A 57,671-nucleotide genomic window follows, 5' to 3' on the forward strand; every position below is an offset into this window, starting at 1 on the left:
ACCAGCATATGCGTTCAGATCCCGTTGGCAGATGCGCCTGCCGCAGAAATCGCGCATAAGACCATAGCGGGTTCCAGTCTCGATGATTTTGCCGGGTTGCGTGTCTTGGTGGCGGATGACAATCGGACCAACCGACAGATCCTGAAAAGCTTGCTGAACAAGGCAAAGATCAACGTGACCCTTGCCGAAGATGGGCATGAGGCGCATCAGCTTTATCGCCCGGATGATTTCGACATGCTCTTGCTTGATATCTCGATGCCCGGGCTCGATGGGATTGGGGCGCTCCACGCGATCCGTGCAACCGAAGCCGCCGCCGGCAGCACACAGGTTCCCGCCTTGGCCGTCACCGCCAATGCCATGCAGCATCAAATCGACGATTATTTGGCGGCCGGCTTTGCGGGTCATGTCGCGAAACCGTTTCGAAAGTCCGAGCTTCTGGCTTCAATTGCCGCCAATCGGGGCGTGAAAGCCTAGTCCCCCCTTTTCATCCCGAGCCGGTCATCCTAGCACAGAGCAACGGCGCGACGGGGGCAACATGGCGATTTTCTTGGGCGTAGATACGGGCGGCACCTATACGGACGCGGTCCTGCTGGATGAAACAACGCAAACCGTTCTGGCCAAAGCCAAAGCACTGACATCGCGCCCCGACCTGACCGAGGGTATCAGCGGCGCAATAGATGCGGTTCTGGCCGATGCATCGCAGGTCTCGCCCGCACAAGTGGCGATGGTTTCGCTGTCGACAACTCTGGCCACGAATGCGCTTGTCGAGGGGCAAGCCAGCCGGGCGGCGCTCGTGATGATCGGTTTCGATACCAGTGAACGCGGCAGCGCCCAATTGACCGAAGCCCTGGGCGACGATCCGTTGATCGAAGTCGGCGGTGGACACCAGCATTCAGGACTCGAGGCCAAACCCCTGGATCGCGCGGCACTGGAAGCCGCCCTCGACGCCCTTCCCCACGGTATCAGCGCCGTCGCTGTCGCGGCTCAATTCGCCACCCGAAACCCCGCCCATGAAATCGAGGCCCGCACCCTGATCCGTGCGCGCACCGGCCTGCCGGTTACCTGCTCGCATGAATTGTCGGCGGGTTTGAACGGCCCGAAACGCGCCTTGACCGCCTTGTTGAACGCACGCCTGATCGCGATGATCGACCGCTTGATCGGCACCTGCGAACGCCATTTGGCGTTGCGCGGGATCGAGGCACCACTGATGGTGGTGCGCGGCGATGGCGCCTTGGTGTCGGCCGCCCTGGTCCGCGAGCGCCCGATCGAGACGATCCTGTCCGGCCCGGCGGCCTCGATCGCTGGTGCGTCGTGGTTGACCGGCCTGTCTGACGCGCTGGTTTCGGATATCGGCGGCACGACCACCGATGTTTGCCTGTTGCGCAACGGAAAACCGGCCATCGACCCGCAGGGCGCACGCGTCGGATCGTTTCGCACGATGGTCGAAGCGGTCGCCATGCGGACCTCGGGATTGGGGGGTGACAGCGAGGTGCACGTTCTTGAGGGATTGCCGGGTGGCCTGCGCCTCGGGCCTCGGCGCGTCATGCCGATTGCCCTTGCCGCGCAGAAATTTCCGGATGTCGTGCTTCCGGCACTGGAAGCGGCCCTTGCCCGCAACCCCGCACCCTTGGAAAGCTGGCACTTTGCCATCCCGCATTTCGTATCCGAGCCCGAGGGCTTGCCCCCCCGCGAGGCCATGATCGCCCTGCGCCTTCTGGCCGGGCCGCGGCTCCTGTCAGAGGTAATTCGCACCAGGATCGAGGTCCCGGCCCTGTTGAGACTGGTGCAGCGCGGCCATGTCTTGCTGTGTGGCCCGACGCCCTCGGACGCCGCCCATGTCCTGGGTCGCCAAACGAGCTGGAACCGCGCTGCGGCGGAAATGGCCTTGACGCTTTTGTCACGCCAGCGCGGCGGCGACGGCAACTCATTGGCCCCCTCCGCCGCCGCAATGGCGCAAACGATTGTCGATCAGCTCACCACCCAGACTGTCACCTGTTTGCTCGAAACCGCGTTTGCCGAAGAGCCACGCAACTGGACGCAACCCCCCGAGGATTTGGCGCGGCACAGCTTGCTGCTTGCTGCACTCGACCGCGCGCCCGGCCTTGTCAAGCTCGCGGCTCATCTGGGGGTGCCCGTCATCGGCTTGGGAGCCTCGGCAAACTGCTACTACGGTGCGGTCGGCACGCGCTTGGGGTGCGACATGGTCGTCCCGGACCACGCGGATGTCGCCAATGCCATCGGCGCGGTGGTCGGCCAGGTTTCGATGCGCGCCGAGGGACAGGTCACCAGCCCCAGCGCGGGTGAATTCATCGCCCACCTGCCCGACGGACCCATCCGCTTTTCCAGCCTCGAACCAGCCGTCGCGGCGCTGGATCAGGCACTTCGCCGGCTCGCGACCGAACTGGCACAGCGGGCCGGCGTCGAGACCCCGCTCCTCAGCCTGGAGCGCGACGATACCGGCGCTGCGGTTGAGGGTCGGCAAATGACGATCGAGGTCCAATTGCGGATCAACGCCACTGGACGCCCGAGAATCGCAAACGGGTGATCCGCATCTTGCAACCCCGCAAACCCGAAGCTAGAAGCTGAGTGGACGGATGGGTGGCCGAGTGGTTTAAGGCTCTAGTCTTGAAAACTAGCGTGCGGGGAACCGTACCGTGGGTTCGAATCCCACCCCATCCGCCATTATCCCCATTGCGAACCAGTGACACCGCCCTGACGGGCACGGATTTTTCCGTGTTATCAAAGGGGTTTGCGGAAACCAACCGAACCTCATAGACGCGCCGCCTAGCCGAAGCTGGGCTCAGAATGACCCTCAGTCTCAGTTTGGGCGAACCTCACCCGTTTCGGTTCGGTCTCGTTTTCTCGTTACCTTTCAATGCACTGCTGCCGAACCCCGCCAAAACCCAAACGTGCGTTCCGAACGACATCGATGGCAACATAGCCAGAACATGCGGTAGGCGCGTTGCTCGGGATGCTAGCGTAAATCGACGGATTTCTTGGGTAGGTTTGCATCCCATTCCCCCAACCGAAACCGCTGATGACAAATGATTTTCCCGCGTCTAGCCTGGCCGCATGTCGAACGGGCCTTGGACAGATGCAGAGAATGACCTGATCGTCGCGGATTACTTCGCGATGCTGTCGGCGGACTTTTCTGGCCAGTCCTATAACAAGGCTGCTCACAATCGCGATCTTCAGAGCCAGATCGACCGCAACCGCAGTTCGATTGAGTTCAAGCACCAGAACATCAGCGCGGTACTCAGGGCCCTCGGAGAGGACTGGATCCCCGGCTACAAGCCCGCGCAAAACTACCAGGGCACACTAGAAGACGCGGTGGCGCGTTGGCTGAAACTCAACCCCGGCTGGCTGTCCCGCATTCCGGAACGGCCCGCGATGGGCCTCCGCGAGGCGGCCCAGCTTTGGATTGGACCGCCCCCGACGCTCAGCAACCAGCCGCCTCCGGCTGAACTTGAGCAAACCATCGCCACCGCCCGCAAATTCGATGTGGCGGAGCGTGATGAGCGCAACCGCGCGCTTGGCCGGGCGGGAGAGGAACGCGCGCTGGCGCATGAGAAAGCGGTGCTGGCTGGCTCCGGGCGCTCTGATCTTGCGTCAAAGGTGCGATGGGTCTCGGAGGAGGATGGCGATGGCGCGGGGTATGATATCGCCAGTTATGCGCCGGATGGTCGGCCCCGTCTGATCGAAGTGAAGACGACCAACGGCTGGGAACGCACACCATTCCATATTTCGCGGAACGAGCTGGCTGTTGCCGACGAACGGCGGGCGGACTGGTGCCTCATGCGGCTCTATCACTTTGCACGGGAGCCGAAGGCGTTCGAACTGCGCCCGCCGCTGGACGCCCACGTGTCGCTGACCGCCACGAGTTTTCAGGCCAGCTTTCACTGAGGGTCAGTTGAGCAGGTGCTGATGCAAAGAGTTTGCTGCGCCAAACGCAGCAGGTGGGTAAGCCGGTCGAATGATGCGAAGTCGTGGCGCTGCTTTGCTGGTGCCAAGCCTCCACTTCGCGTTGAACGAGCTCTCGGCTTTGGATATCAGGCTTCGGTAACTACAGGAGTATTGCATGTTCAATTTGATCGTTTCAGGAGGCCTTGAAAGTGATCGCCGTGGCTCGATTATGGCGGGGCGTGTACTAGAACACACAAGCGAGCCTCTATCACAGAAATTTATGCCCGGCGGCGAGCTGGACATCAGCGCTATACTTGAGCTTCCCACTGTTCTGATGGAGGAAGGCGTTGCAGATGAGGTCGCCTATTTAGGGTGGCTTACTCGTGTGCAAAAGCGCGATCGTGAGTATCTTCTCCAATACACCGTAGATCCAGATATCCCGCGTCTGAACAATGCGGATATCCATGCATTGGCATCTGAACTGCAGATTGACGACTTCGAGTTTCACCGAAATCATTGGGCCATCAAGGACGTGGACCTGTTTCAGGTTTTGTATCGCCAAAAAGCGGCCCAACGCCCTGTGCTGTAGATTTCCACGCGGAAGTGAGCCGGGTTTTCCATCGAGAAGTGAGCCACCTCTAGGTTATGTTTCGGGTTTCAGGCTTTGGTCAATACGTGATTGTCCTCCCTCTTTTTCTGCGCCGCGGTGGCTGCACTGGTTTTGAAGCGGAAGCTGTCGTTGCCGGTCTCGAGGATGTGGCAACGATGGGTCAGGCGGTCGAGGAGTGCGGTCGTCATCTTGGGATCGCCGAAGACGGTGGCCCATTCGCTGAAGCTCAGGTTTGTGGTGATGACGACGCTGGTGCGTTCGTAAAGTTTGCTGAGCAGATGGAAGAGCAGCGCACCGCCTGATGCACTGAACGGCAGGTAGCCGAGCTCGTCGAGGATCACGAGATCCAGGCGGACGAGGCTTTCGGCAAGCTGTCCGGCTTTGCCTTTGGCCTTCTCCTGTTCGAGCGTATTGACGAGCTCGATGGTCGAGAAGAAGCGAACCTTGCGGCGGTGATGCTCGACAGCCTGCACGCCAAGGGCTGTCGCGACATGCGTTTTGCCAGTCCCAGGGCCCCCGATCAGCACAACGTTCTGGGCACCGTCCATGAACTCGCCCCGATGAAGTTGGCGCACCGTGGCCTCATTGATCTCACTGGCCGCGAAGTCGAAGGCGGTCAGATCCTTGTAAGCCGGGAAGCGAGCGGCCTTCATGTGATAGGCAATGGACCGGACCTCCCGCTCGGCCACTTCGGCCTTCAGCAATTGAGCGAGCATCGGCACCGCAGCATCAAAGGCTGGTGCGCCTTGTTCCATGAGGTCGGTGACGGCTTGGGCCATGCCATGCATCTTCAAACTGCGCAGCATGATGATGATGGCACCGCTGGCGGGATCATGACGCATGGCGGCCTCCGGCGGTCCGGGCCCGCAGGCCGTCATAGCGTTCGACATTCGCCTTTGGCTCACTGCGCAAAGCCAGTGCCTGTGGTGTTTCGATGTCCGGCCCACCAATCGTCTTTCCGTCAATAAGACGGTGCAGAAGGTTCAGAACGTGAGTTTTGGTTGCCACGCCCTCAGCCAAGGCCATTTCCACGGCGACGAGCACGGCCTGTTCGTCGTGATGCAGAACCAGCGCCAAGATATCAACCATCTCTCTGTCACCGCCAGGCTTGCGCAACATAAGGTCTTGCAGCCGCTTGAAGGCCGGAGGGAATTCCACGAAGGGCGCGCCGTTCCTGAGCGCACCCGGCTTACGCTGAAGGACGGCCAGATAATGGCGCCAATCGTAAATCGTGCGTGGCGGGAGTTGGTGGCTGCGCTCAATCACCCGCACATGCTCGCACAGGATCTGACCCTCGGCAGCGACCACCAAACGCTCTGGATAAACCCGCAAGCTCACAGGCCGGTTCGCAAACGACGCTGGAACACTGTAGCGGTTGCGCTCGAAGCTGATTAGGCAGGTCGGGGACACCCGTTTGCTATGCTCGACAAAGCCATCGAAGGCGGGCGGCAATGGCATCAGCACGGGGTGTTCTGCGGCCCAGACGTCAGCAACATTCCCCGGCAGTGCTGCATGAGGAATCTCATTCCACAACGCCACACAGCGCTGTTCCAGCCAATCATTCAGGGCCGCGAGATCGGGGAAGTCCGGCATGGGTTGCCACAGACGGTGCCTGGCATCCTGCACATTCTTCTCGATCTGCCCCTTCTCCCAGCCGGCGGCAGGATTGCAGAACGCTGGCTCGAACACGTAATGGTTGGCCATTGCGAGGAAGCGCATGTTGACCTGCCGCTCCTTCCCACGACCGACGCGGTCAACAGCGGTGCGCATATTGTCGTAAATTCCACGCCCTGGAACGCCGCCGAAGACCCGGAACCCGTGGCAGTGAGCGTCGAACAGCATCTCGTGCGTTTGCAGCAGATACGCCCGAACCAGAAAGGCCCGGCTATACGACAGCTTGATATGGGCGACTTGTAGCTTGACGCGCTCGCCGCCCAAAACGGCAAAATCCTCGCTCCAGTCAAACTGGAATGCCTCGCCCGGACGAAACGACAGCGGCACGAAGATGCCGCGCCCTGTTGCCTGCTGCTCTCGCTGCCGATCTGCCCGCCAGTCACGCGCAAAAGCCGCGACCCGACCGTAAGACCCATCAAAGCCAAGCACCACCAGATCGGCATGCAGCTGCTTCAGCGTTCGCCGCTGCTTGCGCGACTTGGCCGCCTCCGTCTTCAGCCAACCGGCAAGCTTCTCGGCGAACGGATCGAGCTTGCTTTGCCGCTCCGGTGTCGCGAACTGCGGCTCGATCGTGCCCGCATTCAGATATTTTGTAATCGTATTGCGCGACAATCCAGTGCGACGCGCAATCTCACGGATCGATAGCTTCTCCCGCAAAGACATCCGTCGAATAATGTTCAAAAGTCCCATGTGTATCACTCCGCTGCTCCCCGTTGCGCATCGCGCTGGGGGAAGGGTCACATGGCTCAAATCTCAGTGGAAATTATCCGTCTATCCGGCTCACTTCTGCGTGGAAATCTACACCCAACAAGACCATTTCCAGCGCCCAACACAGGATTCGCCCATGCCGAGCCGTTTTCATCTCGCGCCCACTCACGCAGTCCTCATGGCGCTGGTTCTGGCGGCCAGCGGCTTTATCGTCTGGAGCGCGACGTCCGCGTCAACCCGGCTCACCAACCTGATCGTGGTGGTGCCGGTGGGCGCTGTGCTGGTCCTTGCCATGGCGACAATCCTGTTTTCCGCCTGGCGCAAACCGACCCATGCCAAGCGCGCATCAAGCGCAGATATCGGCGCCGCAACCCCGATCTGGGGCGATGTGATCCTGCTGGCGGGGTTCGCCGTGTTCTGCCTTGCCATGACACGAGTCGGGTTCGATATCGCGACCTTCTTTTTCGTCTGGGCCGGGGTGACGATGAGTGGCGGCAAAGGCCTGTGGCAACCACCCCTGTTTGCACTGATTTTCACCCTGTTGATCACCTATGGATTTGGGTCGCTGTTCCCCTATCCCCTGCCAACACTGGTGCTGTGACATGATTGACCAAATCGCCTTTTCCGCAGCGCTCGACATGCTGTTCACCGGATTTTCGCCGTGGCTGTGGGTCATCCCCGGCCTGTTGATCGGCCTGATTTTCGGCTCCATCCCCGGCTTGCAGATCTCGATGGCGATGGCGTTGTTTTTGCCGGTCACCTTCGGGATGGAATTCCTGCAAGCGATGCTGTTCCTGACCGCAATCTTTACCGGCGGGGCGTATGGCGGTGGGGTGACGGCAATCCTGATGAACATACCCGGTTCCTCCTCGGCCATTGCCACGGCCTTTGACGGCTACCCCATGGCGCGGGCAGGCAAGCATAACGAGGCACTGGGGCTGGGCCTCGCGGCCTCGGTGATCGGAACCTTTGTCGGCTACGCCCTGCTTTTGGTGCTCATTCAGCCGCTGGCATCCTTTGTTCTCAAGATCGGGCCGCTGGAAATGGTGATGGTCGTCCTTTGGGGCCTGACCCTGATCGCCACGCTCAACGACGGCAGCATTGCGCGCGGCCTGCTGGCCGGGTTCTTTGGCCTGATGCTCAGTCAGATCGGGTTTTCCACCACCGGCGTTCTGCGCACGACCATCGGCAATCCCTATCTGATGGACGGCATTCCCGTGGTGCCGGCGATGATCGGCATTTTCGCCGCCGCCGAACTGCTGCGCCTACGCGGGTCCTCGTTTCTGGTCGAGGATGACTCCCTGCGCAATATCTCGATCCCCGCCATTCTGCGGGGCGTGCGCCAGACATTCCACTATCCGGCCGCCTTGCTGAAGGGCAGCATCATCGGTGCCATCATCGGCGCGATCCCGGGCGTGGGCTCGTCGGTTGCCAATCTGGTCTCGTATGGCGAAGCCAAGCGCAGTTCAAAGACACCCGAGGCCTTTGGCAAAGGTGCGCCCGAGGGCGTGATCGCCGCCGAATCCGCCAACTCCAGCTCCGAGGGCGGGTCGATGACGGCGCTTCTGGCGCTTGGCATCCCGGGTGGCGCGGCGACGGCGGTGTTGCTGGCGGCCTTCTCGTTCCACAACCTCGTCGGCGGCCCGTCGTTCATCCGCAACGAGACGGACCTCGTCTATGCGATCATCGTCGGCAATCTGGGTCAGGTGGTCTTGCTGGCGGTCATTGGCCTCTTGACCCTGCGCTTGTTGGGCATGGTGGTGCGTGTGCCGCTGTCCTATCTGATCCCCAGCGTTCTGGCGCTCTGCGCCTGGGGCGGCTATGGCATCACCGGCACCATCGCCGGGCCTGTGACGGTGGCCGTGTTTGCGGGTCTTGGTTGGCTGATGCGGCGGCACGACTATCCCGTTGCCGCGACGGTGATCGGCCTCTTGCTGGGCAAGATGCTCGAGGGTGAGATGGTCCGCACGTTGCAAATCTCGAACAACAACCCGCTGGCCTATCTGTTCGAGCGGCCGATCGCGATTGTTTTCATGATCCTGCTTCTGGCGATCGTGATCGTGCTCCCGCTCGCGCGGCACTACCGCACGCGCAAAACTCTCGTCTGACGGGGCCAGGATGCACGCGCGATTTCGCTGAAACCGGCTGTACGCGTTTCAAATCATCGCGGGTTTTTCAAGGGAATCGCCACACCCACGCGCGGCACATGACGTCGCAAATCAAGCGCCCGGGGACAAGAACGAGCAAGCCCGGTGGCGTGAGTGCCCTGTCAGGAGCGTTGCGTTTCCAGACACAGGATCTTCGCATCGGAAATCTGAAAGCAATATGTACCAATACCCCCTACCCTTGCACGAAGTCGGGTGTGCCACCGGTCCCGGTGACAGCACTACGGCCATATAAACAGGGAGAGACGTTCATGACCAAACACGGTGGGGATACGATCAAATGTGACGCACTGCCTTGGCTGCCATTGGCCCCCAAGGTTTTCATCAAGGTGATCAAGACGGTGCCCGAAACCGGCGCGTTCAGCGTGATGATCCGCGCCGAGGCCGGTGGCGTTCTGCCGCGCCACAAGCATCTGGATGCCGCCGAGATCTATATCTTCAAGGGCGCGGGCAAACATCCTCAGACCGGTGCCTTCGAGCCCGGCGACTATGTGTCCGAAACCAAGGACGCGATCCATGATCCGTTGCATTTCAAGGAAGACACCGAGCTGCTGATGATCTCGCAGGGGCCGTCGGCCTTCATTGATGACAAGGATCAGACGCTGTATATGATGGATGTCGCCATGCTGCAAAACCTTGCGGCCAGCGCCGGGCAACCGCGCCCGAGCTGACACCATGCCAAACGGCGGTGAGGGGTGAGCGCGTAGCCTTGCAGGGGTCAGAAGTCGCTTGCTTTCGGGCAACAGTGGCTCTTAGATCGTCCCGGGAGGACGCCCATGAACGCCATGCCTCACCGCCGCCCTGACGGTGGATTTATGGAGTATCTGCACACCGGAAAGCTGCCCTGCCAAAAATCCGACATGCGTCGGATTGGCAAGGCTGGGGCCACGATGGCCATTGTGCACCATGCGCCGACGCATGGCATCGAATATCCGCCGGTCGATGATCTGATCGTCAGTGTCATTCTGAATTCCGCGCAGGCGCCGGCAGTGCGCGACATCGGTGACGGCGCGCAGCACTTTCTGGATGAGGCCGGGAAAGTGGTGATCACGCCACCGGGCCGCGCCAGTTTCTGGCAGTTCGAGAGCGCGCCGACGGTGCTGCATCTCAGCGTCTCGCAGGATCGGCTCCGGTATCTGGCAGGCGATGACTGGCACAGACATTCCCAAGCCTTGCAACGTCTTGCGCAACAGCCAGACAGCATTCCGCTGGTGGGTCGCTCGGCAGCGAAACTCTGGACGCTTGGCACGGCCAGCCCCGGCGCGCCTCAGTCGGCGGCGGCAGATCAGGAATTGGACCGGCTTCTCACAGTGCTGCTGGATTGGCCAGAGCGTGGCACCGGCACTGCAAACCCCGGGGCGGGTCTCTCGGCGCGGCGTCTGCAATCGGTGATGGGACCAATGCGCGAGGCCGAACCCGATCTGTCGGTGCATGATCTGGCGATCCTCGCCGGGTTGTCAGCCGATCATTTCTGCCGCGCCTTCCGCGCCAGCACCGGATTCACCCCGCACCAGATGCTCACCCATGGCCGCATCGAAAAGGCCAAACTCAGGTTGCAAGAGCCCGGTGTGTCAATGACCACCATCGCGATGGACCTCGGGTTTTCCTCGTCGGCGCATTTTTCAAGCCGGTTCCGGCAACTGACCGGGTTTTCCCCCAGCGAGTGGCGGGAGTTCTTTGCTCCGTCGCCCAAGACCTGTGAACAACCGCGCGGGCCAGTACAGCCCAGACCCGAAAGCCGGCATTGAGCGGAACGTTGGTGCGCTGCGTCTACCGCCTTACACCCACACCTGATCCGGGTCCGGCAAGGGGATCGCGTCCAGAAGCTCGCGGGTGTAGTCGGCCTTTGGCGCGTTGAACAACGCGTCGGTGTCGCGGTGCTCGACAATCAAACCCTGGTGCAACACCATGACCCGCGTGCACAAGCGCCGGATCACGCTGAGGTCGTGGCTGATGAAAGCCAGCGTCAGCCCCAGATCGCGCACCAGATCCGACAGCAGTGCCAAGACCTGCGCCTGCGATGACACATCAAGCCCCGAGACGATCTCATCGGCCAGAATGAATTCGGGCTCGATGGCGATGGCGCGGGCGATGCCGACCCGCTGGCGTTGGCCGCCCGACAACTCATGCGGGTAGCGATCGCGAAAACGGCGCGACAGGCCGACCTGATCGAGGGCGGCATCAACACGCTCGGAAATACGGTCAAACCCGTGCAGTTTCAGCGGCCCGGCGATGATTCCGCCGACTTTGCGGCGCGGGTTGAGCGATGACATCGGGTCTTGAAAAATCATCTGAAAGCGGCGGCGCAGCGGGCGAATGGCGTCCTCGTTCAGATGCGAGATGTCTTGCCCATCGAACAGAACCTGCCCGCCCGTGGGTTCCAGCAACCGCACCAGCACGCGCCCCAGCGTCGATTTCCCCGAGCCAGAGCCGCCAACGATGCCCAGCACCTCGCCCTTGCCAATGGTGAACGACAGCCCGTGCAGAATGTCGATCATCGGGGCAGACCCGAACGCGGGCTTGCGCGTCATGTCGGGCAGCGACAGACGCAGGTCGGTGACAGCATAGAGATCAGTCATGGCGCCACGCCTTTTCGGCTTTTTCAACTTCAGCGCGGACGGCCGTGATCACCCCCTCGGGGACCGGATTCAGCCCGGCGGTGGGGTCGGTGTATTTCGGCGTCGCCGCCAGCAGCGCCCTGGAATACGGGTGCGCGGGCGCGCGGAAAAAGTCGCGCACGGCGGCGTTTTCGATCACCTGGCCCGCATACAGCACAGACAAGCTGCCGCAGACCTTGGACACCACGCCCAGATCATGCGTGACAAACAAGATCGCCGTGCCGTGACGCGCCTGCATTCCGGCAATCAGGCGCAGGATCTGCTTTTGCACCGTCACGTCCAGCGCCGTTGTCGGCTCATCCGCGACAATCAGCTTGGGTTCGGCGGCAAAGGCCGAGGCAATCAGCACCCGTTGGCGCATGCCGCCTGACAACTCATGCGGATAATTGCGCATCACCCGCGCCGCGTCCGGGATATGCACCTCGGCCAGCAGATCGAGGGCGCGGGCCTGCGCATCGGCGCGGCTCCAGCCCAGAATATCCACCAGCCGATCGGTGATCTGCGGCCCGATCCGGCGCGAGGGGTTCAACGCGGTCAAGGGATCTTGCGGGATCAGCGCCGCCGTGGCCCCGATCCGGCGGCGGCGCTCAGCGGGTTTCAGGCGCAACAGGTCCACGCCGTCCAGCCAGATTTCGCCCTCGACCACCTCGATCGCGCGCGGCAGGATGCCCAGAACCGCCTTGCCGATCATCGACTTGCCAGCACCACTTTCCCCCACAAGGCCGCGCACGTCGCCGGCTGCGACATCCAGCGACACGGATCGCAGGATGCGTGCGCCGCCATTGACGACCGCCGAAAGGTTGCGGATCGACAAAAACGCGCTCATCGCAGCACCGGATCAAAGCGGTCCTTCAGCCCTTCGCCCAATTGGCTGAAGCTGAGGACGGTCAGGAACAGCGTGATCAGCGGGAACACCAGCACCCACCACGCCTGATGAACCGACAGCCGCCCCTCCGAGATCATGCCGCCCCAGGTTGGCATATCGGTCGAGATCGACAGGTTCACAAAGCTCAAAATCGCCTCGACGATCACGGCAATCCCCATTTCCAAGGTCAACAGCACGACGATTGTGGGCAACACATTGGGCAGGATTTCCGAGATCATCGTGCCCAGCCGCCGTTGCCCGGCGACCTGCGCCGAGGCGACGTAATCCATCGCGCCCTGCCCCATCGCCTCGGCGCGCACCACGCGGGCGAAGCGGGTCCAGTCGATGACGATGATCGCCACGATCACCGACAGCAGCCCCGGCCCCATCACCGCAATCAACAGGATCGCGAACAGAACCGGCGGAAAGGCCATCCAGATATCCACCAGCCTTGAGATGATCAGATCGGGCCAGCCGCGGAAATAGCCGGCGATCAAGCCCAGCGTCGCGCCGATCAGCGCGGTGGCCGACCCGGCGATAACGGCGACGATCAGCGCGATCTGCGCGCCGTACAGGATACGGCTGAGCACATCGCGGCCCAGACTGTCGGTGCCCAGCCAATAGCCCGGCTCGGCGCCCTCCATCCAGAACGGCGGCAGCCTTGAGGTGAACAGGTCTTGCTCCAGCGGATTGTGCGGCGCGATCCACTGCGCGAACAGCGCCGAGATCAGCAGCACCGACAACCATCCGGCGGATAACCACAGCCGCAGACCGAGGCGGCGTTTGACCGTGCTGCGCGCGTCAAGCATTGCGCAACCTCGGGTTCAACACGGTGTAAAGCATGTCCACGCACAGGTTGACCACGGTGAACAGCACGGCAAACAGGATCACAATGCCCTGGATCAACGGCAGGTCACGGTTGATCACCGCGTCAATCGCCATATTGCCCAGCCCTTCATAGGAAAACAGGCGCTCGATGATCACGGTTCCGCCGATCAGAAAGGTGAATTGCACGCCGATCAGCGTCAGGGTTGGCAAGATCGCGTTGGGCAAAGCCTCACGCACGATCACGTGGTTCTCGCCGTACCCCTTGGTGCGCGACAGCGTGACATAGTCCAAATGCATGGTTTCCTTGAGGCTCTGTTTCAGCAATTGGCCGATGATCGCCCCCAGCGGAATGGCCAGCGCCAAGGCAGGCATGAACATATGGCTGACGATATCGACCCACAGATCGAACCGGAGCCGGAACACGCTTTCGAACAGGTAGAAATTGGTGGTGAACGGCAGGTCCAACTGCGGCGAGATCCGCCCCGAGATGTGGAACACCGGCCACAGCACGCCGAACAGCAGCACCAGCACCAATCCCCAGAGGAAATCAGGCACCGACAGCGCCATGCCGTTGGTGACGTCAATCGCCCCCTCGGTGCGTGTGCCGCGCAGCCGCGTGCCGGTCAGCGCCAACACGCCGCCCATGAACACCGCGATCACCAGCGCCATGATCGACAGCTCCAGCGTGGCGGGCAAGCGGCCCAGCACCAGCGCCAGCACCGGCTGGCGGCTCTGGATCGAGGTGCCGAAATCGCCCTGAAGCACGTTCCACAGCCAGATGCCGTATTGCTCGGCAATCGAGCGGTCAAAGCCGTAGAGGGCGCGCAACCGGTCGATATCGGCCTCGGTCGCGCCTGGCGGCAGCATCATGGCGATGGGGTTGCCGGGCACCACCCGGATCACGACAAACACGATCACCGAGACGCCGAAAAGCGTGATCAGCGTGGTCAGCAGCCGTGTGAATATCTTGGAGAGGCGCATATGATGGGTCCGGGTCCGGCCACGAGACACCTCGTGGCCGGAACCCTGTGCCTTAGGCGCGCGTCATCAGATGCGGCAACAGCGCACCCGAGGCATGGGGCACCACGTTTACGCCACTGCTGTGCAAGATCGGCTGCACATATTGCAGGATCGGCAGCACATAGGCGTGCTCGGCGATATACCGGCTCACGTCCTTCCAGCCTTGAATGCGAACCGCTTCATCGGCCTCGCCCCACAATGGCGCGATACGCTCGATCAGGTCAGGGCTGTCCCAGACCGAATGCGGCGAGGGGCCGAACATGGCAAAGCCGGTCGAGGTGGTCGGGTCGCCCACCGAGTTGCCCCAGTTGTAGAACGCCGCCGGGGCCAGTTCATCCGCCGCGCGCAATTCATAATGGCGCGCGACCTCGTAAACCTCGATCTCGGCCTCGATGCCGACCCGACGCCACATGCCGACGATGGCCTGAATCGTCTCGTAATCCTTGGGCTTGTAGCCGCGCGTGGTCTGGATGGTGAAGCGCACCGGATTGTCGGTCGAATAGCCCGACGCCGCCAGCAATTCGCGGGCCAGATCCGGATCATAGGCGACCTCGATGGTCGGATCATAGGCCAGGTATTCCGGCGTCTCCAGCGTGTTCAACGCAACGCCATAGCCCGACAGCAGCCGGTCGATGATCAGTTGCTTGTCCACCGCATGAACGGCGGCCTTGCGCACGTTCTCGTCCAGCATCACGTCGATATCATTGAAAAAGATCATCGCGATGTCGGAAATCGGCGTCGCCACCCCGGCCAGACCGGCCCGGACCCTGAGGCGGTCATATTCCTCATAGGGCACTTCGAGCGTGACGTGGCTGTTGCCCGATTCCACCTCGGCCACGCGGCTGGCGGCGTCGGTGACAAAGCGGATGGTGACGGTCTCGAACTCGGGCACGCCGTTCCAGTAGTTGGGGTTCGCCTTGAGGCGCACAAAGGCGTTGCGCTCGTAGCTGTCGACCATATAGGGGCCGGTGCCGATTGGCGCTTCCTCGAACCCGGCGGCGCCGACGCGCTCATAGTAATCCTTGGGCAACACATAGCCGGTCAGGAAATACATCCATTTGAAGATCGTCGGGTCGAATTGCGTCACATCGGCAATGACCCGGTTCCCCTCGACCCGGTGATTGGCCAGCGTACCCCAGACGAACTGGATCGGGCTGCCGGTTGCCGGATCGGCGACGCGGGCCAGCGACCAGCGCACATCCTCGGCGGTGAAATCCGAACCGTCATGCCATTTGACGCCTTCGCGCACGTCCATCCAGACCTGCGTGCGGTCCTCGTTCCAGCCCCAATCGGTCAGCAAGCCGGGCGCGGGCGTCAGGTCCGGCTGTTGCAGGATGAACTGGTCGAACACCGACTGATAGAGCCCCTGAATCGTCGGGTTCACGGCGGAGGGGCCGACGGTGGGGTCCCAGCTGGGAAGGTTGACGTTATAGGCGATGATCAGCTCGTCAATGGCCTGCGCAAACACCGGTTTGGCGACGGTCAGAGCGACCGAGGCGACGGACATTTGCAACATCGTTCTGCGTGAAAGTTTCATGGATGTCTCCCGGTTGGTTGAGTGTTGTTCTTGTTATTGCCGAACTATTTTCCGGCCAGTTTGCGCGCCAGATGAAACCCGGCCCCCGCGCCGGTTCCTGCACCGGGCCAGACGGCTGCGCCGGTCAGGTGCAGGTTGCCAAGTGGCGTCGAGCCATCCGCATGGCCGCGCGCCGGTCGAAACAGAAAGTTCTGCGCCAGATGGTGACTGCCGCAGACCTGATCTCCGCCGACCAGATTGGGGTTCTGCGCCTCCATCTGCATCGGCGACACCACGCTTCGCGCCAAGATTTTGGCCCGGATACCCGGTGCGTAGCGCTCAAGAATATCCAACGCGCGCTCGGCCATCGGCTCGGCGGCGTCGGCCCAGTCGGTCGCGGTGATCTGTCCGGCCGCATCGCCCTTGATCGTGCCGGGCACCATGCGCACCTGCAACCAGAGCACATGCTTGCCCTCAGGCGCGCGGGACGGGTCGAACACGGTTGGCTGGCCCACGACAATCGCCGGTTCATCGGGCAGCAAACCCGCCTTGGCCTGCGTATAGGTGCGCGCCATTTGGTCAAGCGAGGGCGCGAGATGCACATAGGCAAAGCCCTTGAGCGCCTCATCCGCCGCCCAATCCGGCAGGCTGTCCAGCGCCAGGTGGATCATCAGCGTGCCGGGCGCGTGGTCGAACCCCTGCATCCGCGCGTCAAAATCGGCGTTTCCCGTGCCGCCCGTCAGGCGCGCCAAATGACGGGGCGCGACATTGGCAATCACCGCCTTGCGCGCCGTGATTTCGCGACCATCGGCCAGTCGAATACCGCTGGCTTTGCCGCCATTGTGCAGGATCTGCGTGACCTCGGCATTGCATTCCAGATGCGCGCCGCGTGCCTCGAGATCGGCGGCCATCGCCGTGATGATGGTATCCGCGCCGCCCTTGCCAATCACCATGCCGAAGGCCTGCGCGGCCATCCCCTCAAGATAGGGAAATACCGCGCCGCCAGCGATGTCGGGCGCGAAATCGAGGTGCAGGCCCCAAGCGCCAAGCGTGGCGTGAAGATGCGCCGAGCGGAAGGTTCTGGTCAGCCAGGCGCGTGGCGAGCTGAGCAGAAACTGCGCCAGATCCATCGACCCGGCGACCCCCTTTTTGCGCCAGATCCGGAACAGCGTGGCCGCCATTGCATGATTTCGCATGGGACTGCCAAGCAATCCAAAGATCGACTCGGCGTCTTCCGGGAAGGCTTTGACAAGCGCGGCCCAGGTGTCGGCGTCTTCTGAAGAAAAACTGCGAATACGGTCGGCGGTTGCCGCAGGATCGGTGCAAATTCCCAGCCATCGGCCATCTGGAAACGCGCTGGCAAAGGGTTTGGCGACGGGAACAAAGTCGAGACCATGTTTGGTCAAACCGTCCCCATAGCCTTTAAAAAAGGCCGAACCAGCAAATAGAGACAGGTTCATGGCGGCCCAGTCATGGCGAAATCCCGGCAAGGTCAGCGCCGCGGTGCGCACCGCACCGCCGGGCTGCGGCGCTTGCTCGAACAGGCCGACCGACCAGCCTTTTGCCGCGAGGTGAACCGCGCAAGCAAGGCTGTTGTGCCCGGCACCAATGATCACTGCGTCAAATGCGTGTGGCACTTTTCGTTCCCCTACCCTCGCAAAATACTTGCATACACATTTATTTCAGTCCAGCATAATTTTAGGCTTAAAATACATTGGCCGGATGACATCGGCCAAACACACGGGGAGACTTGCCATGACGTCAACACAAACCCTTCAGTCACTCGGCGCGATGCTGCTTTCAGGCGATATCGAGGTCATCGATTGCTCTGGCGTGCTGGGACCGGAAACGCCAATCCTGCAGCTTCCGGCCGATTTCGCGAAGCCGACACCCAAGGTCGAGATCCACAAGATCTCGGAATATGATCAGGATGGGCCGTTTTTCGCCTGGAACTGGCTGGTGCTGGGCGAGCATACCGGCACCCATTTCGACGCCCCCCACCACTGGATCACCGGCAAGGATTATCCCGATGGCTACGTCGACACGCTGAACATCCAGCGCGTCGTTGCCCCGGTGAACGTGATCGACGTGTCCAAGGAATCAGCCGCAGACCCCGATTTCCTGCTGACCGCAGAGCATGTGCAGGCCTGGGAGGACAAGCACGGCGCGATCAACAAGGGCGAATGGGTGGTCATGCGCTCTGACTGGGACAGCCGCGTCAATGACGAGGCGCAATTCCTGAACGCCAATGAGACGGGGCCACATTCGCCCGGACCGACGCCGGAATGCGTGGAATATCTGTTGAGCAAGGGCATCGTCGGCTGGGGAACCCAGTGCATCGGCACGGATGCAGGGGCGGCGGGCGGCATGACACCGCCCTATCCAGCACACAACCTTCTGCACCGCGACAACTGCTTTGGCCTCGCGTCACTGGCAAACCTCGACAAATTGCCCGCCAAGGGCGCGATCCTGATAGCGGCACCGTTGAAGATCAAGAATGGCACCGGCTCGCCGATCCGGGCGCTGGCGCTCGTGCCGAAGCGCTGACGCAATGGCGGTCGATCACGTCATCATCGGATCAGGGATCAACGCGCTGGTCGCGGCGGCCATGCTGTCGCGCAAAGGCAAGCGCGTGTTGGTGCTCGAGCGCGCGCCGGTTCTGGGCGGCTGCCTGCGCACCGACGAAATCACCCTGCCCGGCTTTCAGCATGACGTGATGGCCGCCACCTTTGTCCTGTTCCTGACCTCTCCCGCCCATGCCGAACTGGGTGCCGATCTGGCGCAGCACGGGCTGGAGTTCTGCCATACCGCCCATCCGACGGCGGTTTTGCGTCCGGACGGCTCGGCGTTGGTGCTGACAACGGACCGGGCGGCAAATGTGGCCGCCTTCAACGCGCTTGCCTCTGGTGACGGAGATCGCCACGCGGCGGATGTCGGCGGTATCGAGGCCGACGCGCCCTTCCTGTTCGGACTTTTGGGCGGCAAGCTGTGGTCCTGGCCGACGTTGAAAATGCTGATCGGGCAAGCGCGCAAACGCGGTGTTGCCGGGTTGGCCGGATGGTTCGGCGGCGCGCTGACGCCAGCGCGGGGCTGGCTGGAGACAACTTATCAAAGCCCGATGATTCAGGCGCTTTGGGCACCGTGGGTGCTGCATACGGGGCTGACACCCGAAAGCACCTATTCGGGGCAAATGGGCAAGGTGATTGCCTTTGCGCTCGAGGCGGCGGGAGCACCGGTGGTCAAGGGGGGGGCTGGCGCGGCGGTGCAGGCCTTTCGCAGCCTCATCGAGGCAAATGGCGGCACGCTCCGCACCGATGCCGATGTCGCGCGCATTCTGGTCGAGAATGGCGCGGTCAGGGGCGTACGCCTGAGCAGCGGCGAGGAGATTTCCGCGCGTTCCGTGCTGGCCTCGGTGACACCGGGTCAGCTTTATGGCCGCCTGCTTGGCGACACGTCGCCAACGCAAGACAAGGCCGCAGCGCCGACCTTCCGCCACGGTCGCGGGAATTTCCAACTGCATTATGCGCTCAATTCGGTGCCGGAATGGTTAACGCCCGGCCTTCAGGACGTGGCCCTGATCCATCTGGCCGACGGGATCGACTCGGTGTCGAAATCCGCGAATGAAGCCGAGCGCGGCATGTTCCCGGAAACCCCCACGATCTGCGTGGGCCAACCACACCGCATGGACCTGTCACGCGCGCCCAAGGGCAAGGCTGTTTTGTGGCTGCAAATCCCCGATGCGCCCCGTGTCATCAAGGGCGACGCCGCCGGACAGATCGCGGGCCGTGTCTGGGACGAGGCCACGCGCGAAGCCTTCGCCGACCGGATCGAGGGAATTTTGGCGCGCCATATCAAAGGTTTCGACAAGATCAAACTGGCCCGTACCGCCGTGTCCCCGGCGGATCTGGAAGCGATGAACATCAACCTTGTGGGCGGCGATCCGTATGGTGGGGCGTGTTCAATCGACCAGTTCTTCTTGTGGCGGCCCTTTGATCATTCGGTCCGGGGCGTGTCCCCGGTGCGCGGCCTGCGCCATATCGGGGCCTCAACGCATCCCGGCCCCGGATTGGGTGGCGGATCGGGGTATCTGGCGGCAAAGGGGCTGGGGGCATGAACGATGTGAGGCCGATTTCCGAGGCGGTCACCAATGACCCGGAACCGCGTCTGGGCGAGATCGGGCTGAACAATTTTGCGCCCTATCTGATGAACCGCATCATGGGGCGCTATAACCTGTCGCTTCGCTCTGAAATGGCCGCGTTGGGCCTGAGCACGCCGAAAATGCGCGCGCTGGCGGTGCTGACCATGATTGACGGGCTGCAAATCAAGCAACTGGCCGTTTATGCCGTGGTCGAGCAATCCACCCTGAGCCGCGCGTTGGACGCTTTGACCACCGAGGGGCTGGTGCGCCGCGCGCCTGACCCGGATGACAGCCGCGCCACGCGCATTTATATCACCGACGCCGGCCGCGCCGCCTTCGAGCGCCTTTGGCCGCATATGGCGAAGATCTACGCCAAAATGTTCAAGGGCATCGACGCGGCGGAAAAACGCGCCTTTGTCAGCACCTTGCAAACCATCCTTGCCAATATCCGCAAGCACGATTTCTGAAGAACGGAGAACACCATGGCCGAACGGTCCTTCAAGAAGGAAGTCGAGCACCTCAAGCTGGGGCATGGCGAGACCTTCACCGGCGAGGGGATTTTGGCCATCACAAAGGCGTTGCTGGAATGTGGCGTGGGCTATGTCGGCGGCTATCAGGGCGCACCGATCAGTCATCTGATGGATGTGCTGGCCGATGCCGAGGAAATTCTGGGTGAGCTTGGCGTGCGCTTCGAGGCCAATGCTTCGGAAGCTGCCGCCGCCGCGATGCTAGCCGCCTCGGTGCATTATCCGATCCGCGGGGCGGTAACCTTCAAGGGCTCGGTCGGCGTCAACGTCGCCTCGGATGCGCTGGCCAATCTGGCCTCCTCGGGCGTGACCGGTGGTGCGCTGGTGATCGTCGGCGAGGATTACGGCGAGGGCTCGTCGATCATGCAGGAACGCAGCCACGCCTTTGCCATGAAATCGCAGTTCTGGCTGCTCGATCCGCGCCCGAACCTGCCGTCGATTGTCAAAGCCGTCGAACAAGGGTTCGAGCTGTCCGAGGCCACCAACACCCCCGTCATGCTGATGGTGCGCATCCGGTCGTGCCATGTCACCGGCAGTTTCCAGACCCGCGACAACCAGCGCCCGGCGCTGACCGTGCGCGATGCCCTGTCGAACCCGCGTCGCGATGTGTCGCGCATCGTTCTGCCGCCGATGTCCTATATGCAAGAGCAGGACAAGGTGAAGAACCGCTGGCCCGCAGCACAAGCCTATATTCAGGCGCATGGGCTCAACGAGATCTTCGGGCCGGAACAGGCCCCGGTCGGCATTGTGTTGCAAGGCGGCATGTATAACGGCGTGATCCGCGCATTGCAGCGGCTGGGTCTGGCCGATTTGCAGGGCAACACCGAAATCCCGCTCTATGTGCTCAATGTCACCTATCCGCTGGTCGCCGATCAATTCGCCGCCTTCGCCGCCGGCAAGGACGCGGTTCTGGTCGTCGAAGAGGGCCAGCCCGAGTTCATCGAGCAGCAATTGGGCAGCCAGTTGTTCCGCGCCCAAAGCACGACCCGGCTTTATGGCAAAGGCGTGTTCCCGATGGCCGGTGAATACACCGGGCAGGTGATGCTGGACGCGGTCGAAGCGTTTCTGCGCGAGGCTGCGCCAAGCCTGTTACCGGCCCAGATCCGCGCGCCCAACGCCCCCGCCACGGTGATCCCCGACCTGTCGAAAACCGTGCCGGTGCGCCCGCCCGGGTTCTGCACCGGCTGCCCCGAGCGGCCGATCTTTGCCGCCATGAAACTGGTGCAGGAGGATCTGGGCGAGCATCAGATCTCGGCCGATATTGGCTGCCATTTGTTCGGCTCGCTGCCGCCCTTCAACATCGGTGGGGCGACGATGGGCTACGGGCTTGGCCCGGCCTCGAACGGCGCGTTTGACGGCGGCGGCGAGAAACGCCCCATTGCCGTGATGGGCGACGGCGGGTTCTGGCACAACGGCTTGTCGTCCTCGATCGGCAATATGGTGTTCAACAAATCCGACGGCGTGGTGGTGATCGTCGATAACTACTATTCGGCGGCGACCGGCGGTCAGGATGTGCTGTCATCACGCGCCGACAACGCCACCAAATCCACCGGCAACCCGATTCAAAAGGCGCTCAGGGGCGTTGGCGTGGAGTGGGTGCACCAGATCGACCACACCTATGACGTGAAACGCATGCGCGACACGCTGACCGAGGCGCTGACCACCAAGACCAAAGGGCCAAAGGTGATCGTCGCGTCGTCGGAATGCATGTTGAACAAACAGCGCCGCGAAAAGCCGCTGATGGCGCAGGCGATCAAGGACGGGCGGCGCGTGGCCAAGCCGCGCTTTGGCGTCGACGAGGATATCTGCACCGGCGACCACGCCTGCATCCGCCTGTCGGGCTGCCCGTCGCTCAGCCTCAAACGGCTGGATGACCCGCTGCGCGATGATCCGGTGGCCAGCATTGACCAGACCTGCGTCGGCTGCGGCAATTGCGGCGAAGTTGCCGATGCTGCGGTTCTCTGCCCGTCGTTCTGGAAGGCTGATGTGGTGCACAACCCCTCGGCGATGGAAACGCGGATGAACCGCTGGCGGCAAGGCATCATCACCTGGCTTCAGGCGCGGCGCACCCGCAAACGTCTGGATTTCGACAGCTATCAAGGGATTGCCGCAGAATGACCCAGCAGCTCTCGGGACTGGATGCGCGTCCGCAAGACGCCCGCATGGACACGATCATCAAGCTGGCGGTCATGGCGGTTGGCGGCCAAGGCGGCGGTGTGCTGACCGGCTGGATCGAGGCGGTCGGCCGGGCCAATGGCTATGCGGTCCAGACAACCTCGGTGGCCGGCGTGGCGCAACGCACCGGTGCGACGATCTATTACGTCGAAATGGCCCCGGCCAGTGCCGGCGCTGCCCCGGTGTTTTCGCTGGCCCCCGCCGCGGGCGATGTGGATATCCTGATTGCCGCCGAGATGATGGAGGCGGGCCGCGCCATTCTGCGCGGGTTCGTCACCCCGGACCGCACGACGCTGATTGCGTCCAGCCACCGGTCGCTGGCGGTCAGCGAAAAAATGGCCCCCGGTGACGGGATCGTCAACCCGGATGAGGTCTTGCGCGCTGCCGAGGTCGCAGCCAAACGCCTGATCTTGCAGGATATGGAGGCAATGGCGGTCGGCGTTGGCTCGGTGATTTCCGCCAGCCTGTTTGGTGCTTTGGCGGGATCGGGCGCGCTGCCCTTTACGCGTGACAGTTTCGAGGCCGCCGTTCGCGCCTCGGGTCGTGGGGTCGAGGCGTCGTTGCAAGCCTTTGCCCGCGGTTTTGACGCGGCCAATGACCCGACGTCCCCGGCCGCCCCACCGGCGGCGCCCGCCCGTGCCACCGTGGTGCGAGGCCCCGGAAAACTGGAGCGTGCGTGGGCGGCGCTGACCGAACGCTGCGCCAACCTGCCCGAACCGGTCCTCGCCATGGCGCTGGCCGGGTTGCGCAAGGTGGTGGATTTTCAAGACCTTGACTACGGGCGCGAGTATCTGACCCACCTTGACCGCGTGCTGGCCCTCGACAACGCTGAACGCGGATATGCCCTCAGCCTTGAGGCCGCCAAATATATCGCCAACGCGATGGCCTATGATGATCTGATCCGCGTCGCCGACCGCAAGACCCGCCCTGCCCGGTTTGAACGCATCCGCGCCGAGTTGGGCATCGGCCCGGATCAGGTGGTGCACCTGACCGAATTCACCCATCCGCGTGGCCTCGAAGTGGTCAGCCTGTTTCCTGCACGCCTTGGCCGCTGGACCGAGGATCGCCCGCGGCTGATGGCCTGGATCGACCGGCGCGTGAACAAGGGACGGCGGCTGCGCTCGGATGGGTTGTGGAATTTCTTGCAGCTTTATCTGCTGGGCGGGCTGAAAGTATATCGCAAACGGACGCTGCGCCACGCGGTCGAACAGGCGCATCTCGAGGGGTGGTTGACCACCGTTCTGGACCTCGCGCGCACGGATTATGCGCTGGGCGTTGAGGCCTTGCGAATGCGCCGCCTGATCAAAGGCTATTCCGACACCCACGCACGCGGCCTGTCGAAATTTGCCCGCGCGATGGAGGGGGTTTCGCTGGTCGCCGGGCGAGACGACGCCGCGGACTGGGCGCGCCGCCTGCGCGACGCCGCCTTGCAGGACGAGGACGGCAAAGCCCTGGACGGCGCAATCAAGACGATCCAGTCCTTCGTCTGACGTCAACGCCACGTTGGTGGGATGACCTCGCCGCGACTTCGAGGCCAGTGCAGGACAACTGCACATGTGCAGTTGTTTTACGCAAAATCGGGCTTATCTGCCGTGATCAACACGCATTTGTCGAGAACGGGAGAAAACCATGACGAAGATTGATCTCCCGCAATACCCGACGCGCCACGGGTATATGTCGGAAAAAATCCAGCTGGACTACATCACGGCTGCCATTGAAAAGAAGCTGTTGCCCCCTGACGCGCATCGGATGCCGGAAATTCTGTCGCTCACCGCGCCCAGCGATCCGTCCCGGCCGATCCAGTTCTGGCAGCTTTATTCGGTGCTGGGTCAAGATCCGATTGTGCGGATCGTTCAGGATTTCTACCAGCGGGTGTTCGCGGATGAGGATTGGTTCACCTCGGTTTTCGCGCGCGTGGGCGATGTTGGCCACCACATCAACACGCAGGCCTCCATGTGGATCGACGTGATGGGCGGCGGGCCGTATTATCATGGCGCGGAGTTCCGGTTGCATTTCCATCATACGCATAACGCCATGCAGTTGATGACCGAAAAGGGCGCGGCGCGGTGGTCGCAGTTGATGTTGGACACGCTGGAGGCCAGCGATGATCTGAAACGCGGCGACCCAAGGATCCGGCCGAGCCTCAACACGTTCCTCTCTCATTTCATGGCCAAATACGCCGAGGAATTCGCGTTTGAAAACCGCAGCGTTTTCGGCGAGACCAACCCGCCTTACCTGCAAAAGATCAACTTCAGGACGATGACCGAAGAGGCCATTGCAGCGCTGAGCGAGGATGATCTTGGTGCGGCATTGACGGCACGCGGCGTCGATATCTCGATCTATCAGGGCAAAGACGCCCTGGTGCGCAAGGCGCTGATGCTCTGAGCCTCATTCTGGCGCGCATGGCCGCACTTTGCGTCAGGGCGTTACCGGTTGCTGCGGCTTTCGCGCCAGATCACCAACACCCCGCCGACGGCGATCAAGATTGCACCCGGAAAAAGGTCCTGCCAGGGGGCCTCGCCGAAGAACACCCAGCCGAACACAAAGGCCATCGGGATACCCAGATAACTGAAAGGCGCCAGATTGCTTTGCTCGGTCATGCGATAGGACACCATCAACAGCAAAACCGCGATGCCGCCCGCGATGCCCATCGCGACGATCCACCCCAGATCGTACAGGCTTTCGACCGGAGAAAACCCGCCGAATAGCCCCGCGATCGCCACAGAGCCGATCACCGCGTAGCCAGAGGAATACAGGTTGACCAAGGCGCTCGGGACGTCCTGATCGAACAGTCGCGCGGTGACCCCGGTGAGCGCATACAGTGCGGCGGCGGCCAGCGGCAAAAGGGAGTTGGTGGAAAACGTGTCACGCCCCGGCCCCATCACCATCACCACGCCCACAAACCCGACGATCACCGCAATCCATCGCAACCGGCCAACCCGCTCGCCAAGAAGCAGCACCGCAAATGCGGTCATGAAAACCCCGCTGGAATAGGAAATCGTTGTTGCGCTGGCAAAGGCGATCCGGCCCAATGACAGGTAGAACATGAGTTGTGCGAGGGCGACAATCAGGCCGCGCACGGCCACCAAACCCCATTGCCGCACCCGCAGGCGCCGCCCCTTTTGGTGCCAGGCCTGCGACGACCAAAGCGCGATCGCACTGGGGATCAAGCCAAACACATTGCGATAAGCCGACAATTCCGCAGCGCTATAGTCTGTAGACAAGCGCTTGATGATCAACCCCATCAGGTCGAAGAACACCAGTGATATCAGACTGATGCCAATCGCAAGCGCCACGGACCCCGTCGGCAAGGCAGGTATTTTCCGACCGTCACTCATTTCGGTTTGGCAAGGCGTTTCATCATGTCAGCAGCATAGCTTCGGAAAGTCGATTGTGACCTGCCTATCATCGCTGAGGGTGCCGAATGCGTGTGGCGCGCGACAAAAGAGCCACGCAGTATTGCCACTTGGCGCGATGCCGCGACCCGACGCGCCGTTGCCCCGGAGTCAGTGGCCGGAACTCGGTTGATGCTCGCTCGTGCCGGCGGCCCGCCCCCATGCCACGCGGGACCAGATCAACTCGTGAAAGAAATACGAGATGAAACCTGCCAGCGATCCGGCCAGGGCAATGCCGCCGCTGGCCGCCACCGACCCCGTGAACACAAAGCCGATGAGCATCATCGAGAAGAAACCGGCGACTTGCCATGAGACGGCTTTGGCAAAGAGTTTGATTGTGCTGTCCATTTGAAATCGCTCCGCTACGGGGTTCGTTTCAACGGTGGTATCCGACCCGTACAAGCATGGACATTTGGCATTTTTGCTGCAAACAGTCCCGTATGGTGACAATAATCTGCAAAGAAGATTGAAATGGACAAACGTGACCGTGCCGACCTGTTCCGTGAGCGTCTGCACGATGCCATGTCGCGCAAATCCGTGACGCGCAGCGCGCTGGCCAGAGCAACCCGCGTGGATCGCTCGACGATTGGCCAACTCCTCAAGGAGGATCAACCCCGGCTGCCCAACGCACAACTGGCCGCGGATGTCGCGGTCGCGCTGGGTGTCAGCACCGATTGGCTGTTGGGTCTGACCAACCGGCCCGAAACCCCGGGCGACATTGTTGCCGCGGCCATGTCCCTGAGCCCCGCCGAGCGCACGTCTGCCGATGCGCAGCTTCTGAAATGGCACCAAGAGGCCGCCGGATACAAAGTCCGCCACGTTCCCGCGACCTTGCCTGATATTCTCAAGACGCACGACATGCTGCATTGGGAATACGCTTCGTTTCAGGAACGCCGCGTGCCCGAAGCCTTTGCCGCGATGCAGGATCAGTTGGCGTGGCTGACGTCTGGCGTCTCCGACTATGAAATCGCGCTGCCGATACATGAAATCGAGTCCTGCGCGGCGGGAACGGCCTATTACAAGGGGTTGTCTGAACGCGTCCGGTTCGATCAACTGCGGTTGATAGCCGACCAATGCGAACAGATGTTTCCAAGACTGCGCGTGCTGCTCTTTGATGCGCATACCGTTTTCAGTTCACCGGTGACGATTTTTGGCCCCAATCTGGCCGTCGTCTACGTTGGGCAATGCTATCTTGCCTTTCGCGAGGTCGAGCGGGTCAAATCGCTGACCCGCCATTTCGACTGGCTGGTGCGCGAGGCCGTGGTTGATGCGCGCAAGGTCCCGTCCTACATTCGCGCGCTGATCACCGTGTGACGGGTTCGATTGCGTCGGATAATGCGCGGAAGTGGGCCCAAAATGCCATGTCACAATGTCGTGGTGAACTTGTTGCCACGCGCCAATTGACATACCGCAGGGCCAACCCTACATCTTGAAGCATGAAGGTTCATGCAGATCATTTCCGATTTCTTTTGCTGATCCGCCCGTTTCCTCGGGCGGAGTCAGGCGCGAGCGTGCCTTCCTAACCTCCCGAGGCCTCCTCAAATTCCGGACGTGAACCCAAGGCACCCTTTCGCCTGGGGTAGCAGTGCACAAGACCCGCTTTTTCCAATTGGTCAAGACAACCCGCTGACGCACTCGCTGCGTGGCGCTTTTTCCATGTCTTGCCATGTCCGATATCTGACGCCCACCGCAAAACCACCCGCATTCGTCTTTCGCCAACACCCTGACCCACCGTTCCATCGCCAAACAAAGGAGGCTACCCATGACGCAGCAATTGACTGAAACCGCCAAGAAACCCCGTCCGCGCAACCCAAAGCTTGTGATCAATGCGGATGAGCTGGTCCATATCGAGGCGTTGATCGAAGGGGCAATGCAGCGCAATCCCGCGCTGGCCGACCGGCTGATGGACGAAATCGGCCGCGCGCGCATCGTTCCGGCAGCAAAAATGCCCACGAATGTCGTCTCCATCGGCAGCACGGTGGTATACCGCGATGAAACCACCGGTCAGGAAAAATCGGTGACGCTGGTGTATCCCGAGGATGCGGACATCTCGCGCCAGAAGGTGTCGATCATGACGCCGATCGGGGTCGCGCTGTTGGGTCTGGCGACCGGCGCGGTGTTCTACTGGGACACGCGCGACGACAAACGTCGATTGCTGACAGTCATCAGCGTGGAACAACCCACCACATGATCCGTTTTCGCCCTCGAATGATCCCCGGCGTCAACGTCATCTTAACGGCGCTCGGCGACCCCAGAGCAAGCCCCGGCGACCCGTAACAGGGGCCGGGCTTGGCTCTGGGGGGAAAATGAAAATCGCCCAGCGCCATGCCAGCCAAGTCTCGGAGTAAGATTGTGAAACATCACTACGGTCGTGCAACCTGTTCAAATTGCAAACAAACACTGCCAAAAGCCGCCTTTTATCGGTGCCCGTCCTGCCTGACGCCCATCCGGCGACGCGCCAAGTCCGATGGGTCCGGGCGCCGGGAAAGCAATACCACCCTCGCGCTTGCTTTTGCACGGCTCCGTCATCATAGTTTGAGGATTGCCCGGAAATTCATCCGTGCTCAACCCGATGAAGCGATCCTGATATGACGACCAGACAGCATGTGCGCGGGTTGGTATGGCCGGCGATCTTCGTGCTTCTCAGCTTTGCTTTGGTCATCACCCTGCTGGAGGTCGAGGTCCCGGCTCTGAACGGGTATGACGAGAACCTGTTGCTCGGTGTCACGGCGCTGGCCTATTTCGCGACGGCCTGGTTTGTCAGCCGGATTTTTGCCCTGGCGCTCGATCATGCATCGGCGCGCCGCCGACCGTTTCCGCGCCTGCTCAAAGACCTGATTGCGGCGTTGCTGTTCCTGTTCGCCTTTGCGGCAACCGGCGCAATGTTCATGGGGCAAGGCGCGATCGGCGCGGTGGCGGGGTCTGGCCTGATCCTGGCGATGCTGGGCTTTGCGATCCGAAATGTGGTGGCGGACACGTTATCTGGCGTGGCCTTGGGTGTCGAAGGCCCGTTTCGCATTGGCGATTGGGTCGATATTGATGGGCTGGCACGCGGCAAGGTCATTGAGATCGGCTGGCGCACAACGCGCGTCATGACGCGGGATTCGGCGTATCTCATCCTTCCCAACAGTCAGATCGCACGCCAACGCATCACCAACTATTCGGCACCAAGGCCACAGTATCGCGCGCAACTCTCGATCTTGCTTGATCATTCGATCCCGATTGCCACAGCGCGCGCTATCATGCTGGGGGCCGTGAAAGACGCCAAGCTGATCATGCATGACCCTGCCCCGGACGTGCGCGTCGTGTCTTATGAGGAAGGCGGCATTGCCTATGCCGTTCGCTATTGGCTGACGCGATTTGATCGCGATGTCGACTGCCGCGACGAGGTCTATGGCTTGATCGACAGCGCTTTGCGAAAGCACGGCAACGTGGCACCCCGTCGGCGGGTTGAACTCGTTGATGCGGCGTCCCTGGCGGCGGAACCACCATCCACGCCCTGAGACGCCGCGCTCATCCAACCTCGTGGCAGCGATCAGGCACCCGTTTGCGTCAGTGTGATACGCAGGGCCCGCGCGTCTTGGGACAGCACGACGGGCTCTGTTGCGTCGAACACCGTGGTCAAGGGGGCCAGTGTTTGCGTGCCGCTCCGCGCTGCGCCCGCAACCACAAAAAGCACGGTCCCGTCGCGCTCTGGTGAAATCTCGCACGGACCCCTGAGCACCTCGACGTCGGCGGCTATTCGATCCGGCCTGAAAATCACGTTCAGATCGCGGATCGGTCCCTCTGGCAAACGCCCTATCACCGGCAGGTCACCTTTGAACGACACCGGTGCCAAGGGCGCGGCAGGGATCGGCGCATCGGCCGTCTCCAGCACCATGCCCGCGCCGTCGATGACCGTGAGAATGCGGTGCAATCCGGCAAAGGACGAAAACGGGCCCTCGCTGCTGACATCCGCGAGACTGATGCGCCAGATGAGGCCGTCTTCATCGCGCTGTGCCGCGATCTCCCGGGTGATGCCGCCCCCATTGGCCCAGGGAGCCGCAACCAACTGGTCATAGGTGATCACGCGCATTGGTTCAGGCTTTCAAAGCCACGCCGATATTCTGGCGCGATGGTTGACCCTGCATCGCGGCCCGGGCACGCAAGCGGCGCATCGTGCGGAACATGTGTCATCGAGGCCAATCCTTTCGCGTAAAACACACCATACGCGTGCCAGAGTATCAAACCGATTACAATCGTGGAACCAGTCGCCAGCACCCCATAAAGCGCGCATGCCAGCCTGCCGCCTGTATCGCCACGGCGATCCTTTTGGCGGCGCACACCGTCGCGCATCGCGGCGGTCACGGCGCGCAATGATTTTGTCCCCAAGACCATTTTCGCGCGGTTCAACGAGCACGTCTAAATCTTGTCTGCTCGTTGCGCCGCGCGAAAACTCTTGCTACCCAGATCAAATCGCCCTGTGACCCCGCATTTGGAGCCGTGATGAACATTGTTGAGACCGGCATGTCCGGGGTCCTCGTTCTTGAGCCTCGCCGATTTGGCGATGCGCGGGGATGGTTTTCCGAGACGTGGAATGCGCGCGCCATGATGGCCGCCGGGCTGACCTTCGACTTTGTTCAGGATAACCATTCGTTTTCCGCGACCAAAGGCACGTTGCGGGGGTTGCATTACCAGCGCCCGCCCCATGCACAGGACAAGCTGGTGCGCTGTTCTCGCGGCGCGATCCTGGATGTGGCGGTGGATATCCGCAAAGGATCACCGACCTATGCGCATTGGGTTGCGCGTGAGCTGACGGCAGAGAACGGACACCAGATGCTGATCCCGAAAGGGTTTCTGCATGGGTTCGTGACCCTGACCACGGATTGCGAGGTGCAATACAAATGCACCGACTATTACGCGCCCGAGTGCGACCGTGCCGTGCGCTGGAATGATCCACAGATCGGCGTGGACTGGCAGCTTGGCGGGGCGACCCCGCTGCTGTCGGACAAGGACGCAAACGCCATGTCCCTGGCCGATCTGGACAATCCGTTTTCGTGGAGTGACGCGTGAAAATTCTTGTTACCGGTGGTGCCGGGTTCATTGGTTCGGCGGTTGTGCGCCTTGCGGTATCGCGCGGGCATCAGGTGGTGAACCTCGATGCACTGACCTATGCCGCCTGCCTCGATAACGTGGCCGAAGTTGCAGACAGCCCGCTTTATACCTTCGAGCACGCCGATATTCGCGACCCCGCCGCCCTGACGCGGATTTTCACCACGCACCAACCCGACGCGGTGATGCATCTGGCCGCCGAAAGCCATGTGGATCGCTCGATCGACGGTCCGCGCGATTTCATCGAGACCAACATCACCGGCACCTTCAACATGCTGGAGGCCGCGCGCGCCTATTGGACACGGGCCAACACGCCAGCGGGGTTCCGGTTTCACCATATCTCGACCGATGAGGTGTTTGGCTCCTTGCCCAACGACCCGGCGCAAAAATTCACCGAAACAACACCTTATGACCCACGCTCACCTTATTCGGCGTCCAAGGCAGCGTCGGATCATCTGGTGCGCGCCTGGCACGAAACCTATGGCCTGCCCGTCGTCCTGACCAATTGCTCGAACAACTACGGTCCCTATCATTTCCCCGAAAAGCTGATCCCGGTGATCATTCTCAACGCGCTGGCGGGCAAGGCCTTGCCGATCTACGGTGATGGCTCGAACGTGCGCGATTGGCTCTATGTCGAGGATCACGCCGATGCGCTGCTGCTGGCGTTGGAAAAAGGCAAGCCGGGCCACAGCTATAACATCGGCGGCGAGAATGAGCGCAGCAATCTGGAGCTGGTGCAGACGCTTTGCGCGATTCTGGATGCCAAACGACCCAAAGCCGCTGGGGTTTATGCCGACCAGATCACCTTTGTCACCGACCGGCCCGGCCATGACGCCCGCTATGCCATCGACCCGTCACACATTCGCGCCGAATTGGGCTGGCGGCCCTCGGTGACGGTTGAAGAAGGGCTTGAGCGCACGGTGGATTGGTATCTGGCCAACGAGTCCTGGTGGCGGCCACTGCAAGCGCGACAGGGCGTTGGCGTGCGGCTGGGGATCAAGGACACAGACCGCGCATGACGCTTTGACACGATTTCAACCGGGAGTTTCGCCTTGAGCGCCATGCCAACACTTCTCGTCTTTGGAGCGACCGGGCAAGTTGCGACCGAACTCCGGCGGCTCGCGGGTGCTGCTGTGTTTCTGGACCGCGCCGCCTGTGATCTGTCCGATCCAGACGCCGGCGCGGCGGCGATCCGCAGGCATAGGCCGCAAGCGGTGATCAACGCTGCCGCCTGGACGGCGGTTGACGCCGCCGAGACGCAGGAAGCTGCGGCGACCGTGATCAATGGCGCGGCCCCTGCTGCCATGGCCCGCGCCTGTGCCGATCTGGGCATTCCGTTTGTACAGATTTCCACCGATTACGTCTTTGATGGACAGGGTGACGCGCCTTTCAAACCCGCTGACGTCACCGCACCTTTGGGGGCCTATGGCCGCTCAAAGCTGGTCGGGGAAATGGGGGTGCGCGCGGCGAATGGCCCGCACGCGATCTTGCGAACCTCGTGGGTGTTTTCGGCGCATGGTGGCAATTTCGTGAAAACCATGCTGCGGCTGGGCCGGGAACGCGACAGCCTGACCGTCGTGGCCGACCAGATCGGCGGGCCAACCCCGGCCCGCGCCATTGCCCAGGCCTGCCTCGCCATTGCCGACCAGTTGCGCAACTCGCCGCAGAAATCCGGCACCTATCATTTTTCCGGCGCGCCCGACGTCAGTTGGGCCACATTCGCCCGCGAGATCATGGCGCAGGCAAACCTGCCCTGCACCATCACCGACATCCCCACCAGCGCCTACCCCACCCCGGCCCTGCGCCCGGCAAACTCGCGCCTTGAGTGCCAGACGCTGGACGTTTTCGGCCTCGCAAGGCCTGACTGGCGGCGCGGCCTTCGTGAAACCCTGAAAGAACTGGACGCCCGCCCATGACCACGCCGACCGCGAAACCCCGCAAAGGGATCATTCTTGCCGGTGGGTCCGGCACCAGGCTGTATCCGTTGACGATTGGCGTCTCGAAACAGTTGATGCCGGTCTATGACAAACCGATGATCTACTTTCCGCTCAGCGTGCTGATGCTGACCGGCATTCGCGAGATTGCCATCATCACCATGCCCGACGATCAGGCGCAGTTTCAACGCGCTTTGGGCGATGGCAGCCAATGGGGCGTAAAGCTGACCTGGATCGTACAACCCTCGCCGGACGGGCTGGCGCAGGCCTATATCCTCGCCGAAGACTTCCTGGAGGGCGCGCCCTCGGTCATGGTGCTGGGCGATAACATCTTCTTTGGCCACGGCTTGATCGAGTTGCTGGCCGACGCCTCGACGCAAGGCACCGGGGCTACCGTTTTCGGCTATCGGGTGGCCGACCCGGAACGCTATGGCGTGGTGTCCTATGATGATCAGGGGCACGTCACCAGCATCATCGAGAAGCCCGAGAAACCGCAGTCGAATTACGCCGTGACGGGGATCTATTTCATGGATGCCAGCGCCCCGGCGCGCGCGCGCAGCGTTAAACCCTCGGCGCGGGGCGAGTTGGAAATCGTCTCGGTGTTGCAAACCTATCTCGACGACGGACAACTGACCGTGCAGCGCATGGGGCGCGGGTACGCGTGGTTCGATACCGGCACGCACAGCAGCTTGCTGGATGCCGGAAACTACGTCCGCACGCTGCAAACGCGGCAAGGTCTGCTGGTCGGCAGCCCCGATGAGATTGCCTATGAAAACGGCTGGATCAGTCTTGAGGCCCTCGAAGAGCGGGCGAAAATCTTTGCCAAGAATGACTATGGCACCAGTCTCACGCGGCTGCGCAATCCGTCCTGAAGCGGGCGAAAAGCGGATCATCGGCAGCGGTTCAGTCGATCAAGCAGGGAGAACAAGATGGCATGGCAATTCTGGGTTGATCGTGGCGGCACCTTCACCGATATCGTCGCAAAATCCCCCGATGGGGCGTTGCGCACCCACAAGCTGTTGTCCGAAAACCCCGAGGCCTATGGCGATGCGGCGGTGCATGGCATCCGGCAAGTGCTTGATTTGGCACCCGACCAGCCGATCCCGTCCGGCCTGATCAGCGCGGTCAAGATGGGCACGACGGTGGCCACCAACGCATTGTTGGAACGCAAGGGCGAGCGCACGGTTTTGCTGATCACCAAGGGGATGCGCGATCTGTTGCGCATCGGCTATCAGAACCGCCCGCGCCTGTTTGATCTGGAGATCAAGCTGCCGGAGCTGCTGTATCAAGACGTCATCGAGGTCGAGGAACGCCTGAGCGCCGAGGGCGACGTGATCACGCCACTGAATGCGGCTGCAGCGCGTGCTGGTTTGCAGGACGCCTATGATCAGGGCTACCGCTCGGTTGCGATTGCACTGATGCACAGCTATCGGTTTGCAGAGCACGAGCGCCAGTTGGGCGCAATCGCGCGCGAGATCGGCTTTCCGCAGGTCTCGCTCAGCCATGAGGCCAGCCCGCTGATCAAGCTGGTGTCGCGTGGCGATACGGCGGTGGTCGATGCCTATCTGTCCCCCATTCTGCGCCGCTACGTCAAGCAGGTTGCCGATGCTTTGGGTACGGCTCAGGGCGGCTGTGATCGGCTGATGTTCATGCGCTCGAATGGCGGGTTGACCGATGCCGCCTTGTTCGAGGGGCGCGACGCGATCCTGTCCGGCCCGGCGGGTGGCGTGGTGGGCATGGTGCGCACCGCTGAGGAACAGGGCTTTGACCGGCTGATCGGCTTCGACATGGGCGGCACCTCGACCGATGTGTGCCATTATGCCGACGCGTTCGAGCGTTCGTTTGAAACCGAGGTTGCGGGCGTGCGGATGCGGGCGCCGATGATGTCGATCCACACCGTTGCGGCGGGTGGCGGCTCGATCCTGTCGTTTCGGGACGGGCGCTTGCAGGTCGGCCCGGAAAGTGCCGGTGCCAACCCCGGCCCCGCCGCCTACCGTCGCGGCGGGCCGCTGACCGTGACCGATTGCAACGTCTTGCTGGGCAAATTGCAGCCCGATGCCTTTCCGTCGGTATTCGGCCCCAACGCCGACCAGCCGTTGGATGCGAAGGTCGTGCGCGAGAAATTCACCGTGCTCGCCAAGGAAATCGGCAGCGGCATGTCGCTTGAAGACATCGCCGAGGGGTTCTTGCGAATAGCCGTTGAAAACATGGCCAATGCGATCAAGAAAATCAGCGTGCAGCGCGGCTATGATGTCACCAAATACACCATGAACTGCTTTGGCGGCGCGGGTGGGCAGCACGCCTGTCTGGTCGCCGATGCCTTGGGGATGGAGAGTATTTTCATCCACCCTTTCGCGGGCGTCCTGTCGGCGTTTGGTATGGGTTTGGCCGATGTGCGGGCGATGCGCGAATACCAGTTTGGCCAGCCGATCCACGAGATTGACGCGGCGCAGGCGATCTTGACCACCCTCTCGGCCTCGGCCCGCGACGAGGTGATGACACAGGGCATTCCTGAAACGCAGATCACCCTGGTCCGCACCGCGCATATCCGCCCGGATGGCGCGCAGCAGACGCTGGCCGTGCCGTTTGGCGCGGTTGATGAGATGGCGCGTGATTTCGCGCAGGCGCATCAGCAGCGGTTCGGCTTTGTGCCCAAAGGCGCGGCGTTGCTGATCGAACTCCTGACCGCCGAAGCGATTGGCGCGACTGGCGAGAAAATCCGTATGCCCGACACAACGGGCCGTGAGACCACGCATAGCCTTGGAAAAATGTGGTCCGACGGTGCGTGGCGCGAGGTGCCGCGGGTGAACCGCGCCGATCTGGCGCGGGGTCAAACCGTCGATGGCCCGGCCATTCTGACCGAACCCACGGGCACCAACATCCTTGAGGCCGGATGGCGTGCCGAATGCGTTGCGGGTGGCAGTCTGGTGCTGCGCCGCACAAAGCCCCTCGCCCGCCGTGAGGCGATTGGCACGCAAGTTGATCCGGTCATGCTGGAGGTGTTCAACAACCTGTTCATGTCGATAGCCGATCAGATGGGCGCCACGCTGGCCAACACCGCCTATTCGGTCAACATCAAGGAACGCTACGATTTTTCCTGCGCGATCTTTGACGAGGCCGGCGATCTGGTGGCCAACGCGCCGCATGTACCGGTGCATCTGGGTTCCATGTCAGAAAGCGTGCGCACCGTCCTGCGCCAGAACAAGGGCAAGATCCGGCCCGGCGACGTCTACATGATGAACAATCCGTATAACGGCGGCACACATCTGCCCGATGTGACGGTGATCACGCCCGTCTTTGCGCCCGATGGCAAGCGGATCGTCTATACCGTTGCCAGCCGGGGGCATCACGCGGATATCGGCGGCAAGACACCCGGCTCCGCCCCACCAGACAGCCGCACGATTGACGAAGAAGGGGTGTTGATCGACAATTTCCTGCTGGTCAAACAAGGCCAGTTGCAAGAGGTCGAGACCCGCGCACTCCTGGCCTCGGGTCGCTATCCGTGCCGCAATATCGACCAGAATCTGGCCGATCTATCGGCGCAGATCGCTGCCAATGCCACCGGCGTGGCCGAATTGCAGCGGATTTCAGCACAATTCGGCATCGAGACGATCCACGCCTATATGGGCCACGTTCAGGACAACGCCGAGGAAAGCGTGCGTCAGGTCCTCGATGTGCTGCATGATTGCGCGTTCACCTATCCCTTGGACAGCGGCGCGCAGATCAAGGTGGCGATCACCGTCGATAAAGCCGCTCGTCAGGCGGTGATTGATTTCACCGGGACCTCGCCGCAAAGCGAGTTCAACTATAACGCGCCGTTGGCAATCTGCCGCGCGGTGGTGCTCTATGTGTTCCGCACGCTGGTCGGCAATGACATCCCGATGAACGAAGGCTGCCTGAAACCCCTGACCTTGATCGTGCCCGAGGGCTCGATGATCCACCCGAATTTCCCTGCCGCCGTTATTTCGGGCAATACCGAAGTTTCACAGGCCATCGCCGACACGCTTTACGGCGCGCTGGGGGTGATTGCGGGCAGTCAAGGCACGATGAACAACTTTGTCTATGGCAACGAGACGTACCAGAACTACGAGACGATCTGCGGCGGCACCGGGGCGGGCAAGGGCTTTCACGGCACGAGTGCGGTGCATAGTCATATGACCAACACCCGCATGACCGACCCCGAGGTGCTTGAAACCCGGTTCCCGGTGCGGGTTGAGGAATTCTCTATTCGTCACGGCTCTGGTGGCGACGGGACCTTCAAGGGCGGCAATGGGATCGTGCGGCGCTTGCGATTCCTGAAGCCGATGACGGTCACGGTTTTGTCCTCGCACCGGATCATTCCGCCCCACGGCGCGGCCGGAGGGTCACCGGGGGCCACGGGCGAAAACAGCGTGCAGCGCGTGTCTGGCGAAACTGAGGCTTTGGGCGGCAATGACGAGGCACACTTGGCAGCGGGCGATGTGTTTGTGATGAAAACTCCGGGCGGCGGCGGGTACGGGCCGCCCGCTTGATAGCGTCGCGAACACCCTCCGCCCTCATGCCCCAAGGACCAGACCAAGGGGCATGAGGATCAGATCATTCCGCCGCGTCACGCTTGGGCAAAACCCAGTTGGGGCGGATGAAGTGGCAGGTGTAGCCGTTCGGCACGCGCTCCAGATAATCCTGATGCTCGGGCTCGGCCTCCCAGAACGGCCCGGCGGGTTCGACCTCGGTGACCACTTTGCCGGGCCACAGGCCAGAGGCATCGACATCGGCAATCGTGTTCACGGCCTCAGCGTGCTGATCCTCGTTCAGATAGTAGATCGCCGAGCGGTATGACGGCCCGCGGTCGTTGCCCTGCCGGTTGGGCGTGGTCGGGTCGTGGATCTGAAAGAACACCTCGAGCAGCCGTCTGTAGCTGATCACCGCCGGGTCAAAGCTGATCTCGATGGCTTCAGCATGCGAGCCGTGATTGCGGTAGGTGGCGTTCGCCACATCGCCGCCAGAATAGCCCACGCGGGTTGTCATCACGCCGGGCAATTTGCGGATCAAATCCTGCATGCCCCAAAAGCAGCCTCCGGCCAGAATTGCGCGCTCTGTCATCACCGTTCCTCCACTTGATCCAGATACTCACCATAGCCTTCTGCGACCATGTCGTCGCGGTGAATGAACCGCAAGCTGGCCGAATTGATGCAATACCGCAAGCCACCGCGCTTGGGCGGGCCATCGGGGAAGACATGCCCCAAATGGCTGTCCCCGTATTTCGAGCGCACCTCGACCCGAACCATTCCCAGCGTTTCATCGCGGTGTTCGGTGACATGCTCGGTGACGATGGGTTTCGTAAAACTGGGCCAGCCACAGCCGGAGTCGAATTTGTCAGCCGAGGCAAACAGCGGCTCGCCAGAGACGATGTCGACGTAGATCCCGGGTGCGGTGTTGTCGGTCAATGCCCCCGTAAAGGGCCGCTCGGTTCCACTGCGCTGCGTGACGCGAAACTGCTCGGGCGTGAGCTTGTTCAAAGCGTCGTCTGTCTTGGCGTATTTCACGATGCTGTTCCTCCAAATTCCGAAAGCCTGCCTGATCGCGACGCGTCTTGTTTTCGCACATACAGGCTCAATAACCGCTATCTAGTGTGTTTATCGCGCGAGTGTAGACCTGCGGCTTGAGACATGCCAACACCTTGCAAGGATCAGCCCGCAACGCGGATTATAGTTCTTGCAACGGGCATAATTCGGTGGCGAAATGGTGCCTGATCATCCTGATCTACGGGTCAGCTTTCGGGTGGCATCACCACACGCCCTTGTGGAGGTGAGGCGTTGTGCTTTGGGGTTTTTCAACGCGTTTCTCGTGTGTTGCGCGGTCGCCTCTCGCCGCGGACTCGGGTTAAAGTTGCCCGGAACCGTCGTCACCGTTGCAATTTGATCAAATACCTGCTCCACTGAGTCGACCGGGACAGCCCCGGATAAGAGGGACAATGGGTCAAGCGACACTGATTGTAAAAAATGGATGCGTCCTGACGATGGACGACCGATTTCCCCGTGCCGAGGCACTCGCGTTACAAGGTGATCGGATCCTGTCAGTGGGCGACATTTCGTCGATTTTGGCGCTGGCGGGTCCCGATTGCAAAATCATCGACGCGCAGGGGGCCACGGTGCTGCCGGGCCTCATTGAAAGCCATTTGCATCTGCTGCTCGGTGGCAATGAATTGGCGCATTTGCAATTGCTTGATGTCCACGGACCAAAGGCCCTGACGGCGGCGCTACGCGCTTACGCCGCCGCCAACCCCGACGCCGCGATGTTGATGGGTCAGGGCTGTGACTATGTGATCTATGACCGCGCGCTGACCCGCCATGACCTCGATGCGATTGTGTCGGATCGCCCGGTTCTGCTGACCGCGCCAGACCATCACACCGCCTGGGCCAACACCTGCGCGCTGGACATGGCGGGAATCCTGCACGGCAAATCCCTGGGTGACGGCAATGAGATCGTCATGGGCGCGGATGGCTTGGCAACCGGCGAGCTGCGCGAATTCGAAGCCTTCGCACCCGTCCTGCAACTGACCGGCGAGGCTCGGATGGTGGCTGGCATTGCCACGGGTGACGAGCCTGTGCCCGCGCCGACACAGGCCGATCTGATCCACGACCTGACACCGCTGGCACGCGGCCTGGAGCATTGCGCGAAACACGGCTTCACCTCGTTGGTGAATATGGATGGCAACCGCTATACGCTGCGCTTGCTGGCGGAACTGCGCCGACAAGGGCGACTGACGGCACGGGTGCGGGTGCCGTTCCACTATCGCCCCCACCGGGTTCCGGCTGATCTGGAAATCGCCAGCGCGATGAGCGCCGAATACCAGGATGACTGGCTGGCCTGCGGCTTTGTGAAGCTGTTCATGGATGGCGTGATCGACAGCGAAACGGCGGTCATGCTGGCGGATTATCCCGACACGCCGGGCTGGCGTGGTGACCCGTTGCACAGCGCCAAACGCTTTGCCGAGATCGCCATCGAGGCTGACCGCCGGGGCCTGCAAATCGCCGTTCACGCGATTGGCGACGGCGCGGTGCAGCGGGTGCTGGACGGCTATGAGGCTGCCCGCAAGGCCAATGGCCCGCGCGATTCACGCCACCGCATCGAGCATATCGAACTGATCGACCGCGCCGATGTGGCGCGGCTGGCAGAGCTTGGCGTGGTTGCGTCGGTGCAGCCGGTCCATGCCCCCGGTGCGATGGATTTCCCGCTGCAGCCGACCTTGGACAAGATCCACAAGCACCGCTGGCGTGATGCCTATCTGTGCCGCGATCTGATGGAGGCGGGTGCGCGTGTCGTGCTGGCCTCGGATTGGTCGGTCACCGATATCAACCCGTTTCGCGGCATTCAGGCCGCGTTGACACGCCCGATCTATGACGGCGCCAACTCTCAGCGCCTGACCCTGCACGAGGCCTTGGCCGGGTACACCACCGCCGGGGCTTACGCGGAACACACCGACGACCGCAAAGGCATGTTGCGGCCCGGGTATCTGGGCGATGTGGTCATCCTGTCGGGCGATATCGAAACCACACCCGTCGAAAAAATTGGCGAGATGACAGCGGCTTACACCATCTGCGGTGGCCGCGTCGTTTGGGAGAAACCATGAGCACTGAGATTGAAATCACCGGCATGGGCAAGGTTTTCGGCCAAGGATCAAGCGCATTTCGTGCGTTGTCCGAGATTGACCTGACCATCGACACCGGCGAGTTTTTCACGCTGCTCGGGCCGTCGGGGTGCGGGAAAACCACGCTTCTGCGGTTGATCGCCGGATTCGAAGTGCCCAGCAGCGGCAATTTGCGGATCAATGGCGCGGATATGGCCGGCAAAGGCCCCAACCAGCGCCCGGTCAACACGGTGTTCCAGAATTACGCGCTGTTCCCGCATATGAGCGTGGCGCAAAACATCGGCTTCGGCCTGAAAATGCAGGGTCGCCCCAAAGCCGAAATCGACGCAACCGTTGCCGAAATGCTGGCGCTGGTGCGGATGGAGGCAATGGCCGACCGCAAACCCTCCGAGATTTCGGGCGGTCAACAGCAGCGCGTGGCACTGGCGCGCGCCTTGGCGCCCCGCCCCCGGGTGTTGTTGCTCGATGAGCCCTTGAGTGCCTTGGACCTGAAGCTGCGCAAGGAAATGCAGAGCGAACTCAAGCGGTTGCAAATTGAAACCGGGATCACCTTTGTCTTTGTGACGCATGATCAGGAAGAAGCCCTGACCATGTCAGACCGCATTGCGGTGATGAAGTCCGGACAAATCTTGCAGCTCGGCACGCCGCATGAGATCTATCACGCTCCCGCGGAACGCTTCGTGGCGGATTTCATCGGCGACACGAATTTCCTCGACCTGCCGGTCCGGTCGATTGACGCGGACCAAACCACCTTGACCCTGCCCGGCGGCAAACCCATCACCGCGACGCTGCCAAAGGGCCTGCTGCCAGTGATCGGCGAGACCGTGACAACCGTTGTGCGGCCGGAGCAAGCCGAAATCGTGCCCGAAGCCGAAGCCGACGTGGTGGGCACGCTGGAAAACGCGGTGTTCTTTGGCACCGACACGCATTTGAACCTGACGCTGGCCGATGGGCAAGCCTTCACCCTGCGCCGTCAAAACACCATCAACGACACCGCGCCGGCCAAAGGCACGCGGCTTGGCCTGCGGCTGTCACCGGGTGCGCTGCGCATCCTGAGGGGTTGAGCGATGGAACGTGAACGTCACGGCTGGAAATGGCTTCTGAGTGCCCCTGCCCTGGTGGTGCTGATCCTCGCGGCTTCAGGACCGCTGCTGATCGTCGCGGTCTATTCGGTGCTGTCTCCCGGTGATCAGGGCGGCATCAGTTGGGTGTTCTCGTCCGAGGCCTGGTTCAGGGTCTTCTTTTCGCGCGACATTTTCGACCCCGAGACAGTGACCCTGAACACCGCGCATATGACGATCTTCTGGCGCTCGATCTGGCTGTCGTTGCAAACCACCGTCATCTGCGCGGTGCTTGGCTTTCCGACCGCGTGGTTCATCGCCACGCGCCCGCCCAGCAGCCGCACCTTGTGGCTGTTCCTGATCACGATTCCCTTTTGGACCAACCTCTTGATCCGCACCTTCGCGATTCAGGAATTGATCCGCAATTCCGGCACGATCAACAGCATCTTGTTGTGGTCCGGGCTGATCGACAGCCCGATCCAGATGCTTTACAGCGATTTCGCCGTGCTTTTGGGTATGTCCTATGTGTTTTTGCCGCTGATGATCCTGCCGCTCTATGCGGCAATGGACAAGCTCGATTTCCGACTGGTCGAGGCCGGATATGACCTTTATGCCAGCCGGTTGCAGGTGCTGCGCCATGTGATCATTCCGATAGTCAAGCCGGGGTTCATCGCGGGTTCGATCCTGGTGTTCATCCCGTCGATCGGGGCCTATGTCACGCCCCGCGTGCTGGGTGGCGGGCGCACGATGATGATGGGCAACCTGATCGGCTTGCAGTTTGGCCAAGGCCAGAATTGGCCTGTCGGCGCGGCCTTGTCGGTGTTGCTGCTGGTGATCGTCGTTGGCGCGCTGATTTTTTACCTCAAGGTCGTCAACCGCGAGGAGGGCCCGCGTCATGGCTAAATCATTCTCCGTCAGACGCTTGCCGGGGTTTGGCGGGATCGCCATCCTGACCTTCGTGCTGCTGTATCTGCCGATTGTCATCCTGGTCGCTTATTCCTTCAACGCGGGCACCTCGCAATCCAACTGGGAAGGGTTCTCGCTGCGCTGGTATCAGGCCGCATTCTCGAACAGCCAGGTGCAAGAGGTCTCCATCCGCTCGCTCTGGCTGGCGGTCACGGCCTCGGGCATCGCCACCATCCTTGCAACCCTCGCTGCCTTGGGGACCACCCGCGTCAGCCGCTTTCCCGGCCAGACGATGATCTATGCGCTGATCAACCAGCCCTTGATGGTGCCGGAAATCGTCACCGGCATCGCGTTGTTGATCTTCGTGGCCTTCCTCAAGGTCAACACCGGCTATTCGGGCATGGGTTACATGGTCATGGCCCACACCGCGTTCTGCATCCCGTTTGCCTATTTGCCGATCCAGGCCCGGCTGCAAACGATGGACAGCAACCTGGAAACCGCCGCCGCCGACCTCTATGCCAACCCGGTTCAGGCGTTTCGCCACATCACCCTGCCCCTGCTGGTTCCCGGCATCATCGCCGGATTCATGCTGGGCTTTGTGATTTCTCTGGATACAGTGGTGATCACCGAATTCGTGAAATCCGCCGGGCAGGAAACCCTGCCGACCTATATGCTCGGGCAATTGCGTCGCGTGATCACGCCCGAGATGAACGCCATCGCGACGCTATTCCTCGCGTTGTCGCTTGTGATCGTGACAGCGTTTTTCCTCCTCACCCGCAAACGTGGGTGACACCAAAAAACCAAAAGGGAGACTATCATGCAAAGAACAATCCTAATCGGCACCGCGGCTTTTCTGGCCTCGACCGCGATCGCCAACGCAGACGGTGTTCTCAACATCTATAACTGGGGCAACTACACCAGCCCCGAGTTGATCGAGCAGTTCACCGCCGACACCGGCATTGCCGTGACGATCACCGATTTCGACAGCAACGACACCGCCCTGGCCCGCGTGCGTCAGGGTGGCCACGGGTTCGACATTGTGGTGCCGACGCATTCCGTCCTGCCCACCTGGATCAACGAGGGGCTGCTGATGCCGCTCGATCCGGAAATCGTCACCGACCGCGCCAATATCGCGCCACAGTGGCTGAACGTCGATTTCGACATGGGTCGCCAATACACGGTGCCGTGGCAGTGGGGCACGACCGGTATCATCGTCAACACGTCGATTTATGGCGGCGATATCAACACGGCCGACATTTTCCTGAACCCGCCCGCCGAGTTGGATGGCCGGATCAACGTGATCCCGGAAATGTCTGACATCATGGCCATCGCCGCCTATGCCGCAGGCGCCGACAGCAACTGTACGGCTGACATGGATATCTGGCGTCAGGTCCGCGACACCTTGATGGCGGCAAAACCCCATTGGCTGGCGCTGGATTACGGCACGGTCGACAGCTACGCGGCCGGTGACATCGCCGCAGGCGTCTATTGGAACGGTGCCAGCATGCGGGCACGCCTGCAAAACCCGGATCTGGCCTATGGCTATCCGGTGACCGGCTACCCGGTCTGGATGGACAACGCGGCGGTGCTGGCGGATGCGCAGAACGTCGAGAACGCGATGATCTTCATCAACTACATTCTCCAGCCTCAGCACGCCGCGATGCTGTCCAACTTCGCGCGCTACGGCAACGGCATCATCGGATCAGGTGAATTCATGGACCCGGCAATGGCAACCGCGCCCGAGATTGATATTCCTGAGGAATTCGTGGCGGCTGGCCGTTTCAGCGCGGCCTGCCCGCAGGATATTCAGGACATCCGCACGCAGATCTGGACCGCATTGCTGCAGTAAGCACATGTCAATTCCGAAAACCAGGAGCGGGGCGCGCATTGCGCCCCGTCTCATTTTTTAGGTGTTTGACCCCACGGTTTGATGGTGCGATCCTTGCCTCAACGGAAGGTAACCCCATTCCGCCCAGTGGGCTGACACGACAACGAGGCATTTTTTGTCTTCCTGCGACTTGTCGGACATGGTTTGCTTGCCCCAAGACAGGCGCCTCGCCGTCCCACCCAAGAACTTGCACAAAGGTTACCGATGGGATTTCGTTTCTTCTCCAGCAAAAACCGCCCGTTTCATCTGGGCCCCTATCCTCTGGAGCGGTTTTCCCGTGTGCCGGGCGAGGCTGACCTGTCAACCGTGCCTGCCTTTTACCCGCTCGATTTCAAGCGCCTTGAGACGCCGCATTCGTTGGTCAACGCGATGGGCGAATATCAGGCGATGATGGATGCCATTCGCGACGGGCTGGTGAACAAGGCCCGCTCTGCCGTGCCCGAGGACGACGTCGAGCGCGCCAATCATCTGAAATCTTTTGGCTATTTCTCGGATGCCTCGATGATGGGGATTTGCCGCATTCCCCCTTCCGCGCGCTTGGCGTCGCCCAGCCGAAACCCCGACATCGACCGACTGGCGCAAGATCTGCGCACGCGCCAGACCAAGACCCTGGCCAGCGGGATCGACCTGATCATGGCCGATCTGCGCGACTCGATGGATGCGCCACCCAGCGCTATTGACGACCATACCCATGCCATTGTGTGCCTGTTCGAGCATTTCCGCGACCCAACGCCCGAGGAGCCCGGCGGCGCGTGGATCGCGGATGCCCAGGACCACCGCGCCTGTTTGCGCGCCACCGAGGCGGCCGTGGTCATGGCGAATTATCTGCGGCTTCTGGGGTTCGAGGCAAAGGCACATACACCGACCTCAACCGACGTCGATCTGGGCAAGCTGAGCGTCGCGGCGGGGCTGACCGTGTCTGAGGATGGGCGGCTTGTCGCGCCGTATCTGGGCGCAGGTTTTGGTCTTGCGGTGGTGACGACAAATCTTGCCCTGCAGGTTGATCAGCCGCTTGCCCCGCTTGCCCAGCAACCGTGGTTCAAAACGCAAGGGCCAGCATGGTGGGTCGGCGCGGGGTTTGCCAAGAATGCGCTGAACCGCGACCCGTTCAAGACCCGCAACTATGCCGCCGGACCCCTACCCTTCGAGACGCTGAAACGCCGCGACACGCCGACGACCTTTATCGACGAGGCCCGGGTGGCGCGGGTTCCCAAGCGCGCCGACATGTTCGCCCGCGCGCAGTTCGGCGACATGGGCAAAACGCTGCAACAGAATGCAACCGGCGGCTATTATGTGCGCAAGGCCGCCCCCGCAATGGCCGAGCGGCGCATGTTGGGGGCCTTTGTCTTGCTGCAAGACGGCCCCAGCGCACCGCACCCCGCACCGCCCACCGACGCGCAACGCAACGCCGAGAACATCAAGGCCGCCAGCTATTTTCTGGGCGTTGATGCGGTCGGCATTTCGCGCTGCCCCGAATGGACATGGTACAGCCACGATGCCACGGGCGCGCCGATCACCCCGCCGCATGATCAGGCGATCAGCATGATCATCGACCAGGGGTATGAAACCATGGAAGGGGCCAGCGGCGACGACTGGATCGCGGTGGCACAATCCATGCGCGCCTATCTGCGGTTTTCCCTGCTGGGCGGCGTGATCGCCAAGCAGATCCGCAACATGGGCTATTCCGCCAAGGCGCATTCGGTGATGGATGGCGAGGTCTTGCAGCCGCCGTTGCTTTTGCTCTCGGGGCTGGGCGAGGTCAGCCGCATCGGCGAGGTGATCCTGCATCCGCTGCTGGGGCCACGGCTGAAATCGGGCGTGGTAACCACCGACATGCCGCTGGCGCATGACAAACCGATCGACTTTGGCCTGCAAAAGTTTTGCGAGTCGTGCAACAAATGCGCGCGCGAATGCCCCTCGGGGGCGATCACCGCCGGGCCGAAGCTGATGTTCAACGGCTATGAAATCTGGAAATCGGACAGCCAGAAATGCACGACGTACCGCGTCACCAACAAGGGCGGCGCGATGTGTGGGCGCTGCATGAAAACCTGCCCGTGGAACCTCGAAGGGTTGTTTGCAGAAAAACCGTTTCGCTGGGCGGCCATGAACATTCCCGCGGCCGCGCCCGTGTTGGCGCGCCTTGATGACCGGCTGGGCAATGGCGGGCTGAACGTGGTCAAGAAATGGTGGTGGGATCTCGAAATCAAGGAGGATGGCGGGTATCGTGCCCCCGCAGAACCGCCAAACCGGCGCAGCCTGCAAACCGGGCTCGACCTGAAATACGAGGACCAGACACTGGCAGTTTACCCGGCGTCGCTGGCTCCACACCCGTGGCCCTATCCCTTCCCGATGGACCGCGAGGCCGGGATTGCCGCCTATCAGGCACTGATCAGGCCCAAAGTCTACCAGGAGCGCCTCGCGCGCGGTGAAACCGTCGGGCTGGCGCATGAATATCCATCCTTTGCCGAGGCTCCGGTCATTCAGGCGCGCATCGCCGAGGTGGACCGCATGACCGACCGCGTGACGAAATACACCTTCGTGGCATCCGACGGCAGCCCCCTGCCCGCCTGGACGGCGGGCGCGCATCTTGATGTGGTGGTGACGCCCGATATCCTGCGGCAATATTCGATGTCCGGGAACCCGGCGGATCGCACGCGCTATCAGATCGGCGTGCTGCGCGAGGACGAGGGGCGCGGTGGCTCGAAAATGCTGCACCGGATCTTCACCGAAGGACGGCGCGTGTTCCTGTCCAAGCCGATCAATCATTTCGAACTGGTCGAGGACGCCCGCAAGACCTTTTTGATGGGCGGCGGCATTGGCGTCACGCCGATGATCGCCTTTGCGCACCGCCTGCACGCCTTGGGCGCTGATTTCGCGCTGCATTATTCCGCCAGTCGCAAGGATGACGCGGGCTATCTGGCCGAATTGGCGGCGGTGCCTTGGGCGGACAAGCTGCATCTGCATTTCTCGGATCAAGGGTCGCGGGCTGACCTGGACGCGATCCTGACAGGCTATCAACCCGGCTGGCATGTCTACACCTGCGGGCCGGATCGCTATATGGCAGGCGTGATGGAGGCTGCCGAGCGCCTCGGTTTCCCGGAAGACGCGCGCCATCTCGAGTATTTCTCGGTGCCCGAACAGCCGGATTATGTGAACCACCCATTCAAGATTGTCCTGTCGCGCTCTGGTCGGGAGTTGCCGGTATCCGCCGCGCAGACCATCGCCGATGCCCTGACCGCCGCTGGCATCCCGGTTGACGTGAAATGCTCGGATGGGCTGTGCGGCGTATGCAAATGTGGTCTGGTATCCGGCGCGGTGGAGCATCGCGATTTCGTGCTGTCCAAGGCGCAGCGCGCGCAGACCATCATCACCTGCCAATCGCGCGCGGCAGAGGAAGGCGGAACCCTCACGCTGGATCTGTAAGCCCGCCCGCGCCCCTTGGAACCCCGCGTTCCGGGCATTAGATGAGGGGTAACCGGAGGCATCATGCACCATTTTTCCCTTCTCGATCTGTCGCCCGTTGCCGAAGGCAGCGCCGCGACACAGGCGCTTGCCAACACCGTCGCTTTGGCGCAAGCCGCTGAAATCGCCGGATATCACCGCTTCTGGCTGGCCGAGCATCACAACATGCCCGGTATTGCCAGCGCCGCGACCTCGGTGTTGATCGGGCATGTGGCCGCGAAAACCAGCCGCATGCGGGTCGGCGCGGGCGGCATCATGTTGCCCAACCACGCCCCTTTGGTGATCGCCGAGCAATTCGGCACGCTCGAAACCCTGTTCCCCGGTCGCATTGATCTGGGACTTGGTCGCGCGCCGGGCACCGACATGGCCACCGCCCGCGCATTGCGTCGTCACATGGCCCCCGAGGACAGTTTCCCGCAGGACGTGCTGGAATTGCTGGGCTATTTCGGCGATACACCGGAAAACGCCCGCGTTCGGGCCATTCCGGGCGCGGGCACGCATGTGCCGGTGTGGATTCTGGGCTCCAGCCTTTACGGTGCGCAGCTTGCGGCACATCTGGGCCTGCCCTACGCGTTTGCCTCGCATTTCGCGCCCGCGATGCTGGAGCAAGCGCTTGAAATCTATCGCCGAACCTTCCGCCCCTCGCCGTATCTGGCACGGCCTTATGCGATGGTCGCGGCAGGTGTTTGCGCGGCTGAGAGCGATGAAAAAGCCGCCTATCTGCGCACCTCGCAAATCCTGGCCTTTGCCCGGTTGCGCAGCGGAACCCCCGGCAAACTGCCCCGCCCGGTCGAGGATATCAGCGCCCACGTTCCCGCCAATGTGCTGTCGCAAGTGCAACAAGCCCTGTCGTGTTCGGCAACCGGGTCGGCAAGCTCGGTCAGGACACAGTTGCGCGGCCTGATTGACCGCTATCAGCCCGACGAGTTGATGATCACTGGCATGATCCATGACCCAGAGGCCCGCATCCGCTCCTTTGACATTGCCGCCGAGGTCTTGATCGACCTGCGCCAGAATGCCCCGATCGCATGACGCGGGCGGCCAAAAAACGCCGCGCGATGCGATATTTTAAACTTGAAGCAAATCGCCGCTCACCCTAGCATTCCCCGACGGCGAGCGACGAATCGCCATGGCTTCAAGGGGACGTTTGATGCGCATTGCTTGTTTGGGTGGCGGGCCAGCGGGGCTCTATTTTGCGATTTCGATGAAGTTGCGCGACCCCAATCACGACGTCACCGTCATCGAACGCAACAAGGCCAACGACACCTTTGGCTGGGGCGTGGTGCTGTCGGACGACGCGCTGGACAACCTGCACGACAATGATCCGGTCAGCGCCAAGGCAATCCGCGATCATTTCGCCTATTGGGATGATATCGCGGTAGTGCATGACGGGGTGCGCACCGTTTCGGGCGGGCATGGGTTTGCCGGGATTGGTCGCAAGCAGATGCTGATACTGTTGCAGGAACGCGCCCGCGAGTTGGGTGTCACGCTGCAATTCGAAACCGTGTTCGACACCGCCGAATCCTTGCGCAAAGAGTATGATCTGGTGGTCGCCTGCGACGGCATCAATTCCGCCGTGCGCACCGAATACGCCGAGCATTTCAAGCCGGAAATCGAGATCCGCGCCTGCAAATTCATCTGGCTGGGCACGCATCAGAAATTCGACGACGCGTTTACCTTCATCTTCGAGAAAACGCCGCATGGCTGGATCTGGGCGCATGTCTATCAATTCGATGACAGCACCGCGACTTTCATTGTCGAATGCGCTCAGGATACCTGGGACAATTTCGGCTTTGAGCACATGACCAAAGAGGAAATCGTCGAAACCTGCCGCGCAGTCTTTGCCGATCATCTGGGCGGACATGAGTTGATGTCGAACGCCGCCCACCTGCGCGGCTCGGCGGTATTCATGAACTTCCCGCGTGTGCTGTGCGAAAAATGGTACCACAAGAACGTCGTGCTGCTGGGCGATGCCTCGGCCACCGCGCATTTCTCGATTGGCTCGGGGTCGCGGCTGGCGTTTGACAGTGCGATTGCGCTGGCCGATCTGGTGCAAAACGAGGCCACGCTGGAGCGCGCCTTTGAACGCTATCAGGCCGAGCGCCGGGTCGAGGTGCTCCGCTTGCAATCAGCGGCGCGCAACTCTCTGGAATGGTTCGAACAAGTCGAGCGCTATCTTGATCTGGATCCGGTGCAGTTCAACTATTCCCTGCTGACCCGTTCGCAACGCATCAGCCATGAAAACCTGCGGCTGCGCGATCCGGAATGGTTGAAATCGGCGGAAAAATGGTTTCAGACACAAGCCGGAGTATCGCCAGACGCCCCGGTGCGCGCGCCGATGTTCGCCCCCTTCCAGTTGCGCGATATGGCGTTGAAAAACCGCATCGTCGTCTCGCCGATGGCGCAATACAAGGCTGTCGATGGCTGCCCGACCGATTGGCACCTGATCCACTATGGCGAGCGCGCCAAAGGCGGCGCTGGATTGGTCTACACCGAAATGACCTGCGTGTCCGACACCGGGCGCATCACGCCGGGCTGCCCGGGGCTCTATGCGCCCGAACACGAAGCCGCATGGTCCCGCCTCACGCAGTTCGTCCACAGCGAGACCGACGCGAGGATCTGCTGCCAGATCGGCCATTCCGGGCGCAAAGGCTCGACCAATCTGGGTTGGGAGGGGATGGATCTGCCCTTGGCCGAGGGCAATTGGGACCTGGTCTCGGCCTCGGACCTTGCCTGGTCGCCGCAAAACGCCATGCCGCGCGCCGCGACCCGCGCCGATATGGACACGATCAAAGCGCAATTCGTGGCCTCGGCGCAGATGGCCGAGCGCGCCGGGTTTGACATGATCGAACTGCACGCGGCGCACGGCTATTTGCTGTCATCCTTTATTTCGCCCACCTCGAACCACCGCACGGATGAGTACGGCGGCAGTCTGGAAAACCGCTTGCGCTATCCGTTGGAAGTGTTCACCGCGATGCGCGCCGTCTGGCCACAGGGCAAGCCGATGTCGGTGCGGATTTCCGCGAATGATTGGGTTGGTGCGGACGGTATCACGCCTGATGATGCCGTGGAGATCGCCCGCGCCTTCAGCGATGCGGGTGCCGATATCATCGACGTCTCGGCTGGTCAGACCACGATTGACGGGCAGCCCGTTTATGGCCGCATGTTCCAGACCCCCTTCTCGGACCGCATCCGCAACGAGACCGGGATCAAGACCATGGCCGTCGGCAACATCTTCGAGGCCGATCACGCGAACTCCATCCTGATGGCGGGTCGCGCCGATCTGGTGGCGGTGGGTCGCCCGCATCTGGCGGACCCGTATTGGACGCTGCACGAGGCCACCAAACTTGGCGACCGCTTTGCGGCCTGGCCGGTACCCTATGAGGCGGGCCGCGATCAGGCCTGGCGGCTGGCCGACAAGGAGACCGAGGTTTTGCGCGCATGAGGCGGGTTCTTGTCACCGGCGGCGGCACCGGGATTGGCCGCGCCATCGCGCACAGCTTTGCCGCGGCAGGCTATGACGTCACCATCGCCGGGCGTCGGCGCGAGCCTTTGACCGAGGCGGCCGAAGGTCACAAGATCACCACGCGCATTGCCGATGTCACCGACGAGGCCTCGGTCGCGGCCCTGTTTGACAAGCCTTATGACGTGGTCATCGCCAATGCTGGCTCGGGGATCGCCAGCAAGCTCGCGGACACCACGTTGGCGCAATGGAACACCACGCTGTCGGTGAACCTGACGGGCACGTTCCTCACCTTCCGCGAGGCACTGCGCGAGATGCCGGTTCAGGGGCGTCTGATCGCCATTGCCTCGACCGCCTCGCTGAAAGGCGGGGCCAATATTGCCGCCTATGCCGCCGCGAAACACGGGGTTCTGGGGCTCGTGCGAAGCCTCGCGCAAGAGGTTGCCAAACGCGGCTTGACCTGCAACGCGATCTGCCCCGGGTTTGTCGATACCGACATGGCGGACACGGCGATCACCGGCCTGATGGCACGATTTGACATCGACCGTGAACGCGCCACCAAGATGGTCGTCTCGGGCAACCCGCAAGGCCGCTTGATCGACCCGTCCGAGGTCGCCGATGCGGCCCTCTGGCTGGCCTCGGACGCGGCGAAATCGGTGAACGGACACGCCCTTAGTCTGTCGGGGGGCGAGGTATGAGTGCGAAACTTCCGGCGGCCTCACCCCGCGACCCCCTGTCCCAATCTCAAGAGGAGCGCGCCTGACATGCGAAGCGACGTAACCCATTTCAAGTGCGCGATAGACGGCGGCATCGCGACGGTGTCTCTGGACCGACCAGAGCGCAAAAACCCGCTGACCTTTGAAAGCTATGCGGAATTGCGCGACTGGTTCCGCGACCTGTCCTATGACGACGAGGTCAAGGCGGTGATTTTCGCGCCAAACGGCGGCAATTTCAGCTCTGGCGGTGATGTTCACGACATCATTGGCCCACTGACCAAAATGTCGATGAAAGAGCTGTTGGCCTTCACGCGCATGACCGGTGATCTTGTCAAGGCGATGATTTCCTGCGGAAAACCGATCATCGCCGCGGTTGACGGAATTTGCGCCGGGGCTGGCGCGATCATCAGCATGGCCTCGGATTTGCGGGTCGCAACGCCCGAGGCCAAGACAGCATTTCTGTTCAACCGCGTCGGGCTTGCGGGTTGCGACATGGGGGCCTGCGCCATCCTGCCGCGCATCATCGGCCAGACCCGCGCGGCGGAATTGCTGTATCTGGGCCGCTCGATGAGTGCCGAGGAAGGGCTGAACTGGGGCTTTTTCAACCGTGTGGTCCCCGCCGAAGACCTGTTGACCACGGCGCAAGACTTCGCAACGCGCATCGCCGAGGGGCCGGGTTTCGCCAACATGATGACCAAGACCATGCTGGTTCAGGAATGGTCCATGAGCCTTGAGCAAGCCATCGAGGCCGAGGCGCAAGCTCAGGCGATCTGTATGCAGGGGCAAGATTTCCACCGCGCCTATCATGCCTTTGTCGCCAAGCAAAAACCTGTGTTCGAGGGCAACTGATGGCCGACAAAACCTTCCTTGATTGGCCGTTCTTTGAAGAGAACCATCGCGCGCTGTCAGCCGAGCTTGAAGACTGGGCCGCAACCGAATTGTCAGACATTGACCATTCGGACACGGACGCGGCCTGTCGCGATATTGTTGCGCGTCTGGGCGACGCCGGATTTTTGCGTCATTCGGCCGTTGAGCCAGGCAGTTCGGCACCGCTCGATGTGCGATCCCTGTGCTTGATCCGCGAAACGCTGGCCCGGCATGATGGATTGTCTGACTTTAGCTTCGCCATGCAAGGCCTTGGTACTGGGGCTATTTCTCTGTTCGGAACACCTGATCAGCAGGCCGAATGGTTGCCTTTGACGCGGTCGGGCAAGGCCATCTCGGCCTTTGCCCTGACCGAGCCGCAATCAGGCTCGGACGTCGCCAACGGCACCTTTACCGCCACGCGGGACGGCAATGACTATGTGCTGAACGGCGACAAGACATGGATCTCGAATGGGGGGATCGCGGACGTCTATACGCTGTTCGCCCGCACCGGAGAAGCCCCCGGCGCGCGTGGCCTATCGGCCTTCATTGTACCCGCTGGATTGCCCGGTTTCGAGGTTGTCGAGCGCCTGGAGACCATCGCGCCTCACCCCTTGGCGACGCTGCGTTTCAGCGATTGTCGGATCCCTGCCTCGGCTCTGCTGGGCACACCGGGCGGTGGGTTCCGGATTGCGATGTCGGTGCTCGATGTGTTCCGCTCGACAGTCGCGGCGGCAGCACTGGGTTTTGCCCGTCGCGCCCTTGATGAGGCATTGATCCGCGTCACAACGCGGCGCGTTCAGGGCGCGCCTTTGTCGGAATTGCAAATGGTGCAAGGCCATATCGCCGATATGGCGGTCGATGTGGATGCCTCGGCACTGCTTGTCTACCGCGCGGCCTGGACCAAGGACAGCGGCGCCCCACGCGTCACACGCGAGGCCGCGATGGCCAAGCTTTTTGCCACTGACCACGCCCAGGATGTCATTGACAAAGCCGTCCAGTTGCACGGCGGAGACGGTGTGAAATCCGGCGAGATTGTCGAGAGATTGTATCGTGAAATCAGGGCCTTGCGTATCTATGAGGGCGCATCGGACGTCCAGCGCGTGGTCATTGCCCGACAGACCTTGGCGAACCTTCAGGGGATTTGATCATGCTTCACCCGTCTGCGCATATCGACACTTTTACCCGCGACAATCTACCCGCGCCGGAAACTTGGCCTGATTTGTTGCTGGACGGATTTGCCTATCCTGCGATTCTGAACGCGGGTGTCGAACTGACCGACGCAATGGTGCGCAAAGGGTTTGGTGATCATACGGCCTTGATCGGCAACGGCCGGCGGCGAACCTACAAGGAACTTGCGGATTGGACCAATCGGCTGGCACATGTTCTGGTCGAAAACCTGGGCGTCAAGCCCGGCAACCGGGTCTTGATCCGATCGGCCAACAACCCGGCAATGGTGGCCTGCTGGCTTGCCGCCACCAAGGTGGGTGCGGTTGTCGTCAACACGATGCCGATGCTGCGCGCGTCGGAACTATCGAAATACATAGACAAAGCCGAAATTTCGCTGGCGCTTTGCGACACGCGCTTGATGGACGAATTGGCGATTTGCGCCAAGACCAGCAAATTTCTCAAGGCTGTGGTCGGCTTCGACGGAACTTCGAACCACGATGCCGAACTCGACAGGCTGGCCCTGGAAAAACCCGTGCAGTTCAAGGCCGTCGATACGGCGCAAGACGATGTGGCCTTGATCGGATTCACATCAGGGTCGACAGGTAACCCCAAGGCAACGCTACATTTTCACCGCGATCTACTGATCATTGCAGACGGCTACGCCAAAGAGGTTCTGAACGTGAACCCTGACGATGTTTTCATCGGCTCACCGCCATTGGCGTTTACCTTTGGGCTGGGCGGGTTGGCGATTTTCCCTCTACGCTATGGGGCGGCGGCGACTTTGTTGGAGAATGCGTCACCGCCGAACATGGTCGAGATCATCGAAAAATACAAAGCCACGGTTTGCTTCACCGCACCGACGGCCTACCGCGCGATGTTGCGGGCGATGGACGAAGGCGCCGATCTATCCTCACTCCGGGCGGCGGTATCCGCCGGCGAGACCCTGCCCGGCCCTGTCTATGATGAGTGGAAAGCCAAGACCGGCAAACCGATGCTCGACGGGATCGGCGCGACGGAGATGCTGCATATCTTCATCACGAACCGGTTTGAGGACCACAAACCCGCCTGTACCGGCAAACCCGTCGGCGGCTATGAGGCCAAGGTAATCGGCCCTGATGGTGCGGAAATGCCGCCAAATGAGGTCGGTCGGTTGGCGGTCCGCGGGCCAACCGGGTGTCGTTATCTTTTTGGCGAGCGACAACAAGAGTATGTGCAAGACGGGTGGAATATCTCGGGTGACGCCTTCTGGCGCGACGACGACGGGTATTTCCATTTTGCCGCCCGCGATGACGACATGATCCTGTCGGCGGGCTACAACATCGCCGGTCCCGAGGTCGAGGCGGCGCTCTTGGCGCATGAGGCAGTGGCGGAATGCGCGGTCATTGGCATTCCAGACGAGGACCGTGGCGCGATCGTGCAGGCACATGTGGTTCTGGGGGTCGGTGAAACCCCCAATGACGCGCTGGTCAAACGGCTGCAGGATCATGTGAAAAAGATGATCGCACCGTATAAATACCCACGCTCGATCATCTTTGTCAGAACCTTGCCCAAGACCGAAAGCGGGAAAATTCAACGCTTTAGATTGCGAGATTCAAAATGAGCAAGCCGCCCTATGATCCTGCCACAGAGGGTGCAAAGATGTCGTTCAAGGGCGCGATGTCCTACGGCGACTACCTGCACCTCGACGCCGTTCTGGCGCAGCAGCACCCGCTAAGCACGGCACATGATGAGATGTTGTTCATCGTTCAGCATCAGACGAGCGAGCTGTGGATGAAACTCGCGATTCATGAGTTATCGGCGGCGCGCAACGCGTTGAAATCCGGCAACATGCCCAAGATGTTCAAGATGCTGGCGCGCGTCAGTCGGATTTTTGAGCAACTCAACAACGCTTGGGATGTTTTGAGAACCATGACTCCGGCGGATTATTCCCAATTTCGCGATGCGTTGGGTCCATCGTCCGGCTTTCAGTCATATCAATACCGGATGATTGAATATGTGTTGGGCAACCGCAATGCCAATATGCTGCAACCGCATGAGCACGTCCCCGAGGTACACAAGCTCTTATCCGACGAATTGAACCGTCCCAGCTTCTATGACGAGGTCATTCGCTATCTTTTTCAAGAGCTTGACGGCTCATTGGACCACATGCCCGCGCCGCAACTGAGGACCCCGCATGAGGCCGAACCCGAAATTCAGGCGCGGTGGAAAATCGTTTACGAGGATGTCGATCAATACTGGACGCTCTATGAATTGGGCGAAAAACTGGTTGATCTCGAGGATTATTTCCGGCGTTGGCGGTTCAATCATGTGACGACCGTCGAGCGCATCATCGGCTTCAAACGCGGCACCGGTGGGACGGCGGGCGTGCACTATCTGCGTCGTATGCTTGCAGTCGAGCTTTTCCCTGAACTCTGGCATCTGCGCGGCGAACTGTGAGCGCACTCAACCAAAAAGAGGAACTTGGTATGTCCCCGAGAACGATTCAACCCGAAGGATGGGCGCCTGCCCTTGGCTACGCAAACGGGATGCTGATGCCGGACGGCACGCTGCACATTGGTGGTCAGATCGGCTGGAACGCGGATAAAGTCTTTGTCGCCAAGGATTTCGCCGCCCAGATGCGACAAACTCTGGAGAACATCGCCGCCATCGTCACAACCGCAGGCGGCTCGGTGGAAAACGTCGGGCGATTGACATGGTTCGTCAAAGACAAAGCCGAATATCTCGCGAATCAGCGCGAGATCGGCAGGGCCTACCGCGATGTTTTCGGTAAACATTTCCCGGCGATGTCGATGCTGGTCGTCAAAGACCTGATCGAAGACGAGGCCTTGGTCGAAATCGAAGCCACCGCCTTTATCCCGCCAAGCGCATGACATCTGGCGCCACGATCCAACCGATCGTGGCGCATACCCACGCTTTGCCTGCACAATCTATTGCGAAAAGCGGTTTTGTTGGAAAAACCTCGATTGCCCAGGAACCGCCACGGCGGCCTGCAAGTAGGTCATGCACACCACTCTGCAGGCGGCAATTTTCGGAAAATGGTGCACCCGACACGATTCGAACGTGTGACCTCTGCCTTCGGAGGGCAGCGCTCTATCCAGCTGAGCTACGGGTGCCTGAGGTGGTGTATAGGGTCTCTGCGCGGGCGGCGCAATTGCGATTCTCACTGCATTTACGCGGAATATCAGCGTATCACCCAAACAACTCATGGCAAAATTCCAACCCCTCGACCAAGGCGTCAACCTCGGCGCGGGTGTTGTACAGTGCGAAGGATGCGCGGCAGGATGCGGTGATGCCCAGATGATCCATCAAGGGCCCGGCGCAATGTTGTCCGGCTCTGACCGCAA

General features: G+C 61.6%; 50 protein-coding genes and 2 tRNA genes (2 of these 52 running past the window's edge). 37 read left to right on the forward strand and 15 right to left on the reverse strand.

The features are described 5' to 3' along the window. The 5 genes from VDQ28_RS16830 to VDQ28_RS16850 all read left to right on the forward strand — a co-directional run. Nucleotides 1–474 carry the 3' portion of a PAS domain S-box protein gene (locus VDQ28_RS16830; RefSeq protein ID WP_323037030.1) on the forward strand. 3,579 nt of this gene lie to the left of the window's left edge, so the window shows 474 of its 4,053 coding nt (coding positions 3,580–4,053); its start codon lies off the left edge, out of view; its stop codon occupies nucleotides 472–474. Between the two features lie 61 nt (nucleotides 475–535). Then, nucleotides 536–2,545: a hydantoinase/oxoprolinase family protein gene (locus VDQ28_RS16835; protein WP_323037031.1), complete on the forward strand. Its 2,010-nt coding sequence runs from the start codon at nucleotides 536–538 to the stop codon at nucleotides 2,543–2,545. Nucleotides 2,546–2,592: 47 nt separating this feature from the next. Then, a tRNA-Ser gene (locus VDQ28_RS16840) sits at nucleotides 2,593–2,682 on the forward strand. Nucleotides 2,683–3,072: 390 nt separating this feature from the next. Further along, nucleotides 3,073–3,903, forward strand: coding sequence for a DUF3883 domain-containing protein (locus VDQ28_RS16845; protein WP_323037032.1), 831 nt, complete (start codon nucleotides 3,073–3,075; stop codon nucleotides 3,901–3,903). A gap of 175 nt (nucleotides 3,904–4,078) precedes the next feature. Beyond that, nucleotides 4,079–4,492, forward strand: a complete 414-nt coding sequence (locus tag VDQ28_RS16850; RefSeq protein WP_323037033.1) for a hypothetical protein — start codon at nucleotides 4,079–4,081, stop codon at nucleotides 4,490–4,492. Between the two features lie 68 nt (nucleotides 4,493–4,560). Here VDQ28_RS16850 and istB read toward each other — a convergent pair whose 3' ends face one another. Both istB and istA read right to left on the reverse strand, forming a co-directional pair. Beyond that, nucleotides 4,561–5,355 (reverse strand): IS21-like element helper ATPase IstB, encoded by a 795-nt coding sequence (istB, locus tag VDQ28_RS16855; RefSeq protein ID WP_323034836.1) that lies wholly within the window; start codon nucleotides 5,353–5,355, stop codon nucleotides 4,561–4,563. Then, a complete protein-coding gene (istA, locus tag VDQ28_RS16860; protein ID WP_323034837.1) occupies nucleotides 5,345–6,877 on the reverse strand; it encodes an IS21 family transposase in 1,533 nt (510 codons plus the stop codon). Before istA ends, istB begins: the two co-directional genes overlap by 11 nt. Nucleotides 6,878–7,031: 154 nt before the next feature. Here istA and VDQ28_RS16865 point away from each other — a divergent pair, with 154 nt between their 5' ends. The 4 genes from VDQ28_RS16865 to VDQ28_RS16880 all read left to right on the forward strand — a co-directional run bounded on the left by VDQ28_RS16865 (nucleotide 7,032) and on the right by VDQ28_RS16880 (nucleotide 10,808). Beyond that, a complete protein-coding gene (locus VDQ28_RS16865) occupies nucleotides 7,032–7,496 on the forward strand; it encodes a tripartite tricarboxylate transporter TctB family protein (protein ID WP_323037034.1) in 465 nt (154 codons plus the stop codon). A 1-nt stretch (nucleotide 7,497) separates the two neighbouring features. Beyond that, complete coding sequence (locus VDQ28_RS16870; RefSeq protein WP_323037035.1) at nucleotides 7,498–9,003, forward strand: tripartite tricarboxylate transporter permease; 1,506 nt, start codon at nucleotides 7,498–7,500, stop codon at nucleotides 9,001–9,003. Between the two features lie 308 nt (nucleotides 9,004–9,311). Further along, entirely contained in the window at nucleotides 9,312–9,731 is a 420-nt protein-coding gene (locus VDQ28_RS16875) for a cupin domain-containing protein (protein WP_323037036.1), read from the forward strand. A 105-nt stretch (nucleotides 9,732–9,836) separates the two neighbouring features. Continuing rightward, a complete protein-coding gene (locus VDQ28_RS16880) occupies nucleotides 9,837–10,808 on the forward strand; it encodes a helix-turn-helix transcriptional regulator (RefSeq protein ID WP_323037037.1) in 972 nt (323 codons plus the stop codon). Between the two features lie 30 nt (nucleotides 10,809–10,838). Here VDQ28_RS16880 and VDQ28_RS16885 read toward each other — a convergent pair whose 3' ends face one another. From VDQ28_RS16885 to VDQ28_RS16910, 6 genes are read right to left on the reverse strand one after another with little or no spacing between them, the layout of a single operon-like run. Further along, the gene (locus VDQ28_RS16885) at nucleotides 10,839–11,639 is read right to left on the reverse strand and encodes an ATP-binding cassette domain-containing protein (RefSeq protein ID WP_323037038.1); all 801 of its coding nucleotides are present in this window, start codon (nucleotides 11,637–11,639) and stop codon (nucleotides 10,839–10,841) included. Further along, on the reverse strand, nucleotides 11,632–12,504 hold the full coding sequence (locus tag VDQ28_RS16890) for an ABC transporter ATP-binding protein (RefSeq protein WP_323037039.1): 873 nt from the start codon (nucleotides 12,502–12,504) through the stop codon (nucleotides 11,632–11,634). The genes VDQ28_RS16885 and VDQ28_RS16890 overlap by 8 nt, the downstream gene beginning before the upstream one ends. Continuing rightward, nucleotides 12,501–13,352 carry an ABC transporter permease gene (locus tag VDQ28_RS16895; RefSeq protein WP_323037040.1) on the reverse strand — a complete coding sequence of 284 codons (852 nt, stop codon included), beginning with the start codon at nucleotides 13,350–13,352 and terminating at the stop codon, nucleotides 12,501–12,503. Before VDQ28_RS16895 ends, VDQ28_RS16890 begins: the two co-directional genes overlap by 4 nt. Continuing rightward, nucleotides 13,345–14,352 (reverse strand): ABC transporter permease, encoded by a 1,008-nt coding sequence (locus VDQ28_RS16900; protein ID WP_323037041.1) that lies wholly within the window; start codon nucleotides 14,350–14,352, stop codon nucleotides 13,345–13,347. The genes VDQ28_RS16895 and VDQ28_RS16900 overlap by 8 nt, the downstream gene beginning before the upstream one ends. 52 nt (nucleotides 14,353–14,404) lie before the next feature. Continuing rightward, complete coding sequence (locus VDQ28_RS16905) at nucleotides 14,405–15,928, reverse strand: ABC transporter substrate-binding protein (RefSeq protein WP_323037042.1); 1,524 nt, start codon at nucleotides 15,926–15,928, stop codon at nucleotides 14,405–14,407. A 44-nt stretch (nucleotides 15,929–15,972) separates the two neighbouring features. Beyond that, nucleotides 15,973–17,544, reverse strand: coding sequence for an NAD(P)/FAD-dependent oxidoreductase (locus VDQ28_RS16910; RefSeq protein WP_323037043.1), 1,572 nt, complete (start codon nucleotides 17,542–17,544; stop codon nucleotides 15,973–15,975). 118 nt (nucleotides 17,545–17,662) lie between these two features. Here VDQ28_RS16910 and VDQ28_RS16915 point away from each other — a divergent pair, with 118 nt between their 5' ends. The 6 genes from VDQ28_RS16915 (at nucleotide 17,663) to VDQ28_RS16940 (ending at nucleotide 25,132) form a co-directional block, all read left to right on the forward strand. Further along, nucleotides 17,663–18,454 carry a cyclase family protein gene (locus VDQ28_RS16915; RefSeq protein WP_323037044.1) on the forward strand — a complete coding sequence of 264 codons (792 nt, stop codon included), beginning with the start codon at nucleotides 17,663–17,665 and terminating at the stop codon, nucleotides 18,452–18,454. Continuing rightward, nucleotides 18,405–20,021 carry an NAD(P)/FAD-dependent oxidoreductase gene (locus tag VDQ28_RS16920; RefSeq protein ID WP_323037045.1) on the forward strand — a complete coding sequence of 539 codons (1,617 nt, stop codon included), beginning with the start codon at nucleotides 18,405–18,407 and terminating at the stop codon, nucleotides 20,019–20,021. The genes VDQ28_RS16915 and VDQ28_RS16920 overlap by 50 nt, the downstream gene beginning before the upstream one ends. Continuing rightward, on the forward strand, nucleotides 20,018–20,512 hold the full coding sequence (locus VDQ28_RS16925; RefSeq protein ID WP_323037046.1) for a MarR family transcriptional regulator: 495 nt from the start codon (nucleotides 20,018–20,020) through the stop codon (nucleotides 20,510–20,512). The genes VDQ28_RS16920 and VDQ28_RS16925 overlap by 4 nt, the downstream gene beginning before the upstream one ends. A gap of 15 nt (nucleotides 20,513–20,527) precedes the next feature. After that, nucleotides 20,528–22,690, forward strand: a complete 2,163-nt coding sequence (locus tag VDQ28_RS16930; RefSeq protein ID WP_323037047.1) for an indolepyruvate ferredoxin oxidoreductase subunit alpha — start codon at nucleotides 20,528–20,530, stop codon at nucleotides 22,688–22,690. Continuing rightward, complete coding sequence (locus VDQ28_RS16935; RefSeq protein ID WP_323037048.1) at nucleotides 22,687–24,237, forward strand: indolepyruvate oxidoreductase subunit beta family protein; 1,551 nt, start codon at nucleotides 22,687–22,689, stop codon at nucleotides 24,235–24,237. The genes VDQ28_RS16930 and VDQ28_RS16935 overlap by 4 nt, the downstream gene beginning before the upstream one ends. 139 nt (nucleotides 24,238–24,376) lie before the next feature. Continuing rightward, complete coding sequence (locus VDQ28_RS16940) at nucleotides 24,377–25,132, forward strand: hypothetical protein (RefSeq protein WP_323037049.1); 756 nt, start codon at nucleotides 24,377–24,379, stop codon at nucleotides 25,130–25,132. A 41-nt stretch (nucleotides 25,133–25,173) separates the two neighbouring features. Here VDQ28_RS16940 and VDQ28_RS16945 read toward each other — a convergent pair whose 3' ends face one another. Together VDQ28_RS16945 and VDQ28_RS16950 are read right to left on the reverse strand one after the other, a co-directional pair. Further along, nucleotides 25,174–26,058, reverse strand: coding sequence for a DMT family transporter (locus VDQ28_RS16945; protein ID WP_323037050.1), 885 nt, complete (start codon nucleotides 26,056–26,058; stop codon nucleotides 25,174–25,176). Between the two features lie 195 nt (nucleotides 26,059–26,253). After that, the gene (locus VDQ28_RS16950) at nucleotides 26,254–26,490 is read right to left on the reverse strand and encodes a DUF2061 domain-containing protein (RefSeq protein ID WP_323037051.1); all 237 of its coding nucleotides are present in this window, start codon (nucleotides 26,488–26,490) and stop codon (nucleotides 26,254–26,256) included. Nucleotides 26,491–26,613: 123 nt separating this feature from the next. Here VDQ28_RS16950 and VDQ28_RS16955 point away from each other — a divergent pair, with 123 nt between their 5' ends. The 3 genes from VDQ28_RS16955 to VDQ28_RS16965 all read left to right on the forward strand — a co-directional run bounded on the left by VDQ28_RS16955 (nucleotide 26,614) and on the right by VDQ28_RS16965 (nucleotide 29,645). Next, nucleotides 26,614–27,456 (forward strand): helix-turn-helix transcriptional regulator, encoded by an 843-nt coding sequence (locus tag VDQ28_RS16955; RefSeq protein ID WP_323037052.1) that lies wholly within the window; start codon nucleotides 26,614–26,616, stop codon nucleotides 27,454–27,456. Nucleotides 27,457–27,904: 448 nt separating this feature from the next. After that, on the forward strand, nucleotides 27,905–28,333 hold the full coding sequence (gene rnk, locus VDQ28_RS16960) for a nucleoside diphosphate kinase regulator (protein ID WP_323037053.1): 429 nt from the start codon (nucleotides 27,905–27,907) through the stop codon (nucleotides 28,331–28,333). A 397-nt stretch (nucleotides 28,334–28,730) separates the two neighbouring features. After that, nucleotides 28,731–29,645, forward strand: coding sequence for a mechanosensitive ion channel family protein (locus VDQ28_RS16965; protein WP_323037054.1), 915 nt, complete (start codon nucleotides 28,731–28,733; stop codon nucleotides 29,643–29,645). A gap of 32 nt (nucleotides 29,646–29,677) precedes the next feature. Here VDQ28_RS16965 and VDQ28_RS16970 read toward each other — a convergent pair whose 3' ends face one another. Beyond that, on the reverse strand, nucleotides 29,678–30,217 hold the full coding sequence (locus VDQ28_RS16970; protein ID WP_323037055.1) for a HutD family protein: 540 nt from the start codon (nucleotides 30,215–30,217) through the stop codon (nucleotides 29,678–29,680). Nucleotides 30,218–30,627: 410 nt separating this feature from the next. Between VDQ28_RS16970 and rfbC the strand changes: the two genes are divergently transcribed. The 5 genes from rfbC to VDQ28_RS16995 are packed head-to-tail and all read left to right on the forward strand — an operon-like array spanning nucleotide 30,628 to nucleotide 37,678. Beyond that, complete coding sequence (gene rfbC, locus VDQ28_RS16975; RefSeq protein ID WP_323037056.1) at nucleotides 30,628–31,194, forward strand: dTDP-4-dehydrorhamnose 3,5-epimerase; 567 nt, start codon at nucleotides 30,628–30,630, stop codon at nucleotides 31,192–31,194. After that, a complete protein-coding gene (rfbB, locus tag VDQ28_RS16980) occupies nucleotides 31,191–32,252 on the forward strand; it encodes a dTDP-glucose 4,6-dehydratase (protein ID WP_323037057.1) in 1,062 nt (353 codons plus the stop codon). Before rfbC ends, rfbB begins: the two co-directional genes overlap by 4 nt. Before the next feature lie 42 nt (nucleotides 32,253–32,294). Continuing rightward, nucleotides 32,295–33,149 (forward strand): dTDP-4-dehydrorhamnose reductase, encoded by an 855-nt coding sequence (rfbD, locus tag VDQ28_RS16985; RefSeq protein ID WP_323038149.1) that lies wholly within the window; start codon nucleotides 32,295–32,297, stop codon nucleotides 33,147–33,149. Then, nucleotides 33,146–34,039, forward strand: a complete 894-nt coding sequence (gene rfbA, locus VDQ28_RS16990) for a glucose-1-phosphate thymidylyltransferase RfbA (protein ID WP_323037058.1) — start codon at nucleotides 33,146–33,148, stop codon at nucleotides 34,037–34,039. Before rfbD ends, rfbA begins: the two co-directional genes overlap by 4 nt. Before the next feature lie 57 nt (nucleotides 34,040–34,096). Further along, complete coding sequence (locus VDQ28_RS16995; protein WP_323037059.1) at nucleotides 34,097–37,678, forward strand: hydantoinase B/oxoprolinase family protein; 3,582 nt, start codon at nucleotides 34,097–34,099, stop codon at nucleotides 37,676–37,678. A 64-nt stretch (nucleotides 37,679–37,742) separates the two neighbouring features. Here VDQ28_RS16995 and msrA read toward each other — a convergent pair whose 3' ends face one another. Together msrA and msrB are read right to left on the reverse strand one after the other, a co-directional pair. Continuing rightward, a complete protein-coding gene (gene msrA / locus VDQ28_RS17000; RefSeq protein ID WP_323037060.1) occupies nucleotides 37,743–38,249 on the reverse strand; it encodes a peptide-methionine (S)-S-oxide reductase MsrA in 507 nt (168 codons plus the stop codon). Next, entirely contained in the window at nucleotides 38,249–38,695 is a 447-nt protein-coding gene (gene msrB, locus VDQ28_RS17005; protein ID WP_323038150.1) for a peptide-methionine (R)-S-oxide reductase MsrB, read from the reverse strand. Before msrB ends, msrA begins: the two co-directional genes overlap by 1 nt. Before the next feature lie 470 nt (nucleotides 38,696–39,165). On the opposite strand from msrB, the gene VDQ28_RS17010 reads away from it, so the two are divergent. From VDQ28_RS17010 to VDQ28_RS17075, 14 genes are all read left to right on the forward strand, one after another. After that, nucleotides 39,166–40,779, forward strand: a complete 1,614-nt coding sequence (locus VDQ28_RS17010; RefSeq protein ID WP_323037061.1) for an amidohydrolase — start codon at nucleotides 39,166–39,168, stop codon at nucleotides 40,777–40,779. Then, on the forward strand, nucleotides 40,776–41,861 hold the full coding sequence (locus tag VDQ28_RS17015; protein ID WP_323037062.1) for an ABC transporter ATP-binding protein: 1,086 nt from the start codon (nucleotides 40,776–40,778) through the stop codon (nucleotides 41,859–41,861). Before VDQ28_RS17010 ends, VDQ28_RS17015 begins: the two co-directional genes overlap by 4 nt. Nucleotides 41,862–41,864: 3 nt before the next feature. Next, on the forward strand, nucleotides 41,865–42,761 hold the full coding sequence (locus tag VDQ28_RS17020; RefSeq protein ID WP_323037063.1) for an ABC transporter permease: 897 nt from the start codon (nucleotides 41,865–41,867) through the stop codon (nucleotides 42,759–42,761). Further along, nucleotides 42,754–43,554 carry an ABC transporter permease gene (locus VDQ28_RS17025; protein ID WP_323037064.1) on the forward strand — a complete coding sequence of 267 codons (801 nt, stop codon included), beginning with the start codon at nucleotides 42,754–42,756 and terminating at the stop codon, nucleotides 43,552–43,554. Before VDQ28_RS17020 ends, VDQ28_RS17025 begins: the two co-directional genes overlap by 8 nt. Before the next feature lie 27 nt (nucleotides 43,555–43,581). Continuing rightward, nucleotides 43,582–44,613 (forward strand): extracellular solute-binding protein, encoded by a 1,032-nt coding sequence (locus VDQ28_RS17030; RefSeq protein WP_323037065.1) that lies wholly within the window; start codon nucleotides 43,582–43,584, stop codon nucleotides 44,611–44,613. A 243-nt stretch (nucleotides 44,614–44,856) separates the two neighbouring features. After that, nucleotides 44,857–48,075, forward strand: coding sequence for a reductive dehalogenase (locus tag VDQ28_RS17035; protein ID WP_323037066.1), 3,219 nt, complete (start codon nucleotides 44,857–44,859; stop codon nucleotides 48,073–48,075). 63 nt (nucleotides 48,076–48,138) lie between these two features. Beyond that, a complete protein-coding gene (locus VDQ28_RS17040) occupies nucleotides 48,139–49,146 on the forward strand; it encodes an LLM class flavin-dependent oxidoreductase (RefSeq protein WP_323037067.1) in 1,008 nt (335 codons plus the stop codon). Between the two features lie 118 nt (nucleotides 49,147–49,264). After that, the gene (locus VDQ28_RS17045; protein ID WP_323037068.1) at nucleotides 49,265–51,559 is read left to right on the forward strand and encodes a bifunctional salicylyl-CoA 5-hydroxylase/oxidoreductase; all 2,295 of its coding nucleotides are present in this window, start codon (nucleotides 49,265–49,267) and stop codon (nucleotides 51,557–51,559) included. Continuing rightward, entirely contained in the window at nucleotides 51,556–52,275 is a 720-nt protein-coding gene (locus VDQ28_RS17050; RefSeq protein ID WP_323037069.1) for an SDR family oxidoreductase, read from the forward strand. The genes VDQ28_RS17045 and VDQ28_RS17050 overlap by 4 nt, the downstream gene beginning before the upstream one ends. Nucleotides 52,276–52,341: 66 nt before the next feature. After that, nucleotides 52,342–53,142 carry an enoyl-CoA hydratase family protein gene (locus VDQ28_RS17055; protein WP_323037070.1) on the forward strand — a complete coding sequence of 267 codons (801 nt, stop codon included), beginning with the start codon at nucleotides 52,342–52,344 and terminating at the stop codon, nucleotides 53,140–53,142. Further along, on the forward strand, nucleotides 53,142–54,305 hold the full coding sequence (locus tag VDQ28_RS17060; protein ID WP_323037071.1) for an acyl-CoA dehydrogenase family protein: 1,164 nt from the start codon (nucleotides 53,142–53,144) through the stop codon (nucleotides 54,303–54,305). The genes VDQ28_RS17055 and VDQ28_RS17060 overlap by 1 nt, the downstream gene beginning before the upstream one ends. A gap of 2 nt (nucleotides 54,306–54,307) precedes the next feature. After that, nucleotides 54,308–55,927, forward strand: coding sequence for an AMP-binding protein (locus VDQ28_RS17065; protein ID WP_323037072.1), 1,620 nt, complete (start codon nucleotides 54,308–54,310; stop codon nucleotides 55,925–55,927). Further along, entirely contained in the window at nucleotides 55,924–56,763 is an 840-nt protein-coding gene (gene kynA / locus VDQ28_RS17070) for a tryptophan 2,3-dioxygenase (protein WP_323037073.1), read from the forward strand. Before VDQ28_RS17065 ends, kynA begins: the two co-directional genes overlap by 4 nt. 29 nt (nucleotides 56,764–56,792) lie before the next feature. Continuing rightward, nucleotides 56,793–57,197, forward strand: a complete 405-nt coding sequence (locus VDQ28_RS17075; protein ID WP_323037074.1) for a RidA family protein — start codon at nucleotides 56,793–56,795, stop codon at nucleotides 57,195–57,197. Nucleotides 57,198–57,363: 166 nt separating this feature from the next. Here the strand turns inward: VDQ28_RS17075 and VDQ28_RS17080 are convergent. Next, a tRNA-Arg gene (locus VDQ28_RS17080) sits at nucleotides 57,364–57,440 on the reverse strand. 76 nt (nucleotides 57,441–57,516) lie between these two features. Beyond that, on the reverse strand, nucleotides 57,517–57,671 hold the final stretch of the coding sequence (locus tag VDQ28_RS17085) for a cysteine desulfurase (RefSeq protein WP_323037075.1). 1,066 nt of this gene lie beyond the right edge of the window; the window shows 155 of its 1,221 coding nt (coding positions 1,067–1,221); its start codon lies beyond the right edge, outside the window; its stop codon occupies nucleotides 57,517–57,519.

The organism is Pararhodobacter sp. (genome assembly GCF_034676545.1).
Taxonomy (GTDB): Bacteria; Pseudomonadota; Alphaproteobacteria; order Rhodobacterales; family Rhodobacteraceae; genus Pararhodobacter.

Coding starts and splice junctions, on each gene's coding strand:
- VDQ28_RS16935 (WP_323037048.1), top strand. CDS start 22,687: ATGACCCAGCAGCTCTCGGGACTGGATGCGCGTCCGCAAGACGCCCGC.
- VDQ28_RS16950 (WP_323037051.1), bottom strand. CDS start 26,490: ATGGACAGCACAATCAAACTCTTTGCCAAAGCCGTCTCATGGCAAGTC.
- VDQ28_RS17025 (WP_323037064.1), top strand. CDS start 42,754: ATGGCTAAATCATTCTCCGTCAGACGCTTGCCGGGGTTTGGCGGGATC.
- VDQ28_RS17050 (WP_323037069.1), top strand. CDS start 51,556: ATGAGGCGGGTTCTTGTCACCGGCGGCGGCACCGGGATTGGCCGCGCC.
- VDQ28_RS17065 (WP_323037072.1), top strand. CDS start 54,308: ATGCTTCACCCGTCTGCGCATATCGACACTTTTACCCGCGACAATCTA.
- VDQ28_RS16970 (WP_323037055.1), bottom strand. CDS start 30,217: ATGCGCGTGATCACCTATGACCAGTTGGTTGCGGCTCCCTGGGCCAAT.
- VDQ28_RS17060 (WP_323037071.1), top strand. CDS start 53,142: ATGGCCGACAAAACCTTCCTTGATTGGCCGTTCTTTGAAGAGAACCAT.
- VDQ28_RS16920 (WP_323037045.1), top strand. CDS start 18,405: ATGGCACCGGCTCGCCGATCCGGGCGCTGGCGCTCGTGCCGAAGCGCT.
- VDQ28_RS16865 (WP_323037034.1), top strand. CDS start 7,032: ATGCCGAGCCGTTTTCATCTCGCGCCCACTCACGCAGTCCTCATGGCG.
- rfbD (WP_323038149.1), top strand. CDS start 32,295: ATGCCAACACTTCTCGTCTTTGGAGCGACCGGGCAAGTTGCGACCGAA.
- VDQ28_RS17020 (WP_323037063.1), top strand. CDS start 41,865: ATGGAACGTGAACGTCACGGCTGGAAATGGCTTCTGAGTGCCCCTGCC.
- VDQ28_RS16885 (WP_323037038.1), bottom strand. CDS start 11,639: ATGACTGATCTCTATGCTGTCACCGACCTGCGTCTGTCGCTGCCCGAC.
- VDQ28_RS16875 (WP_323037036.1), top strand. CDS start 9,312: ATGACCAAACACGGTGGGGATACGATCAAATGTGACGCACTGCCTTGG.
- VDQ28_RS17040 (WP_323037067.1), top strand. CDS start 48,139: ATGCACCATTTTTCCCTTCTCGATCTGTCGCCCGTTGCCGAAGGCAGC.
- VDQ28_RS17035 (WP_323037066.1), top strand. CDS start 44,857: ATGGGATTTCGTTTCTTCTCCAGCAAAAACCGCCCGTTTCATCTGGGC.
- VDQ28_RS16890 (WP_323037039.1), bottom strand. CDS start 12,504: ATGAGCGCGTTTTTGTCGATCCGCAACCTTTCGGCGGTCGTCAATGGC.
- VDQ28_RS17075 (WP_323037074.1), top strand. CDS start 56,793: ATGTCCCCGAGAACGATTCAACCCGAAGGATGGGCGCCTGCCCTTGGC.
- VDQ28_RS16995 (WP_323037059.1), top strand. CDS start 34,097: ATGGCATGGCAATTCTGGGTTGATCGTGGCGGCACCTTCACCGATATC.
- VDQ28_RS17030 (WP_323037065.1), top strand. CDS start 43,582: ATGCAAAGAACAATCCTAATCGGCACCGCGGCTTTTCTGGCCTCGACC.
- VDQ28_RS16905 (WP_323037042.1), bottom strand. CDS start 15,928: ATGAAACTTTCACGCAGAACGATGTTGCAAATGTCCGTCGCCTCGGTC.
- istB (WP_323034836.1), bottom strand. CDS start 5,355: ATGCGTCATGATCCCGCCAGCGGTGCCATCATCATCATGCTGCGCAGT.
- VDQ28_RS16965 (WP_323037054.1), top strand. CDS start 28,731: ATGACGACCAGACAGCATGTGCGCGGGTTGGTATGGCCGGCGATCTTC.
- VDQ28_RS16870 (WP_323037035.1), top strand. CDS start 7,498: ATGATTGACCAAATCGCCTTTTCCGCAGCGCTCGACATGCTGTTCACC.
- VDQ28_RS16955 (WP_323037052.1), top strand. CDS start 26,614: ATGGACAAACGTGACCGTGCCGACCTGTTCCGTGAGCGTCTGCACGAT.
- VDQ28_RS17045 (WP_323037068.1), top strand. CDS start 49,265: ATGCGCATTGCTTGTTTGGGTGGCGGGCCAGCGGGGCTCTATTTTGCG.
- istA (WP_323034837.1), bottom strand. CDS start 6,877: ATGGGACTTTTGAACATTATTCGACGGATGTCTTTGCGGGAGAAGCTA.
- rfbA (WP_323037058.1), top strand. CDS start 33,146: ATGACCACGCCGACCGCGAAACCCCGCAAAGGGATCATTCTTGCCGGT.
- kynA (WP_323037073.1), top strand. CDS start 55,924: ATGAGCAAGCCGCCCTATGATCCTGCCACAGAGGGTGCAAAGATGTCG.
- VDQ28_RS16900 (WP_323037041.1), bottom strand. CDS start 14,352: ATGCGCCTCTCCAAGATATTCACACGGCTGCTGACCACGCTGATCACG.
- VDQ28_RS16915 (WP_323037044.1), top strand. CDS start 17,663: ATGACGTCAACACAAACCCTTCAGTCACTCGGCGCGATGCTGCTTTCA.
- VDQ28_RS17010 (WP_323037061.1), top strand. CDS start 39,166: ATGGACGACCGATTTCCCCGTGCCGAGGCACTCGCGTTACAAGGTGAT.
- msrA (WP_323037060.1), bottom strand. CDS start 38,249: ATGACAGAGCGCGCAATTCTGGCCGGAGGCTGCTTTTGGGGCATGCAG.
- VDQ28_RS16880 (WP_323037037.1), top strand. CDS start 9,837: ATGAACGCCATGCCTCACCGCCGCCCTGACGGTGGATTTATGGAGTAT.
- VDQ28_RS17055 (WP_323037070.1), top strand. CDS start 52,342: ATGCGAAGCGACGTAACCCATTTCAAGTGCGCGATAGACGGCGGCATC.
- VDQ28_RS16930 (WP_323037047.1), top strand. CDS start 20,528: ATGGCCGAACGGTCCTTCAAGAAGGAAGTCGAGCACCTCAAGCTGGGG.
- VDQ28_RS16850 (WP_323037033.1), top strand. CDS start 4,079: ATGTTCAATTTGATCGTTTCAGGAGGCCTTGAAAGTGATCGCCGTGGC.
- VDQ28_RS17015 (WP_323037062.1), top strand. CDS start 40,776: ATGAGCACTGAGATTGAAATCACCGGCATGGGCAAGGTTTTCGGCCAA.
- VDQ28_RS16925 (WP_323037046.1), top strand. CDS start 20,018: ATGAACGATGTGAGGCCGATTTCCGAGGCGGTCACCAATGACCCGGAA.
- VDQ28_RS16940 (WP_323037049.1), top strand. CDS start 24,377: ATGACGAAGATTGATCTCCCGCAATACCCGACGCGCCACGGGTATATG.
- VDQ28_RS16845 (WP_323037032.1), top strand. CDS start 3,073: ATGTCGAACGGGCCTTGGACAGATGCAGAGAATGACCTGATCGTCGCG.
- VDQ28_RS16895 (WP_323037040.1), bottom strand. CDS start 13,352: ATGCTTGACGCGCGCAGCACGGTCAAACGCCGCCTCGGTCTGCGGCTG.
- rfbC (WP_323037056.1), top strand. CDS start 30,628: ATGAACATTGTTGAGACCGGCATGTCCGGGGTCCTCGTTCTTGAGCCT.
- VDQ28_RS16835 (WP_323037031.1), top strand. CDS start 536: ATGGCGATTTTCTTGGGCGTAGATACGGGCGGCACCTATACGGACGCG.
- rnk (WP_323037053.1), top strand. CDS start 27,905: ATGACGCAGCAATTGACTGAAACCGCCAAGAAACCCCGTCCGCGCAAC.